This is a genomic window from Paenarthrobacter sp. 10L412, from assembly GCF_056395565.1.
The window spans coordinates 230687-288357 of the sequence record NZ_JBFTJT010000010.1 but is presented as its reverse complement, the minus strand read 5'-3'; the positions used below and the strand labels follow the sequence as shown (position 1 = coordinate 288357).

The following is a 57671-nucleotide window of genomic DNA, read 5'->3' as shown; positions in this document are numbered from 1 at the left end:
TAATTTGGAAGGACACAAGTGGCTAACAACACTCGTGCTCGCCGTACCGCACGCCTTTCGCGTGCACTCGGCATTGCTCTGACCCCCAAGGCCGCCAAGTACATGGAGCGCCGCCCGTACGGCCCCGGTGAGCACGGCCGTGCCCGCAAGAAGCAGGACTCCGACTACGCCGTACGTCTGCGCGAAAAGCAGCGTCTGCGCGCCCAGTACGGCATCCGCGAAGCCCAGATGACCCGTGCCTTCGAAGAAGCACGCCGCACCAAGGGCCTCACCGGTGAAAACCTGGTTGAGCTGCTCGAAATGCGTTTGGACGCCCTGGTACTGCGTGCAGGCTTCGCCCGCACCATTGCACAGGCCCGCCAGCTCGTTGTGCACCGCCACATCATGGTTGACGGCATCCGCGTGGACCGCCCGTCCTTCCGCGTTGGCGAAGGCCAGCTCATCCACGTTCACAGCCGCTCCGAGGTCATGGCTCCGTTCCAGGTCGCAGCTGCTGGTGCCCACGCCCTGAACAACGTGCCGGCATACCTGGACGTCAAGCTCGACGCCCTGCAGGCCCGCCTGGTTCGCCGCCCGAAGCGCTCTGAGGTCCCCGTGATCTGCGAAGAGCAGCTCGTCGTCGAATTCTACGCTCGCTAAATTCAAGCAGCGCTTACAAGGAAGCCCGTGGCACACGCCACGGGCTTTCTTTTTGGATAGGGTACTGGGGAGGCCTTGGCCGAAGCCGGATTCCGGCCGTGCGGGGCAGCGCAACAATCTAGGAGATGAATTCTATGTCTGGTGGCGACATCGCCGGCCTGATCGCAGCAGGAGTGTTCGCACTGCTGGTCCTGCTGTTGGCCGTGCCTATCTTGAAGCTGGGTGGCGTCTTTGACGAAGTGCGCACCACCATCCGATCCATCAGTGACGGGGCGACGCCCCTCATGGATGAAGTAACCGCAACAGTTTCCACTACCAACCAGCAACTGAAAAAGGTCGACGGCATCGCCTCGAACGTGTCTGACGCATCGGCGAACATTTCAGCCCTGTCATCCCTGGTGGCTGCCACTGTTGGTTCGCCGCTGATCAAGGTCGCAGCCTTCAGCTATGGTGTCCGTTCGGCCTTCGCCGGCCGTCGCGCTCCTTCCTCCGGCCGTCGCAGCCGCTGAACCAATTGGAGACCAGGAACACATGAAAAGAATTGTTTGGATGGGCATTGGCGTCGCCATTGGCATTATCGCCTTCCGCAAAGTCACCGAGGCCCAGGCCAGCATCGGCCCCGACGGCCTGAACCGTGCGGTTGGCCGCCTGGCGGATGGCTTGTTCGATTTCGCGGACGCCGTGCGTTCAGGCATGCATGAACGCGAAGAGGACTTGAGGTCCGCGTTGGGCATTTCCAGTACGGATAACAACCCCAACGCCGGCCGGCGCTAGCGAACACGGTTCGCTCCCGCGCCCGCAACAGGGCAGAATGGAAAGCTGCGGAAGGGCAACAGCCGGTTCCGCGCACAACGTGTGCAGTGAATTGAGAAGGGTAAGTAATCAGCTAATGAAGTCGCAGGAGATCACCAAGCGCTGGGTGGACTTTTTTGTCAGCAAGGGCCACACCGCCGTTCCCTCCGCGTCGCTCGTTTCAAGCGACCCGTCACTTCTCTTCACTGTGGCCGGCATGGTCCCATTCATTCCTTATCTGACCGCGCGCGAAGAACCTCCCTACAAGCGCGCCACCAGCGTCCAGAAGTGCATCCGCACGGGCGATATCGAGGAAGTCGGCAAGACGGCCCGGCACGGCACGTTTTTCCAGATGTGCGGCAACTTCTCCTTTGGCGACTACTTCAAGGAAGATGCCATCAAGTTCGCCTTCGAGCTGCTCACCACGAGCGTTGACGACGGCGGCTATGGACTTCCGGCCGAGCGCCTTTGGGTGACGGTCTACGAAGAAGACGACGAAGCCAAGGAACTGTGGCTCAAGAACACCGGCATTCCGGCCGAGCGCATTCAGCGCATGGGCAAGGCTGACAACTACTGGTCCACTGGCCAGCCAGGCCCCGCCGGCCCCTGCTCGGAGATCTACTACGACCGCGGCCCTGCCTACGGCATTGAAGGCGGACCGCTCGCTGACGAGACCCGGTATATCGAAATCTGGAACCTCGTGTTCATGCAGTACCAGATTGAGAATGTCCGCTCCAAGGTGGACTTCGACATCGTCGGCGAACTGCCGCAGAAGAACATCGACACCGGCCTTGGCATGGAGCGCCTCGCGATGATCCTCCAGGGCGTCGAGAACATGTACGAGACCGATCAGGTCCGTCCTGTCATTGACAAGGCTGCCGAGCTGTCCGGCCGTGAGTACACCTCTGCAGAGTCAGCCGATGATCCCCACCACACTGACGATGTCCGCATGCGCGTTGTTGCAGACCACATCCGTTCGGCCCTGATGCTCATTGCCGATGGCGTGGCACCGTCGAACGAAGGCCGCGGCTACGTTCTGCGCCGCCTGATCCGTCGTGCTGTTCGCGCCATGCGCTTGCTCGGTGTTGAAAAGGCTTGCCTGCCGGACCTTCTTCCGGCTTCCCGCGACGCCATGAAGGGTGTTTACCCGGTGGTGGAGACCGACTTCGCACGTATCAGCCGTATTGCCTACGCCGAAGAAAAGGCGTTCCTGCGCACCATTGCTTCGGGTACGGCACGCCTTGAGGATGCAGTGGCCGAATCTAAGGCTGCCGGCGTTCCTTTGTCCGGCGCCGACGCCTTCGCGCTGCACGACACCTACGGCTTCCCCATTGACCTCACATTGGAAATGGCTGAAGAAGCCGGCCTCAAGGTTGACGAAGCCGGCTTCCGCTCGCTCATGCTTGAACAGCGCCAGCGCGCACAGGCAGATGCCAAAGGCAAGAAGGGCGGCCACGCCGATCTCAGTGCTTACCAGGAAATGCTGGGCCAGGGCGAGACCACCTTCACCGGTTATGACGAACTGGATGGCGAGTCCAAGGTTCGCGGCATCCTCAGCGCCGGTCAGCGGGTGGCACATGCCTCCACGGGCGACGAAATCGAAGTGGTCCTCAATGAGACGCCATTCTACGCAGAAGCCGGTGGACAGTCGGCCGATACCGGCCTCATCACCGGCGACGGATTCGTCGTCGAGGTCCTGGACGTCCAGCGCCCGGTCAAGGGCCTCAGCGTCCATAAGGCAATCGTCCGCGAGGGTGAGATCGCCACCGATGCCCTGGTGCGCGCCGCCGTCGACCGTGAACGGCGCCACGCAGCCGAACAGGCGCACACGGGTACGCACATTGTGCATGCCGCGCTGCACCAGATCCTGGGCCCGGAAGCTACCCAGCGTGGTTCCTATAACAAGGCCGGCTACCTCCGTTTTGACTTCGCCTGGGGTGAGGGCCTGAGCCCCGCCACGCGATCGGAAATTGAAGAGGTTTCCAACATCGCTATCCGGAACAACTACCGGGTGGACACCAAGGTCATGGGACTGGCCGAAGCCAAGGCGCTGGGCGCCATGGCCCTGTTCGGTGAGAACTACGGCAGCGAAGTGCGTGTGGTGGAGATCGACGGCGCCTGGTCCCGCGAGCTTTGCGGTGGCACCCACGTGTCCAATACCTCCCTCATTGGCAGCCTTTCCCTGTTGGGTGAACAGTCCGTCGGCTCGGGAAACCGCCGTGTGGAGGCCTTCGTGGGCTTGGACGCTTTCCGCCACCTGGCCGCCGAGCGTGCACTGGTTACGGAACTCACGGAACTGCTGAAGGTTCCCTCCGGCCAGCTCGCGGACCGCATCTCCAGCACCTTGAACAAATTGAAGGCAACAGAGAAGGAACTCGACCGCCTTCGCAAGGAGCAGCTGGCCGCAGCAGCCGCCAACCTGGTGGGTACCGCCAAGGACGCCGCGGGTGTGCGGGTTGTAGCCCACGATGCCGGCCAGGTGGGTGGAGCAGACGATCTCCGGAACCTTGCCCTCGATCTCCGCAACCGTCTGGGCTCCGAAGCCGCCACTGTTGCAGTTGCCGGTGTCAGCAATGATCGCCCCGTCATTTTGATTGCCACGAATGAAGCCGCCCGTGAATCCGGTGTGAAGGCCGGAGCGTTGGTGCGCCTTGCCGCGGGCATCCTTGGTGGTGGCGGCGGTGGCAAGGACGATGTCGCCCAAGGTGGCGGCACCGACGCTGGGAAGGTCTCTGAGGCCCTCACAGCGGTGGTGGATGCGATAGCCAAGCGTTAACGGTGAATTCCAGTACGAACAGCGGCGTCTACCCCCAAGGCATCAAGCTGGGGGTAGACGTCGGCACCGTCAGGGTTGGGCTGGCCATTTGCGACCCCGACGAAATCCTGGCCACGCCCTTCAAGACAGTGAGCCGCGACGCCAAGAAGAACTCCGATGTTCGCGTGGTGGTTAAACAGGCTGCGGAGATGCGGGCCGTGCAGATTTTCGTGGGCCTTCCAAAGACCATGAAGGGCGAGGAACGAAGCTCCGCGCAGATGGCAACGGAGTACGCCGAACTGCTGGTGGGCGAGCTTGCCCGCGCCGGTTTGGACGTTCCCGTGAACCTCGTAGATGAGCGTCTTTCCACTGTTACGGCGCACCGGAACCTGCACGAAGCTGGCATGAGCAGCAAGAACCACCGTAAAGTGGTTGATCAGGTTGCCGCTGCTGGAATACTTCAGCACGCGATCGACATGCAAAAAGCCAGAGGAACGGACGTTGGCCGCCGCGTAAATGCACCGGCGCAGTCCGATACATCCAGCAGTGCCCCAACGCTGCAGGCTTCCTCCGGCCCTGAACCAGATTCTTCTACGAGGGGACTGCAACTGTGAGCCCGGTCAACAACGACCCCTCCAGCGGGACCGCCGGCGGCGGCATGCCGCTGACCCGCAAGGAACTGCGGGCGCGGGAACGATTCCTCGCCACCCAGAACCAGAACGTCGTACCCGTTCCCGAAGCGACGCCGGGGGAAGCAGCGCCTTCGGCTGACGTTGAGCCTGAACTGCCCCGCCCGATTCCCGCTGTTCCCAGGCCAGCAGCTGCGCCTGCACCGGTTGTGCCGGAACGCGTTGCGCCTGAACCCGTTGCGCCTGAACCGGTTGCGCCTGAACCCGCGCGGGCGATCGTAACTCCGCCCGTTCCGGAGGCATTACCGCCCGTTGCGACGCCGGCTCCCAGTGAACACGTGGATGCCAGTGAACACGTGGATCCCAGTGAACACGTGGATCCTGTGCTTTCGGAAGAGGAGCACCATGACGATGCCCTTCCGGTACCAGCCGTTGCACATGTCTACGCCGGTCATGCCAACGAGGCCCACCATTACGGTGTCCACGAAGGCTCTGTCCACGAAGGCTCTGTCCACGTTGACGATCACGCATTTGCAGAACATGCGCCCGAGTACGATTACGAGGCCAATGAAGGGCACATGGAGCTTCATGACCAGCTTCATGACGAGCACCACCATCTCATCGCTCCAGTAGAAGTTACGGCGGCGTCCAAGGCCGCGGCCAAGAAGGCGCGGCGTCGCCGTCGCATCCTTGCGTTGCTGATTACGCTGGGTGTCTTTGTTGCCGCCATCGCGATCGGCGCGCAATTCCTCAAGCCCCTCCTTGGCATGGACAAAGTCACCGATTACCCCGGTCCCGGCACGGGCTCCGTCAGCATTACGGTGCCGGAAGGGGTCGGCCCCAAGGCTGTGGCAACCGCCCTCGTGGAAAACCACGTCGTGGCAGACGCCGATTCCTTCGTCAAGGAATTCGTGAGCGAGGGCGGTGAACTCTCGCCGGGGGAATTCACGTTCCGTACCGAGATGAAAAACTCCGACGCCGTTGCGGTCCTCGCCAACAAAGACGCTTCCAAGGTGATCTACTTCGCCTTGAGCGCAGGCCTCCGGATCAACGAGTCGTTGGAGGCAATCTCCAAGGGGTCCGGTATTCCCATGGCCCAGCTCAATGGCTTCAACCAGGCGCCCGGACAATTCGGGGTGCCTGCGAAGGCCAAGAACCTGGAGGGCTTCCTCGCTCCCGGAGAGTACCGCTTCCCGCTGGGCACATCGGGTAAGGACATCATCCAGAAGCTGGTCTCCAGCACCCTTGGTGAGCTGAAGGCCCAAGGAATTACGGATCCGGCCAAGCAGTACGACACCGTAACCATCGCCAGCATCGTCCAGGCGGAGGGCGGCCAGGCCGACTACGGAAATGTCGCCGGCGCGATTTATAACCGGCTCAAGCCCAACAACACCGAGACCAACGGCCTCATCCAGTCAGACGCCACAGTCACCTATGGTCTGGGCAAGAAGTCCTTCCACCTCACGGATGAAGAGAAGGCTGACAAGTCCAACACCTACAACACCTATGCAAACCCAGGGCTGCCAGCCGGTCCGATTGGTTCCCCGGGCAAGACGGCGATCGATGCGGCGGCCAAACCGACGCAAAATGATTACCTGTACTGGGTGACCATCAACCTGGACACCAAGGAAACCAAGTTCTCCAAGACACTGGCTGAACACAGCACTTACGTTGAGCAGTACAACGCATGGTGCCAGGCCAACGCCGGACGGTGCGTGTGAGTCGTCGCGCCGCTGTCCTCGGGCACCCGATCTCACATTCGAAGTCCCCGGCGATGCACACTGCTGCCTATGCCAAGCTCGGTGTGGACATCGAATACTCGGCCATCGACCTGACAGTGGATAGGCTTCCGGCGTTCATGGACTCCCTTCGCGGGGATGGGTCGTGGTGTGGGCTTTCGGTAACCATGCCGTTGAAGTCGGCCATGGTCAGGGAAGTCGACGAGGTTCGTGGCGCTGGCGCCCACTTGGGTGTTATCAACACGGTCGTCTTCGAGAACGACGGCGGATCGGTCCGCCGCGTCGGCTACAACACCGATGTCAAGGGCATCGTGGAGGCAGTAGGTTACGCAGGAATCGCTTCTGCACAGCATGCCGCCGTTCTTGGCGGTGGGGGTACCTCAGCTGCCGCGATCGCTGCCATCCACGAGCTCGGAGCTGAACACGTCGACGTTTTCGTTCGGGACACAACACGTGCCGTCGACGCGCAAGCCGCCGCGGCCGCCGTCGGAATTTCCCTGCGGCTCCGCCCCCTCAGTGAGGCGGCTACAGCAGTGGCCGGATCCGGGCTGGTCATCTCCACCTTTCCTCCGCGCGCGGCCGATGCGCTTGCGGAGGAACTCGCTGCCCTGCCAGGAACAGGGGCGGGGGTTTTGCTGGACGTCGCTTATGACCCTTGGCCGAGCCGCCTCGCCGAGGTTTGGCACGGCCATGGTGGAGCGGTGGTTCCCGGACTTGAAATGCTGATGTACCAAGCGGCGGAGCAGATCCGGCAGTTCAGTGGCTGTGACGTTGACGCCTCCGTCATAGATGTGATGTGCGACTCAGTTGGGCTTCCCCGGCGAGTGTTCTAGAGGCCTTACATGGCAGGATTGGTTATATGTTGCGTTGGTTGACTGCCGGTGAATCCCATGGTCCGGCTCTGATCGGAATTGTTGAAGGCGTGCCTGCCGGTGTTGAGCTCACCAGCGGGCAAATCCGTGATGCTTTGGCGCGTCGTCGCCTGGGCTACGGACGTGGCGCCCGCATGAAGTTTGAGCAGGATGAAGTCACGATCCTCGGTGGCGTGCGTCACGGCATCACCCAGGGTGGTCCGGTTGCCATTCAGGTGGGCAACACCGAATGGCCAAAATGGGAGCAGATTATGTCTGCTGATCCAGTGGACCCTGAAGTCCTTGCCGACCAAGCCCGGAACGCCCCGCTGACCCGCCCGCGCCCTGGGCACGCCGATTTCACCGGGATGCAGAAGTACGGCTTTGACGAAGCCCGCCCGGTGCTTGAGCGCGCAAGTGCGCGTGAAACCGCCACCCGTGTTGCTCTCGGTACCGTTGCCGCCCAGTTCCTTAAGCAACTGGGCGTGGAACTGGTCAGCCACACCGTTTCCATCGCCAGCGTCACCGTACCCGAGGGCAAGGCGTTGCCTCTGCCCAAGGACGTCATCGCCCTTGACGCAGATCCCCTGCGCTGCTTCGACCGCGAAACTTCGGACGCCATGGTGGCCGAGGTGGATGCCGCCCACAAGGAAGGCGAGACCCTTGGAGGCGTGGTTGAGGTCCTTGCCTACGGACTTCCCCCTGGATTGGGCAGTTACGTCCATTGGGACCGCCGCCTCGATTCCCGCCTGGCCGCAGCGCTGATGGGTATTCAGGCCATCAAGGGCGTGGAGGTCGGTGACGGGTTCCTCACTGCTGCCCGCCGTGGTTCTGCAGCGCACGACGAAATCCTCAAGGATGAGAACGGCAAAATTATTCGTCAGACCAACCGTGCCGGCGGCATCGAGGGTGGCATGAGCATCGGCGAAGTTCTTCGCGTCCGCGCCGCCATGAAGCCCATTGCCACAGTTCCCCGCGCGCTGCGCACCATTGATGTCAGCACCGGGGAGCCAGCGAAGGCGCACCACCAGCGTTCGGACGTCTGCGCAGTTCCGGCAGCTGGCGTTGTGGCGGAGGCCATGGTGGCCCTTGTCCTTGCAGAGGCCATTGGCGAGAAATTCGGCGGTGACTCTGTTGCCGAGACCACGCGTAACCTGCGGAGCTACCTGGATAACATTCCGGCAACCCTGGACTCGGTCGGCCCGTAGTGGGCCGCACTACCCAGGACGGCTGCGCTGGCCGTCCCGTTGTCCTGGTGGGCCCCATGGCAGTTGGCAAGTCTGCGATCGGCCAGCAACTTGCGCAGCAGCTCGGCGTTCCCTTCGTGGACACAGACGCCGTGGTGGTCGCAGCGCACGGCAGCATCGCTGACATTTTCGCTGGTCGGGGAGAACACGCGTTCCGGGAAATTGAAGCCCGGGCGGTGGCGAAGGCCATCGAGGGCGCCAAGCAGCAACCAGCGGTGATTTCGCTGGGTGGCGGAGCCGTCCTGGACTCGGGAACCCAGCAATTGCTGGGGGAGTGCACCGTGGTTTACCTGGAATGCGATGCCTCGACTGTTGCGGACCGGATCGCGCGAAACACCGGAAGGCCTTTGCTGCAGGGCGACGCTATGTCCCGATGGGAGGCCCTGTTTGCCACCAGGCGTCCGGTCTATGAGCGTCTTGCAGATATCGTCCTGGACGTCCGTTCGGGATCCGTGGCTGAAATCGGCCTCCAGTTGGAGGAGCGGCTGCGCCAGCATGCAGCCTTGAAAGAGGAAGTTGAAAAGTGAGCAACGAAGCAACTGTCATCAAGGTGACCGGCCAATCAACCGCGGAGAACTACGACGTCGTGGTGGGCCGTGGCCTGCTGCAATCCCTTCCCGCCAAACTTGGCGAGCGGGTTCGGCGCGTGCTTGTCATTCACCCGCGTGCCCTTCGCCTGACCGGGGACACCGTCCGCGATGAGCTCGAAGCTGCCGGCTTCACCGCACTGACAGCCGAGATCCCGGATGCCGAAGAAGGCAAGCACATACAGGTTGCCGCTTTCTGCTGGCAGGTACTGGGACAGAACGACTTCACCCGCTCGGACGCTATTGTTGCCGTCGGTGGCGGCGCCGTCACCGACCTCGCCGGATTCGTTGCAGCCACGTGGCTGCGGGGAGTCAAAGTCATTCACATGCCCACCAGCCTGCTGGGTATGGTGGATGCCTCAGTTGGCGGCAAAACGGGTATCAACACTGCCGAAGGCAAGAACCTGGTGGGATCGTTCCATCCTCCTGCGGCTGTACTGGCGGATCTGGACACGCTCAAGACCTTGCCCAGGAATGAGCTGATTTCCGGAATGGCAGAGGTCATCAAGTGCGGCTTTATCGCCGATCCCGTGATCCTTGACCTCGTTGAAAAGAACACGGACGCAGTGATGGACCCGGAATCGGACGTTGTCCGTGAACTTATCGAGCGTGCCATTGCGGTCAAAGCCAACGTTGTCTCCCAGGACCTCAAGGAATCCGGGCTGCGCGAAATCCTGAACTACGGACACACCTTGGGTCATGCCATTGAACTCGTGGAACGGTACTCCTGGCGCCATGGTGCGGCCGTTTCGGTAGGCATGATGTTCGCTGCTGAACTGGCGCGAAGCGTTGGACGGCTCTCCGACGCCGACGCCGACCGGCACCGCACCATCCTTGAGAGCCTTGGATTGCCCATCACCTACCGCAAGGACCGCTGGCAAGGCCTGCTGGATGGCATGCGCCGGGATAAGAAGTCCCGTGGGGACCTCCTGCGCTTTGTTGTCCTGGATGGCGTAGCCAAGCCCGGCATTCTGGACGTCCCCGACACGTCCCTGTTGTTTGCCGCCTACCAGGAGATTGCTTCATGATGACCGTCCTCAGAGAAGGCGTCAGCGACTGGCCAACCGGCGGATTCCCGGGTGTCCGCACGAACCCCGATACGTTGCTGCCCGTTATCGTCAACGAAGACGCACTGGAATCTGCCTTGGCCGCTTCGGAAGACCCTGCCGACCGCATCATGGCGCTGCTGCTGGAAAACCAGCCCAAGGAAGCGGCGGAATTGCTCGCCGAAGCCCGCTACAAGGACCCCGAATCCTTCCGGTTGCGGATTTTTGAAGCTGAAGTCCACCGGGCTACCAATCGCCTGGATCGTGCCATCCAACTGTTCCGCCAGCTGCTGCAGGAAGTCCAAGGCACGTCCAAGGAAGCGATCGTCCATCAGTATTTGGGCCGGGCCTATTTCGTGAGCGGAAATGCGCTGGCAGCATCCGAGGAGTTTGCCAAGGCACTGGACCTGAGGGTTGCGAAGGCCGCCGATGCCGCACTGATTTACTCCTCCGCGGTGGCACTCCAGCGAGCCAGGGACGTGCTGGAACTAGCATCCTGATCCACGCTGGAACCACCCGAAGCCAAGCCTCTTCCCATTTGCCGGTAGAATGGTTCTTGGATTTTTGATAAATACGCGCTGGCACGCCTTTCGGCATGCTGGCTGGCATACCCGGCTGGAAGCTAGAAACCGTAGCTAGAACCAGTGAGAGAAACCAGAGGATACGAGTGGCAACCACAAACGACATCAAGAACGGAACCGTACTGAAGCTCGAGGGCCAGCTCTGGAACATCATTGAGTTCCAGCACGTCAAGCCGGGCAAGGGTGGCGCTTTCGTTCGCACCAAGATGCGCAATGTCATGTCCGGCAAGGTGGTTGACAAGACCTTCAACGCCGGCCTGAAGATCGAGACCGCTACGGTTGACCGCCGTGACTACCAGTACCTGTACCAGGATGGCGAAGACTTCGTCTTCATGGACACCCAGGACTACGACCAAATCACCGTTTCCGGTGCTACGGTCGGCGACGCCACCAACTTCATGCTTGAGAACCAAATGGTGAACATCGCCATCCACGAAGGCACGCCGTTGTACATCGAGCTGCCGCCGAGCGTCGTTCTCGAAATCACCTACACCGAGCCTGGCCTCCAGGGCGATCGTTCCTCGGCAGGCACCAAGCCGGCAACCGTGGAAACCGGCTACGAAATCCAGGTTCCGCTGTTCGTGGAGCAGGGCACCAAAGTCAAGGTTGATACCCGCGACGGCAGCTACCTGGGCCGGGTCAACGACTAGTGAGCGCACGCGGTAAAGCCCGTAGCAGGGCACTTGAAGTACTTTTCGAGGCGGAGCAGCGTTCCGTTTCGGCTTTTGACGCGCTCAAGGCGCGTCGGGAGAAGACGGATCTCGTCATTAACCCTTACACGATGGAAATCGTTGAGGGTGTCGTCTCCATGCAGCCAACTATCGATGAGTTCCTGCAGACCTATGCCCAGGGCTGGACGCTGGAGCGGATGCCTTCGGTAGACCGCATCATCCTCCGCATTGGTGCCTGGGAGCTCCTCTACAACGACGAAGTCCCGGATGGAGTGGCAGTCAGCGAAGCTGTGGCCCTCGCCAAGACGATGTCCACGGACGAATCACCGGCCTTCATCAACGGCTTGCTTGGCCGGCTCCAGAAGCTCAAGCCGTCACTGCTCGCGTAACTGCACTGCCGGACTGCTTCAGAACCGACAGGGCCAAGTCCCCGTCAGGCTTGAAAGGACCCGCATCCACTCAGGATGCGGGTCCTTTTCTTTTGAGTTCGCATCTTACAAACCCTCTCAAAACTCCTAGTGCAGCACTGCCGCCCGGAGCCCTGGAATCGCGCGAAGATGGTCAAGTTCATCCTGCTGATGAACCGGCACATCGCGGCCGCTGAGGATGCGTTGGCGCGTGAACGCCAAGGCTGTGGCACCCTTGATGAATGCCCGCATCTGCCCGGCACGGCCACGCGAGGCTGCCCAGCGAACCGCCTGTCGCCTTCCTTGGGATGTGGCCAGCATTTCAACTTCGGCTGGCGTGAACCATCCGGCCCTGGCATATTCGAGCAGCCGCTGGCGCGTGAGTTTGCCTTCGGCCACGCGCAGGAAAATGATGCCGAGGGCCGCGATCAGGAAGATCGGCACCTGCACCACGAAGTAGTCCAGCAGGAAGTCCTGGCCCATGCTGTTCCACCGGTTGTGCAGGAACATGGCCGGCAGGAGGCCGATGACGAAGGCCAGCACTGCGTAGCCGGAATGCCATCGACGGGCGGCGAATCCCATGATCAGGCCGGCTGTCCCCGTGAAAATGGCGTGAGCGAAGGGTGACATGACGCCGCGAAGGATGAAGATGCGGACAAGGTCCGTGCCGGGCTCAGATGAGGAGGCGATCTCACGGCCGAAGTAGAGGATGTTCTCCGTGAAGGCGAAGCCGGCGGCGATGGTAAAGGCAAAGACCACACCATCCACGGGACCATCGAAATACTTCCGGGCGCCAAGGATGAGAAGCAACAGGCCAAGCGATTTGGTGAATTCCTCCACGATGGGAGCCTGGACCGTGGCCATGAAATAAGTGAATGCTTCTTCGCTGGTGGTAGGAGCTGCCAAGGCGAAGAGGGGCTGGATCAACAGGGTTCCGGCAATCGAGACTGCGGCTCCCCACGTGAAAGCGAACCAGAGCAGCCTGTTCGGTTCCGGCTCCCAACGGTCAATGAGCCGTACGGTCAGCAGCACCACCGACAACGGGACCAGGGAGGCGATGAACCCGATCACGAAGCCTGTGATTCCTGTATTGCCCAGAAGGAAGGGAACCACCAGGAGAAGGCTGCCGAAGACCAATATCGCGCCCGCCAGGAGCAGGGGGAGTGTGCTCGGCGACCGGCGTCCCCGGGATGCCGGTGGAGCCGCCCAGGTCTGTGGGGGAAGGTTCCCGGGGTTCCCGGGGGCTGGTTGGTAGTTTCCGGGCTGTACGCGTCCGATCCACGTCGGATTGGCTGCCGGTTCCAGGTAGGGCCGCGGGTAGGGTTGGTGTCCGCCGGAGTGCCCAGGATGGTCGCTGCTCATGGCCTAGAGCCTATTGCACGGGCGGATGTGAGCTTTAACTCACGCCTCTTCTGCGGCCCGGTGAGGCTGCCAGTTTCCGCTGTGGTAGTTTTGAAAGGCAAATATTCCTTTTTTAATTCCGTCCCGTGAGGCGGGGAAAGGGGAGACGAGCGAATGACTGAAGTCACTTCAGCGCAGGTTCCGTCGCGGGTTGTTCTCAACCAAGCGGACATCGATCGCGCGCTGACTCGTATCGCCCATGAGATCCTCGAAGCCAACAAAGGTTCCCAGGATCTGGTTCTTTTGGGCATTCCCAGCCGCGGTTATCCCTTGGCCGTGCGGCTTGCCGACAAGATCGCTGCAGCTGACCCCAGCGTCAACGCGGAAACGATCGTCGGGCAACTCGACGTCACCATGTTCCGTGACGATCTTTCACACCAGCCCACCAGGCCGCCCCACCACACGCGCCTGCCACTATCCGGCATTGACAACAAGGTTGTTGTCCTCATTGACGACGTCCTGTATTCCGGCCGCACCATCAGGGCAGCGCTTGACGCCTTGGTGGACCTTGGCCGTCCCAGGATTGTTCGCCTGGCCGTCCTGGTGGACAGGGGTCACCGTGAGCTTCCCATCCGTGCGGACCATGTAGGCAAGAACCTACCAACTTCCTCCGCGGAAAAGGTCCGCGTCCACCTTGAGGAAATCGACTCCGTGGACGGCGTTCCGGTCAACGAAGTAGTAATCGAGGCCGGAAAGTGAAGCACCTCCTCTCCACTGAGAACCTCAGCGCTTTCGACGCCATCCGCGTCCTGGACACTGCCGAAGAAATGTCGGCCGTGGGCGACCGCGAGGTCAAGAAGCTCCCTGCCCTCCGTGGCCGCACGGTAGTGAACCTCTTCTTCGAGGACTCCACCCGTACCCGGATCTCCTTCGAAGCTGCAGCAAAGCGGCTTTCAGCCGATGTCATCAACTTCGCCGCCAAAGGCTCCTCGGTTTCCAAGGGCGAGTCCCTCAAAGACACTGCGCAGACGCTGGCCGCCATGGGCGCGGATGCGGTGGTCATCCGCCATTGGGCCTCCGGCGCTCCGCACCGGCTTGCTGCCACGGACTGGATCGACGCCGCAGTGATCAACGCAGGCGATGGCACCCACGAACACCCCACGCAGGCGCTGTTGGATGCGTTCACGATGCGCCGCCACTGGTCCCAACTCAACGGGACGAAGTCCACCGGGGCGGACCTTCGAGGGATGCGTGTGGCGATCGTCGGAGATGTCCTGCATTCCCGGGTGGCGCGGTCCAACGTCTGGTTATTGCGCACGCTGGGTGCAGAGGTCACGTTGGTTGCGCCACCCACACTGCTGCCGATCGGCGTCGAGCACTGGCCTTGCAAGGTCAGCTACAACCTGGACGAAACGCTGGAAGCGGGCGTCGACGCGATGATGATGCTGCGAGTCCAGGGTGAGCGGATGCATGCCTCGTTCTTCCCGTCTACCCGTGAGTACTCACGGCGCTGGGGCTTCGACGACGCCCGGCTTCGGGCACTGGATGACCTTGGCATGAAAGACACCATCATCATGCACCCCGGCCCCATGAACCGTGGCCTGGAAATTTCCTCGGCCGCCGCCGATTCGCCCCGCTCAACAGTGCTTGCACAGGTGCGGAACGGTGTTTCAGTGCGCATGGCCGCCCTTTACCTGCTGCTCTCCGGGGATTCCCGCGAAGCAACTGCCGCATCGGCAGCAACCCCCCACGCTGTAAGCCAGCCCACCAAGGAGAGCAACTGATGGCCGAGAACACGTACCTGATCCGCGGGGCCGCCATTCTCGGCGGCGAAGCTGAAGACCTGCTGATCCGCGACGGCATCATCGCCGCCCGGGGCAAGGATCTGCACGACGACGACGCCACAGTGATCGACGGAACGGGCCTGGTTGCCCTCCCCGGCATGGTTGACGTCCACACGCACCTGCGCGAACCCGGCCGCGAAGATGCTGAAACGGTCGAGACCGGCACTCGTGCCGCAGCCCTGGGTGGCTTCACGGCCGTCCACGCCATGGCCAACAGCAACCCCGTTGCTGACACGGCAGGCGTCGTCGAACAGGTCCACAGCCTCGGCCGCGCGTCCGGCTGGGTGGACGTGCGTCCTGTTGGCGCTGTCACGGTTGGCCTGGCCGGTGAACAACTTGCGGAACTGGGTGCGATGGCGGATTCCCGCGCCCAGGTGCGGATGTTCTCCGATGATGGCATCTGCGTGCACGATCCCGTGCTGATGCGCCGCGCGCTGGAGTACGTCAAAGCGTTTGACGGCGTGGTTGCCCAACACGCGCAGGAACCCCGCCTTACCGCCGGGGCACAGATGAACGAAGGCGCCGTCTCGGCGGTGCTGGGTCTCGCCGGTTGGCCGGCCGTGGCAGAGGAAAGCATCATCGCCCGCGACGTCCTGCTCACGCAGCATGTGGGTTCCCGCCTCCACGTTTGCCACGTCTCCACCGCTGGATCTGTTGAAATCGTCCGCTGGGCCAAAGCCCGGGGGATCAACGTCACAGCCGAGGTCACGCCCCACCACCTGCTCCTCACTGACGAACTGGTCCGCAGCTACGATCCCGTGTACAAGGTCAACCCGCCGCTGCGTACGGATGCCGACGTCCAGGCGCTCCGCGAAGGCCTCGCCGACGGCACCATCGATGTTGTCGGCACGGACCACGCCCCGCACCCCAGCGAGCACAAGGAATGCGAGTGGGCGCAGGCGGCCATGGGCATGACCGGCCTGGAAACGGCATTGTCCGTGGTTCAGGAAACCATGATCGAAACCGGACTCATGACATGGGCAGACTTCGCCCGGGTCACGTCCTTCACTCCGGCAGTTATTGGCCGCGTAGCGGACCAAGGCCGGCCGTTGGAGGAAGGCGAGCCCGCCAACGTCATCCTGGTGGACCCGGCTGCGCGCTGGACGGTTGACCCCCATAAGATGGCCACCATGGGCCGCAATTCACCGTTCAAGGGCAAAGAGCTGCCCGGATCTGTGGTCGCAACCTTCTTCAAGGGCCACCCCACCGTTCTCAACGGCAAGCTCAACACGCCATACAGGTACGCCGGAAACTACCCAACCCCGGATGCCGCCGGGGCAGTCAGCGGTAGCTGATGAACAACCAGACACTCACCGTGCTTATCACGGTGCCGTTGATCATCATCGTCCTGATGATGATCTGGCTGGGGTGGCGGAACCGGCTCAGGCGACAAGCCGACGTCGAACGCCTCCCGGAGGTGCCGCAGCAACTGACGCCGGCCACGGTCGTAGCTGAGGGCCAGTACGTTGCCACCACCACGGCAGGTGACTGGCTGGACCGGATCGCAGTGCAGGGCCTTGGAATCCGCACCAACGCGGAACTGAGCATCCATGCTGAAGGCATCTTGTTCGACCGCTCAGGCGCCGCCCCGGTGTTCATCCCACGCTCCGCAGTGGCTGACAGCCGCCAAGCAGCCGGCATGGCCGGGAAGTTCGTGGAAAAAGACGGACTCCTGGTCATCAGCTGGAAGCTGGGCGGCAAGGAACTGGATACCGGATTCCGGACCAGGCACGCAGCCGACAAAGAGCTCCTCCTCGAAGCCATCCAAGAATTGATCTCCGCAGCCCCTCAGGCAGATGCCGATAGTGGAAAGTAATAAAGTGACGGACAGTAAAGCAGCCACCACACCCACCCCCTCAGCAGCAGTACTGGTGCTCGAAGACGGCCGCATGTTCCGCGGCCGTAGCTACGGCGCCCAGGGAACGGCCCTCGGTGAGGCAGTCTTCGCCACCGGAATGACCGGCTACCAGGAGACCATCACCGATCCCTCCTACGCCCGCCAGCTCGTGGTGCAGACCGCACCCCACATCGGCAACACGGGCGTCAACAGCGAAGACGCTGAGTCCCGCCGCATCTGGGTGGCTGGCTACGTCGTGCGCGACGCCGCCCGCCGCCCCTCCAACTGGCGCTCGGAACGCAGCCTCGATGATGAACTCGTCGAGCAAGGCATCGTGGGCATCCAGGGCGTCGATACCCGTGCCATCACCCGCCACCTCCGCGAGCACAAGACCATGCGCGCAGGCATCTTCTCGGGTGAGGCCGTACAGGCATCGGACAAGGAGCTACTGAACACCGTGCTGGCAAGCGCCCCGATGGAAGGCGCAGCGCTGGCTGAAGAGGTCTCCATTGACGAGGCTTACGTCGTGGAACCCAAGGACCACGGCTGGGAAGGCGAGCCCAGGTTCTCCATTGCCGCCGTGGACCTCGGCATCAAGGCCATGACCCCGGTTCGTTTCGCCGAACGCGGCGTGCGTGTGCATGTCCTTCCGGCGACGTCCACCCTGGAGGATGTCAACGCGGTCAACCCGGACGGCTTCTTCATGTCCAACGGGCCCGGTGACCCCGCTACCGCAGACCACCAGGTCTCGCTCCTGCGTTCGGTGCTGGACGAGAAACTGCCCTACTTCGGCATCTGCTTCGGCAATCAGATCCTTGGCCGGGCCCTCGGCTTTGGAACCTACAAGCTCCGCTACGGCCACCGCGGCATCAACCAGCCGGTGATGGACCGCCGCACGGGCAAGGTTGAAATCACCTCGCAGAACCACGGCTTCGCCGTCGATGCACCGCTGAACGGTGCCACGATCGCCCCCGAGGAGCGTTACGGCCGCGTCGAAGTCAGCCACGTCTCCTTGAATGACGACGTCGTTGAAGGCCTTGCGTGCCTGGACATCCCGGCGTTCTCGGTCCAGTACCACCCTGAAGCTGCGGCTGGCCCGCACGATGCTGCGTACCTCTTCGACCGCTTTATCGACCTCATGGCCGAAACCAAATCGGCCACCGCCGGCGCCTCCAACTCCACCGAATCCAAGACTGAGGACAAGAAGTAATGCCCAAGCGTACAGATCTCAAGAGCGTCCTTGTCATCGGTTCCGGCCCCATCGTCATCGGCCAGGCAGCCGAGTTCGACTACTCCGGTACCCAGGCTCTCCGCGTCCTCAAGGAGGAAGGCCTCCGGGTCATCCTCGTGAACTCCAACCCCGCCACCATCATGACGGACCCCGAGTTCGCCGACGCCACCTACGTCGAGCCCATCACGCCCGAGGTTGTTGAGAAGATCATCGCCAAGGAGCGTCCGGACGCCATCCTGCCCACCTTGGGTGGCCAGACGGCTCTGAACACTGCCATCGCGTTGGACAAGAACGGTGTGCTGGAGAAGTACAACGTGGAACTCATTGGCGCAAACATTGCTGCCATTGAGCTCGGAGAAGACCGCGAGAAGTTCAAGGGCGTCGTTGAGCGCTGTGGCGCCGAATCGGCCCGCAGCCACATCATCCACACCATGGACGAGGCCTTCGCTGCGGCCGAAGACCTCGGCTATCCGATGGTCGTTCGCCCGTCCTTCACCATGGGTGGCCTTGGCTCAGGCCTGGCGTACAACGAGGACGATCTCCGCCGCATCGTCGGCCAGGGCCTCCAGTACAGCCCCACCACCGAGGTCCTGCTCGAAGAGAGCATTCTCGGTTGGAAGGAATACGAGCTTGAGATGATGCGCGACAAGAACGACAACGTCGTTGTTGTTTGCTCCATCGAAAACTTCGATCCCGTAGGCGTCCACACCGGTGACTCCATCACGGTTGCTCCGGCACTGACCCTCACGGACCGCGAGTACCAAAAGCTTCGGGACGTCTCCATCGCCGTTATCCGCGAAGTCGGCGTGGACACCGGTGGCTGCAACATCCAGTTCGCTATCGACCCCGCCACGGGCCGCGTAGTGGTTATCGAGATGAACCCGCGCGTATCCCGGTCCTCCGCGCTGGCTTCCAAGGCAACCGGCTTCGCCATCGCCAAGATCGCCACCAAGCTCTCACTTGGTTACACCCTGGACGAGATCCCGAACGACATCACCCAGAAGACGCCGGCGTCGTTCGAGCCTACGTTGGACTACGTTGTGGTCAAGGTTCCGCGCTTCGCCTTCGAGAAGTTCCCGGCAGCCGACAACACTCTGACCACCACCATGAAGTCTGTTGGCGAAGCCATGGCCATGGGCCGCAACTTCACCGAAGCCCTGCAGAAGGCCCTCCGTTCATTGGAGCAGAAGGGCTCGCAGCTGGACTTCAGCTCCGTGCCGGAGTACGAGGTTGCCGAGCTCATCGAGAAGGCCAAGCGTCCCACGACGGACCGCCTGCACCAGGTGCAGCGCGCGCTCCTGGGTGGCGCCACGGTGGAAGACCTCTTCGAGGCCACCAAGATCGATCCTTGGTTCCTGGACCAACTGCAGCTCCTTAACGAGACCGCGCAGGAGATCCGCAAGGCCGGCGTCCTCACCGAGGAAATGCTCCGCAACGCCAAGCGCCACGGCTTCTCCGACGAGCAGATCGGTGCCTTGACGCACAACAATGAGGCAGTGGTCCGCGGCGTCCGCCAGGCCTTGGGTATCCGTCCGGTCTACAAGACGGTGGACACCTGTGCCGCTGAGTTTGCCGCTTACACCCCGTACCACTACTCGTCCTACGACGAGGAAGATGAGGTAGGCCTGCACGCCAAGCCCTCCGTCATCATCCTTGGTTCAGGGCCCAACCGCATTGGCCAGGGCATCGAGTTCGACTACTCCTGCGTCCACGCCTCCATGGCGCTGCGCAAGGCCGGCTACGAGACTGTCATGGTCAACTGCAACCCCGAGACCGTCTCCACCGACTACGACGTTTCCACGCGACTTTACTTCGAGCCGCTGACCCTTGAGGACGTCCTCGAGGTCATCGCCGCTGAAGAGCGCACCGGCGGCGTCATGGGCGTCTTCGTCCAGCTCGGCGGCCAGACACCCCTGAAGCTCGCACAGCAGCTTGCCGACGCCGGCGTGCCGATCCTGGGCACCTCGCCTGAGGCAATTGACCTCGCAGAGCACCGTGGCGCCTTCGCCCGCGTCCTGGACGAGGCAGGCCTGACCTCCCCGAAGAACGGCACCGCCGTTTCCTTTGAGGATGCCAAGAAGATCGCTGACGAGATCGGTTATCCCGTGCTTGTCCGTCCGTCCTATGTCCTGGGCGGTCGCGGCATGGAAATCGTCTACGATGAAGCCAACCTTTCCCGCTACATTGCCAATGCCACGGAAATCACGCCGGATCACCCCGTGCTGATCGACCGCTTCCTGGAAGACGCAGTCGAAATCGATGTCGACGCCCTCTTCGACGGCACGGACATGTACCTGGGCGGCATCATGGAGCACATCGAGGAAGCCGGTATCCACTCCGGAGACTCCGCCTGTGTCCTTCCTCCGATCACACTGGGCAACAACGTGATCGAGCGCGTTCGCACTGCAACGCGGGCCATCGCTGAGGGCGTGGGTGTCCGTGGTCTCATCAATATCCAGTTCGCGCTGGCCTCCGATGTCCTGTACGTTCTCGAAGCGAACCCGCGTGCTTCGCGTACGGTGCCCTTCGTTTCCAAGGCAACTGGCGTTCAGATGGCCAAGGCTGCCGCACTGATCGGCACCGGTGTCACCATCAACCAGCTGCGCAGTGCCTACAAGATGCTGCCGGAAACCGGTGACGGTTCCACGTTGCCCCTGGACGCTCCAGTCGCTGTCAAGGAAGCTGTCCTGCCGTTCAGCCGCTTCCGTACGCCGGAGGGCAAGGTTGTCGACTCCTTGCTCGGCCCGGAAATGCGGTCCACAGGTGAAGTGATGGGCATCGACAAGCACTTCGATACCGCATTCGCCAAGAGCCAGGCGGCCGCAAACAACGCGCTGCCCACCGAAGGCAAGATCTTCGTTTCCGTGGCCAACCGCGACAAGCGCTCGGTGATCATGGGCGTCAAGCGCCTCTCGGACCTCGGCTTCGAGATCGTCTCCACGGGAGGCACGGCTGACGTTCTGCGCCGCAACGGCATCCAGGCGACTCCGGTCCGTAAGGTGGCCGAGGGCAGCAGCGCCGAAGGTGAAGGCACCATCGCCGACCTCGTCATTGCCGGCGAGATCGACATGGTCTTCAACACCCCGTCCGGCGGAGAAGCCCGCAGCGACGGCTACGAACTTCGTGCCGCGGCAACATCAATCGGCATTCCCTGCATCACCACCGTGGCTGAATTCAACGCAGCCGTGCAGGCAATTGAGGCACTGCGCACCTACGAATGGTCTGTCACCAGCCTGCAGGAGCACGCTGCAAACCTGGCCGCGGCCCAGGAAGCTGCCAATGCCTGAGTCTGTTGACGCAACGGTTGCACAGCAGCCGGCCCGGGAGTCCTTTGGCTCCCGGCTGGCTGCCGCCATGGCCGCCCGAGGCCCGCTTTGCGTTGGAATCGATCCCCATCCCCAGCTGCTGGCTGACTGGGGATTGAACGACGACGTCGCCGGGCTGGAGCGCTTTTCGCTCAGCGTTGTGGAGGCCGTGGCTTCCCTCGCTGCCGCGGTGAAGCCGCAAGTGGCACTTTATGAGCGTCATGGCTCTGCGGGCATGGCTGTCCTGGAGCGGACGTTGGCCGCAGCTGCTGATGCGCATGTGCTGAGCATCGCCGATGCCAAGCGCGGTGATATCGGGTCCACCATGGCCGCCTACGCAGATGCGTGGCTGCGGGACGGTTCGGCCCTGGCTGCGGACTCAGTGACCCTTAGTCCCTACCTGGGCTTCGAATCCTTGCGTCCGGCGCTGGACCTTGCTGCGCAAAATGGCAGGGGAGTCTTTGTGCTCGCATTGACATCCAATCCGGAGGGAAAGTCTGTCCAGCACGTCGGCGGAAGCCATTCCGTGGCCCGGGGGATCGTCAATGCGGCCGCAGCTGAGAACCAGCGGTACGCGGGTGTCCTGGGTTCAGTGGGACTTGTTGTGGGCGCCACCATCGGTTCTGCACTCAAGGATCTGGACATTGACCTTGGCGCGGTCCGCGGAGCGATCCTGGCGCCCGGCCTGGGGGCGCAGGGTGCTACGCCCGCGGATCTCCGCTCGACCTTCGGCGCCGCCTATCCCACAGTGCTGGCTACGTCGAGCCGGGGCATCCTTGCCGCCGGTCCAACGAGCGCTGCGTTGCGGGCGGCAACCCAGGAAACGCTGGACGGCCTGCTGGCGGAATGATTCGCTGGCGCCTCATTGCGCAACCCGCCGCCTGCCGGTAGGTTCAGGATCAGTTTCGCGTGACGTGAATCACAAATCCGATCTGACAGGGGTTTGGCCGTGGGTCTGAAAGAGCTGACACCGCAGGAGCGTTCCGATGCTTTGGATAAGGCTGCAAAGGCGCGCGCTGTGCGGGCCGCGGCCAAAGAGCGGCTCAAACGCGGTGAAGTGAGCATTGCTGAGCTGATCTCTTCAGGCACCACGGATGAAGCCATTGCGCGGATGCGGGTGGTGGAGCTCCTGGAGGCCCTCCCAGGCATAGGACCTGTACGTGCGGCCGGGATCATGGCGGAGATAGGCATCGCCGGATCCCGGCGCATCAGGGGGTTGGGAATTCACCAGGCCCGGGCGCTGGTAGATTTTATGGATACCCAGCAAAGCGTTTGACGCATCTCCCCGAAGGAATCCGTGAGCAAGAAACCTGGACTGACTGTCCTCGCAGGCCCAACTGCTGTTGGCAAGGGAACCGTATCCACCTACATCAGGGACAACTATCCAGAGGTTTGGCTTTCCGTCTCCGCCACTACCCGCGCCGCGCGTCCAGGGGAGAAGGACGGGGTTCACTACTTCTTCAAGTCTGCCGAAGAGTTTGACTCGCTGGTAGCCGATGGCGAACTCCTGGAGTGGGCCGTGGTCCACGGCCAGAACCGGTACGGCACGCTCCGGAGCACCGTGAATGCTGCCATTGCGGAGGGGAAATCGGTTCTGCTCGAGATTGACCTCCAAGGTGCACGGCAGGTAAAGGCTGCTGTGCCGGATGCCAAGTTCGTCTTCCTGGCACCGCCCAGTTGGGAAGAAATGGTGCGTCGGCTTGTGGGTCGCGGCACTGAATCTGCCGAGGAACAGCAGCGCAGGCTGGAAACCGCTAAACTGGAACTTGCTGCTGAACCGGAGTTTGACCACACCGTCATTAATGACGACGTTCGCCGGGCAGCGGACGAGCTTGTTTCACTCATGGGGCTAACCCCGCACGAGCGCTAAGCGCTTGCACTTGTCGGCCCGCTAGAATTTGGAGATTTCGTGTCCACGAACCTTGAAGGCATCATCAACCCGCCGATCGATTCGCTGCTTGAGGCTGCCGATTCCAAGTACGGCCTGGTGATCTTCGGCGCCAAGCGTGCCCGCCAGATCAACGCCTACTACGCCCAGCTGCACGAGGGCCTCTTCGAGTACGTCGGTCCCTTGGTAGACACCAAGCTGAACGAGAAGTCATTGTCGATCGCCCTCCGCGAGATCAACGAAGGCCTCCTGGTTTCCACGCCGATCGAGCCCGCAGAATAAAACAGACTGCCTGTTGACGGAGGTCACGTGCGCATAGTCCTCGGAGTCGGGGGAGGGATCGCAGCCTACAAGGTTGCATCGCTCCTCCGGCTTTTTACTGAAGCCGGTCACCAGGTGACGGTGATCCCCACCGAAGCAGCCACCCGTTTCGTCGGTGTTGCCACGTGGGAGGCGCTCTCCGGAAACCCGGTCAGCAACAGCGTCTTTGACGACGTCGAGAAGGTCAACCATGTCCGTTTGGGCCACGAGGCTGACTTGATCGTCGTTGCACCGGCCACTGCGGACCTCCTGGCAAAGGCAGCCACAGGCCAGGCTGGTGACCTCCTGACCAACACGCTCCTCATGGCTCACGGTCCGGTGCTGTTCGCTCCTGCGATGCACACGGAAATGTGGCAGCATGCTGCAACCCAGGCCAACGTGGAAACCTTGCGGAGTCGTGGCGTCACAGTTCTGGAGCCTGCCAGCGGCCGCCTGACCGGTGCCGATTCGGGTCCGGGCCGCTTGCCCGAACCTGAGGCAATTTTTACGGCAGCCATGGCGTTGGCCGAGGCCGCCACCGAGGCGGATGCGCCCAAGGCTGTACCGGCAACACATGCTTCCCTCGCCGGCCGAACGGTGACGATTTCGGCCGGTGGTACCAGGGAAGCGTTGGACCCGGTGCGTTTCCTGGGTAACCGTTCGTCAGGGAAGCAGGGTGCGGCCCTGGCCGCGGCTGCTTTGGCCGCCGGTGCCACCGTTCGTTTCCTTGCCGCGCATATGGACGTCGAGCCGCCCGCCGGCGTCGAGCTCGTCCGCGTTGAGTCCGCTCTGGAACTGCGTGAGGCAGCGCTGAAAGCGGCAGTGGATTCCGACGTCGTCATCATGGCTGCCGCTGTGGCGGATTTCCGTCCCGCAGAGGTTTCGGACACCAAGATCAAGAAGGTCGACGGCGAGGACGCACCCTTGGTGCGTCTGGTTCGGAACCCGGACATCCTGCATGAGCTCGTCGAACGGCGTAACGCCGAGGGTGGCCAGCAGCTGATCGTGGGCTTTGCTGCCGAGACCGGCGATGCCCAAGGTGACGTTCTGGAGCATGCCACGGCGAAGCTCAAGCGCAAGGGCTGTGACCTTCTGGTGGTCAACCACGTCGGGGTTGGTCGCGTCTTCGGGCAGGACGACAACTCCGTAGTAATCCTTTCCGGGCATGGGGCCGAACCGCAGTCGGCGTCCGGATCCAAGGCTGACGTCGCCGCGGCAGTTGTGGATCGGGTGGGCTCCGAACTGGCAAGGGTTTTTCCCGCCCGGTAACATCCACCGGCGGTAGCCTCCGCCCGCAATTCTTAGCATAGGGACACACGGCAGATGCCGCCGCCCCGCAACACAGTAAGGTGGTCGAGTGACTTTACCGCTGCACCATGAACATCATGGCACCCCGTCCAAGCTCCGGCTCTTCACGTCCGAGTCGGTCACTGAAGGGCACCCGGACAAGATCTGCGACCAAATCAGTGACGCCATCCTGGATGGGCTGCTGGCTGCTGATCCTGAATCCCGGGTGGCTGTCGAGACCATGGCCACCACCGGCCTGGTCCATGTGGCCGGTGAAGTAACCACTGACGCTTATGTGGAGATACCGCAGATTGTCCGGGAGACCATTCTCGGCATCGGCTACGACTCTTCGGCCAACGGTTTCGATGGTGCCCGCTGTGGAGTCTCGGTGTCGATCGGGCAGCAGTCCAACGACATCGCCGGTGGCGTCTTCAACTCGCTTGAGGCGCGTGAAGGCCGCCAGGAGGACGACTACGATCTCCAAGGTGCGGGCGATCAGGGCATCATGTTCGGTTATGCCAGCGATGAGACTGCGTCCTACATGCCGACGCCCATCTGGCTTGCCCACCGTTTGTCGGAGCGCCTCACCGAGGTCCGCAAGAGCGGCGAACTTGCGTACCTCCGTCCGGATGGCAAAACGCAGGTCACGGTAGGGTACGACGGCGATCGCCCGGTTTCCGTTGAAACGGTAGTGATTTCCAGCCAGCACGCGGAAGACGCGAGCCTGGAGCAGCTGCGCGCCGACCTCGCGAGCCACGTCATCGATCCCGTTCTGGCGGCATCGAACCTTGACATCTCCCATGTAGCCAACATTCTGAACCCTGCGGGTGCATTCGTGATCGGCGGCCCGGTTGGCGACGCCGGGCTCACTGGTCGCAAGATTATTGTCGATACCTATGGCGGGTTCTCCCGGCACGGTGGAGGCGCCTTCTCCGGCAAGGACCCGTCCAAGGTAGATCGTTCGGCTGCCTACGCCATGCGCTGGGTTGCCAAGAACGTGGTAGCTGCAGGTCTGGCCAAGCGCGCGGAGATCCAGATTGCCTATGCCATTGGCCAGGCACGTCCGGTCGGAACGTATGTAGAGACCTTCGGCACGGAAACTGTTGACCCGGCCCGCATCAGCGAGGCCATCAACGAGCTCTTCGATCTCCGTCCCCGGGCCATCATCGACGCCTTGGACCTCAAGCGTCCCATTTACACCAAGACGGCGGCTCACGGCCACTTCGGCCGCGACGAGCCCGACTTCACGTGGGAGCGCCTGGACCGCGTGGCGGACCTGAAGGAATTCTTCAACGCCTGATCTCCCGCTCATCCGCGTGTGCCAGCCGGTGTTTGTAACTTTGTCGGTGGCCCATGGTTGGCTGGAGCCAGAGAGATGCCCGCAGTGGGTCGATCCCGCTGTGGGCATCCTTCGTTCCTGCGTGGAAAGTCCGCGCAATTGAGTTGGAGGTGACGAGCATGGCCGGACACGAAGCCCAGCCGTCGCTGCTTCAACCTTCTTTGCTTCAAGGTTTCCCTGACAAGTCTCCCGTGAGTGGACCCCCGCTGGCAGCAGTAAATCCCGTGGCCCGCGTGGTGCTGGAATCCTCCCTGCCACACCTGGACAGGCCCTTCGATTACAGCGTGCCCGCTGAACTCGCTGATTCTGCTGTTCCCGGAGTCCGCGTGAAAGTGAAGTTCAACGGCCAGGAGCTTAACGGCTTCGTGCTGGAACGCGTCGATACTTCGGATGCCGGTCACCCGCTGACCCCACTTCACAAAGTAGTGTCACCGCTGTCGGTCCTGACGCCACACATCGCTGAGCTGGCTGGAACGGTAGCTGCGCGCTACGCCGGAACCTTGAGCGATGTCCTGCGTACTGCTGTTCCCCCGCGCGTTGCCAAAGTGGAGAAGGAGCTGCTCTCCGGGGACGCAGCACAGGAATCGGAGCCACCGTCACATGCGCCGGACGCCCAGACCTGGGGTTCCTACTCCAACGGAGCACCGTATCTCCATCACCTGGCCAGCGGCGGGTCGCCCAAGGCTGTCCTCACGGCGTTGCAGGGATTTGGCCCCGGGGGTTGGCCTTCGTTGGTTGCCTCGGCGGTTGCCGCAGTTCGTGCATCCGGCCGTGGTGCAGTGGTGGTTGTTCCCGATTACAGGGATCTCGAACAGCTGGAGGCGGCCCTCGCCACAGTCCTGCCAGCGGGTGACGTCGCGCGGCTGACGGCTGACGATGGTCAAACTCCGCGCTACCGGAGCTTTCTGCGAATCCTCAGCGGCGAAGCGCGTGTGGCCATCGGCACCAGATCCGCCGCCTATGCGCCGGTCCGGGAGTTGGGACTCGTGGTCTGTTGGGACGACGGTGATGACCTCCACATCGACCAGCGGGCTCCATACGCGCACACGCGCGAAGTTCTGCTCCTGCGGGCCGAGCAGGAGAACGCAGCGTGCCTGATGGCATCCCACAGTCGCAGCACTGAACTCCAGCGCCTGGTTGAAATGCAATGGGCTGTGCCGATCGAGGCTCCGCGAACGGTCATTCGCTCCACTGTTCCGCGTGTCCTGAACACAGCTGACAGCTTTGAACAGGAACGTGATCCCCTGGCCCGGATTGCACGTTTGCCCGGAGCAGCATGGCGTGCGGCCAAGGAAGGCCTAGAACATGGCCCTGTGCTGGTGCAGGTTGCACGTGCTGGCTACGCGCCCTCTTTGGCTTGCGAGACGTGCCGGGAGCTGGCGCGCTGCAACAACTGCCAAGGACCGCTGGCTATCTCCAGCAGTTCCGCCATGCCGCTTTGCCGCTGGTGTTCCACGCCGGCTCCGCAGTGGCGCTGCAACCATTGCAATGGCACACACCTGCGCCGGGTTGCAGCAGGAGCCGTGCGAACGGCGGAGGAACTAGGGCGGGCTTTTCCTGGAAAGACGGTTATCACCTCGTCGGGGGAGAACATCAAGGCAACGGTGCCTGATGCTCCGGCATTGATCGTCGCTACAGTTGGCGCCGAACCCGTGGCTCCCCAGGGGTACGCGGCCGCGCTGCTTCTGGACGGCAATTCATTGCTCCGCCGGGAAAACCTGCGGGCCGGTGAGGACACTGTTCGGCGGTGGTTCAACGCTGCGTCCCTGGTGAGACCCTCCAACCAGGGTGGGCTGGTCATCATCACGGCAGACGACACAACCGCTACCGGAGCCCTGCTGCGCTGGGACGCACCGGGCTACGCGTCGCGTGAACTGGCACTCCGGAAGGAACTCCAGCTTCCCCCGGCAGTGCGGGTAGCTTCAGTGACCGGGCAAAGGGCCGACGTCGCGCATTTTTCCGATACCTTCGAGGCGAGCGTCAAGCTAAAGTCCGGTACGAAGCTCCGCAGCGCCGGTCCGGCGCCACTTCAGCTGTTCTCCAGTGGTGCCCAAGGCGCCGGAAGTGAGGCCGAGGCAGACGTCCGCACTCTGTACTTCATTCCCTACGCAGACGCCGCAGACGCTACCCGTGCCATGCGTGCCGTCAAGGCAGCGAACGCGGCGAAACGCACAGCCGGACCAGTTCAACTGCGGCTCGACGGCGTGGACGTCTTGTAGCGTTTTCGAAGTTCTACGACCTCCTCTGCCGCGGCCAGCAACTGCCGGGCGGATTCGTCCCAGTTGAAGTCTCCAGCACGTTCCACGGACCTGCGGGAACGTTGTTGCCACAATCTGCCATCGCCCAACGCCGTGACAGCCGCAGCGAACTCCGAGGGCGACTCGGGGTCAACATAGCTGACCGCATCGGCGCCTACTTCCCGGAAAATCGGAATGTCGCTGGCGATAACAGGAGTTCCCAGTGACATCGCCTCCACCAGGGGCAAGCCATATCCCTCGGCCCGGGACAAGCTGATGAGTGCAGTCGCCCTGGTCAAAAGCTCTTCATACTCGGCATCTGTTACACCGTTGTGGAACTGGACCTTAGCCCCGTGAGGGATCATGGCCTCGAGTTCCGCCCGACGCTGGGGAGTAATCCGGCTGAGCAAGTGCAGTGTGTATTCCGGCAGGCCTGCCATTCCCCGAATCATGGTTTCCACGTTCTTGTAAGGCATGAACGAACCCATGTACAGCAGGGTCTTATCCGCCCCTGCCGAAGGATCGCGGGGGGTCTGGCCGGGCTGCGGGGCATTGCCAACGATCCGCACGGGGCGGCGGGTCAAGGTGTACTTGGCCATCAAAGCCTCTGTGGTCCTGCTGATGGTAGCCACCACGTCAGCCCGGTTCAGCAGCAGGCGTTGCGGCCAGAACGCCTTGTGGTACAGCCTCCAGAGCAGGCGCACCGGAGCCGGAAGGAAACCCGGGGGAGCGGGGTGTTCGTAGTAGATGAGGTCGTGCAGCGTAAGGATCAGGCCATACTTCCGCCCCAGGGTTCCCATGGTCTGCATCGGGCACACCACGACGTCCGCACCCAAGGAGTTGACCTTGGCGGCAACGAACAGCTCACGTGGGGACAGCGGGCTGTTGACCATCACATAGGGCACGTCGGGAAGCAACGCGAGTTGGCGTTTGTCGTTGATGAGCATGGTGACATCGGCAATTTTGGATGTCGCTGCAATGAGGCTTGAACCGTACCGGCTGATGCCATCGTGGTGGTCCGTCCTGGTGAAGCGGGCGTCGATGACAATTTTCACGCGGGGTGTTCCTCCAGGAAGGTGCGGATAGCTGCGGCCGCCGGGGCCGGCGTCTCGTAATGGATCAAATGCCCGACGTCGGGAATCACTTCCAGGGTGCCCTCGGGAAGGCGCTCCATCAGTTTGTGCTGGTTGGGCAAAGTGGCGATCTCGTCTTTTTCGCCGGCTATCAGCAGTACGGGGAGGCGCAACTCCCCGGCGACGTCTGCCACAGTGCCCGACACGGATGCCTTGAAGGATTCGAGCAGGCTCCTTCGGTCCGCGAACGCGCTGAAGTAGGCATCATGCTGGCCATGGATGAAGCGGCGCAGGTCTTTGTCTTTAGTCTTGGCCATGGTGACGCTCATGATCCGCACAATGGCCCGATTGCGCAGGAGGGCAAGTCCAAGGCGCTTTGGAAGCTTGGCGGACACTTGGTAGTAAAACACCGCGAGCTTGGTCATGATCCCCTTGGGTCCCTCCAAAGCGGGTGCAGCGATGGGGTTGATCAGGATCAATGGATAAATGGCGCCCGGATTCCGGGCTGCAAAATGGCTCGCGACGATGGAGCCAAAGGAGTGGCCCAGCAGCACGGTCTTGGGGCCCAGGCCCAGTGCGGCCATGAAGCCGGAGATGAAATGGCCGTAACGCTCAACCGTGTGTTCGTCCTCACGGAAAGGATCTGAACTGCCAAACGCCGGGAGGTCCGGCATGATGATCCGCATGTCCGGAAGCAGGTCCGCTACACGGAGCAATCCATGGTGGTCGCCCCGAAAACCGTGAATGACCAAAATCGTGCGGGTATCCTGTGTGGCTTTGACGGGTTCGTACGTCCAATACGCTACGTTGCTGCCATCGACGTCCACATCAGAGGCGATAGTGCGTCCCTGCAGGGACTTGCTGATGAATTCAATCGGGGCATCTGCGCCTTCCGGAGTATGCGCGGTGTCCACTTTTTCCATTCGGCCGTTCCTAATTCACGTTGTCCGGGTGCGAGCCCGTGCGGTGGTGGCGTTCAAGCGCCCCCATGCCGTCCATGTCTTCTGCCTCGAGTTCGAAGTCGAAAACGGCAAAGTTCTCCTTGATCCGCCCCGCGGAACTGGCTTTGGGAATGACGAGGTTCCCAAGCTGGAGATGCCACCGGAGGATTATTTGGGCCGGTGTCCTGCCGTACTTGTGAGCCAAATCCACGATCGCGGGGTCGGCAAGGACTTGCCCACGGCCAAGGGGGCTCCATGCTTCGGTTCGGATCCCGAGTTGTTCATGCAGTGTCCGCAGCCTGCCCTGCTGAAGCCAGGGGTGCAGCTCTATCTGATTAACGGCCGGGACCACTTCGGCTTTCTGCATGAGTTCTTCCAAATGCCCGGGCTGGAAATTCGAAACCCCGATGGCCCGGACTTTGCCTTCCCTGTACAGGGTTTCCATGGCTTTATAGGTCTCCACGAACAGGCCTCGTCCGGCACACGGCCAGTGGATGAGGTAAAGGTCCACGTAGTCCAGTCCGAGGTTGGCCATGGACGAATCGAAAGCGCGGAGCGTGGTGTCGTAACCGTGGTCGTCATTCCAGACCTTGGTGGTGACAAAGACGTCTTCCCGGGTCAGGGCATGCACGGATTCGCCGGAACCACCCGTGCCGAGGTTTGCCTCGTTGGCGTCGCCGATTGCACCCCCGATCGCGCGGCCTATGCCCACCTCGTTGTGATACATGGCGGCGGTATCGAACCGCCGATAGCCTTCGCCGAGGGCAGTGCTCACCAAAGCTTCAGCTTCTTTTGGCGGCACCTTATAGAGTCCGAATCCCAAGCGGTCCATCATCACGCCGTTGTTCAAGGTCAGCCGGGCCGGGAATCTCATATCAACGACTCTACCCATTCCGCAGCGGAATGCCTCAGGACTGGCCACTGAAACTCACCAAACGGCGCGCCGAGGCTTCATCCAGGATGAGGTCAGTGGCAAGTCCGGCTGCCAAGGCGCCCTCCAGGCCGTTTATTTTGGAGGCGCCGGACACGACGCAAATCCGGCGTCGTACCTGCCGTAGCTGTTCATGGCTTGGGCCGGTTGACCGTTCGTTCAGGGTAATGCCGTCAGATGATCCATCACTGCGGAAGAAGACAGTGGCTACGTCACCCACCACGTCGTCGGCAGCCAACATGCTGAGGTCTTGTTCGTCGAGGTAGCCGCCAGCGTACACATGGCTTGGATAGTCCGAATCAACGGATCCAACACCGAAAATGGCGATGCTCATGCGCGCCTGCAGATCCAGGATGCGTTGAACGCTGCGCTCATTCCACATGGCCGTCTTGGTAGCCGCGTGATCGAAAAACGCGGGCACGGGGAATTGTTCCACCCGCGCTCCGTAGGCGCTGCCAAAGCGCCGCATGATGTCGCTGGCGTAGGTGATGCCGGTTGTTTGCATGTTCCCGGCGCCGTTGAGTTGGACAACGATGGTGTCGTGCGTGAGCTTCCTGGTCAGGTGCCGGCTCACAGCGCTGAGCGTGGCACCCCAGGCAATGCCGATGATGGCATTGGAATCCACCAGGGGTCCTATGGTCCGCGCTGCCTGCATGGCCACGCGGTCCAGCGTCTCCGCCTCGTTCAAGGTGTCAAGCACCGGCACCACGTGGACGTCCACTTTGAACTTGTCGCGAATCTGGCTCTCCAGCTCGGGGGCGGTATCGAACGGGCTGCGGATCTGGACCTGGACCAGGCCTGTTTCCCGGGCGGAAGACAACAGCCTGGAGACGGTGGAGCGTGAGGTCCTCAGTTCCCGCGCGATCGCGTCCATGGTCAGGTCCTGCAGGTAGTACATCTGTGCGGCCCGGAGGGCATCCGAGTGACGTGAGCGTCCCATCTCATTTCCTTACTGCACGTTTGTGCAAATAGCTTGACTCCATTTTCCACCTTCGCCAGATTAGTGGTGAAAGGTGCAGCGAACGTAACGCCGCGCACAAACCAAGCCCAAGGGAGCAGTTTTGGGACACAACAGGATTTCCGGTATCTCCTCTGATGCGCATCGGCGTGAGTCTGTAACCGCCTTGCGGGAGCGGCCTTCGGCGAAAGTACTCATCATCGGTGGCGGTATCAACGGCGTAGGAACCTTCCGGGACCTTGCCCTGCAGGGCATTGACGTCGCGCTCGTGGAGCGTGGGGACTACTGCCAAGGAGCCAGTGGTGCATCGTCGCACATGATCCATGGCGGCATTCGATACCTGGAGAACGGTGAGTTCCGCCTTGTCCAGGAATCAGTCGTGGAGCGCAACCGTCTCCTTCGGATCGCCCCGCACTACGTCAAACCGCTCCAGACCACCATTCCCATCTTCAGCACCTTCTCGGGAATCCTGTCCGCGCCCATGCGCTTCCTCACCCACAAGCAGGGCAAACCGAACGAACGCGGCGCCTTCCTCATCAAGCTCGGCTTGAGCATGTACGACTTCTTCTCCCGTGACGGCGGCAGCGTCCCCCGGCACCAGTTCCGCGGCAAGGACAAGGCTTTGGCGGAGCTACCCAAGCTGCACCCGGGAATCAAGTACGCGGCAACCTACTTTGATGCGTCCGTGCACAACCCTGAGCGGCTCACCCTGGACGTGCTTCAAGATGGCGAGAAGGCAGGGCGCGGCGGTGGCCTGCCTGGTGGGACGGCCCGCGCCAGCAACTACGTCTCACTGGTTTCCATGGGCACCGATGGGGTGCGGCTCCGCGATGAATTGAGCGGCAAGGAGTTCGACTTCCAGGCCGACGTCATCGTCAACACCACCGGTGCGTGGGTGGACCTCACCAACCAGGCCATGGGAGCCGCCAGCCAGTTCATGGGCGGCACCAAGGGCTCGCACATTGTGTTGGACCACCCTGAACTGCTGGCCGCCTGCAATGGCCGGGAGATCTTCTTTGAGCACACAGACGGCCGCATCGTCCTTATTTACCCCATGGGGGACCGGGTGCTGGTCGGCACCACAGACGTTGACGCAGACATGACAGAAGACGCTGTCTGCACCGAATCCGAAATCGACTACTTCTTCGAGCTGATCGGCCATGTCTTCCCCACCATCAAGGTGCACCGAGGCCAGATCGTGTACAGCTTCGCCGGAGTCCGTCCCCTGCCGCGCCACGACGCCACCCAACCGGGATTTGTCTCAAGGGACTACAGGATCGAACGCAGTGTCCGGACCGGCGAAGGTGCCATGGCGACGCCAGGCGGTAAGGCCGCCGTCGTACTCAGTTTGATAGGTGGCAAATGGACCACCTTCCGGGCGCTTGCCGAACACATGACCAACGACGTCCTTCGCGAATTGGGTCTGGAACGGAAAGTTTCGACGGCGAAACTCGCCATCGGCGGCGGCGCTGGCTTCCCTGCTACGGAACAAGGCGAGCAGGAATGGATCAAGAAGCACATGGGCCCCGGACTGGACGCGGATCGCGTGTCTGGTCTCCTGACGCGGTATGGAACACGGGCAGAGGCCGTCATCGATTTCCTGAACGCCGGACACGACGCGCCGCTTCGTTCCACCCGGGAACTCAGTGTTCGTGAATTGGCATTCATGGCCGAACACGAGCAGGTCGGGCATCTGGTGGATGTCCTCATCCGACGGACGTCCCTCGCGTTCCGCGGCCTGGTGACCGGCGAGTTGCTGAACGAGATTGCTGCAGCATTGGCTGAACCGCTTGGCTGGGATGCCGCTGTCCGTGAGGCAGAAGTGCGCCACGCCCAGGAAGTGCTGCGTCGGTTCCACAAGGTTGACGTGCACAGTCTCGTAGCCTGAGGGCGACTGCACACAATGCTTGACCGTCCCACTGCGCGACAGGGACGGGAAACGGGGTAGGTGAGCCCCTTGGGGCTCACCACGCCGGGATGGTTGCGGAAAACGGAACTGTCCCAACGGCCTCTTCAACCCGCGAGGAGGCTGTCAACAGAAAAATGAGGAGTCAAAGATGTCTCTTGGAATAGTTTTCCTTTCCGAAGTATTCGGAACCATGATGCTGACCCTGCTGGGTTGTGGCGTCGTGGCCAACGTTGCGCTCAAAGGCACCAAGGGCAACAACGGTGGATTCTTGATGGTGACGTGGGGCTGGGGTATTGCGGTCTTCGCGGGCGTTTTCGTGGCCGCAAAGTCCGGTGCGCACCTGAACCCGGCTGTCACCTTGGGCCTGCTTGTTAAGGGAAGCAAGGAATACGCGCCCGATGTCAGCGTGGACTTCGCTTCCACCTTGACGTACTTCGGTGGCGAACTGCTCGGGGCATTCCTGGGCGCCGTTGTTTGCTGGCTCGCTTACAAACAGCACTTTGATGAGGAGCCGCTGGCAGCCAACAAGCTGGGAACGTTCTCCACCGGTCCTGCCATCCGTTCAACCCCGTGGAACCTCATCACCGAAATCATTGGCACATTCGTCCTGGTTTTCGTCATCCTGACTTTCGGCGGCACCCCCTCGGGCCTGGGTCCGTTGGCTGTGGCGCTGCTCGTGGTCGGTATCGGCGTCTCCATTGGTGGCCCCACCGGTTACGCCATCAACCCGGCACGTGACCTCGGACCCCGCATCGCACACGCCGTCCTCCCCATCAAGGGGAAGGGCTCCAGCGACTGGGCCTACTCCTGGATCCCTGTCGTCGGGCCACTTGTTGGCGGTACCCTTGCCGGCCTTGTGGCCCTCTGGGTGCCTGCCATCATGCCCTCAGTCGCTGGCTGATTCCTGGACACGCTGTCCTGAACAAATCACTCACACTCATCCGCACACCGTATAAAACCACTGAGACAAGGACGTCACCATGAATCAATACGTCATCGCCATCGACCAGGGCACCACGAGCTCCCGAGCCATCGTCTTTGACCACACGGGCAATATTGTGTCAACGGGACAGATGGAACACGAGCAGATCTTCCCGCAGGCCGGCTGGGTTGAGCACAACCCCGCCGAGATCTGGAACAACACCCGGGAGGTCATTGCCTCGGCCCTGTCCAAGGCGAACCTGACACGGCACGACATCGCCGCCGTCGGAATTACCAACCAGCGCGAAACCGCAGTGGTGTGGGACAAAAACACAGGCGAGGCCGTTTACAACGCCATCGTCTGGCAGGACACGCGCACCCAGTCGATTGTGGACGAGCTTGCCAAGGATGGTGGACCTGAACGCTTCAAACAGAAGGTTGGCCTGCCGCTGGCCACCTACTTCTCAGGGACCAAGATCAAATGGATCCTGGACAACGTCGACGGCGCCCGCGAACGCGCTGAAGCCGGTGACCTGTTGTTCGGCAACACCGACGCCTGGGTTCTCTGGAACCTGACTGGTGGAGTCGACGGCGGCGTGCACGTCACCGATGTCACCAACGCGTCCCGCACCCTCTTCATGGACCTTGAGACGCTGCAATGGGACCAGGAAATCCTTGATGTCTTCGGCGTTCCGGCCTCCATGATGCCCGCCATCAAGTCCTCCTCCGAGGTCTACGGGCACGTGCACACGTCCCAGTTGCTGCGGGAAACCCCGGTGGCGGGCATCCTCGGCGACCAGCAAGCTGCAACGTTCGGCCAGGCAGCATTCCAGGCAGGCGAAGCGAAAAACACCTACGGCACCGGCTGCTTCCTGATCTTCAACACGGGCGAAGAAATCGTCCACTCGAAGAACGGCCTGCTCACCACGCTGGGATACAAGCTGGGCGACAACAAGCCGCACTACGCACTGGAAGGCTCCATCGCCGTCACCGGCTCATTGATCCAGTGGCTTCGTGACAACCTCGGCATGATCAGTTCCGCTCCGGAGGTCGAAGAACTGGCCGCCGCTGTTAAGGACAACGGCGGCGTGTACATCGTCCCCGCCTTCTCGGGCTTGTTCGCTCCATACTGGAGGGCTGACGCGCGTGGCGTCATTGTGGGGCTCACCCGCTTCGCCAACAAGGGGCACATTGCCCGTGCTGCCCTCGAGGCCACTGCGTTCCAGACCCGCGAGGTACTGGACGCCGTCAACGCCGACTCGGGCGTTCCCCTCACCGAACTGAAGGTCGACGGCGGAATGGTCGCCAACGAGGCACTCATGCAATTCCAGGCAGACATCCTCGGCGTACCCGTAGTCCGCCCGAAAGTGGTTGAAACCACGGCCCTGGGCGCTGCATACGCCGCCGGCCTGGCTGTTGGATTCTGGAAGGACCTGGGCGAACTCAGCGCCAACTGGGGCGAGGACAAGCGCTGGGAGCCGCAATTGCCCGCCGAAGAGCAGGAGCGCCAGCTGCGGCTCTGGAAGAAGGCCGTGACAAAGTCCATGGATTGGGTCGACGAGGACGTTAAGTAAGCATCTCTCGACAGAGGTTCCGGGGACTCCCGCCCGCCCGCTTCGCGGTGCCCACCACACCATGGCGGGGAGTCCCCGGAACCTCTTTCGGCGTTTGGACGTCTTGCGCCCAGCCCATGGGTTTGGTGCGGTAAGGTGTTTGTATGCGTGCGATCCTTCTGCTTAGCTAGCCGCCCGGCAATCAACAGCCGAGCGGCCGCCCCTCCATTGTCGAGGGGCTTTTGTGTGTCCGGGGCTTACCTGGAGCGCAGCAGGAGGCAAAACCGCCATCGAAGAACAGAAGAGGGCAGCAGTGAGCGTTCAGCCGGAGACAGAGACCGGAACAGCACAGACAGCCGCAGCTGGAGCGCCTGAAGAAGGCGTCTACAGCTTCGCCGCGATGGAAGCCAAGTGGCCGCAGGTGTGGGAAGACCTCAAGGTGTTCACCCCGCTTGACGACGGTTCGCGGGAGCGTCGCTACGTGCTGGACATGTTTCCCTACCCCTCCGGTGACCTTCACATGGGCCATGCTGAGGCCTTTGCCATGGGCGATGTCGTCGCGCGCTACCTGCGCCAGAAGGGCTTCGACGTCCTGCACCCCATCGGCTGGGACTCTTTTGGCCTGCCTGCTGAGAACGCGGCCATCAAGCGCAACGCCCACCCCAGCGAGTGGACCTACGCCAACATCGACACCCAGGCAGCATCATTCAAGCGCTACGCCATCTCGGCTGACTGGTCCCGGCGCCTGCACACGTCCGACCCCGAGTACTACCGTTGGACGCAGTGGCTGTTCAAGCGCTTCTACGAGCGTGGCTTGGCGTACCGCAAGGACTCGCCCGTCAACTGGTGCCCCAAGGACCTCACCGTCCTGGCAAACGAGCAGGTCGTCAACGGTGCCTGCGAACGCTGTGGCACGGCTGTCACCAAGAAATCCCTGAACCAGTGGTACTTCAAGATCACCGACTACGCCGACCGCCTGCTCGAGGACATGGACCAGTTGCAGGGCCACTGGCCCGAACGGGTGCTGGCCATGCAGCGGAACTGGATTGGCCGCTCCGAGGGCGCCCACGTTCGCTTCGTCATCGAGGCCACCCAGGACCGGGCCGAGCGCGAAGTCACCGTCTTCACAACCCGTCCCGACACCCTCTACGGCGCGACCTTCTTCGTTGTTGCGGCCGATGCACATTTGGCCCTTGACCTCGTCACTCCCGAACATCATGACGAGCTCATGGCATACCGGGAAAAGGTTAAGGCCCTCTCCGAGATCGAGCGCCAGTCCACGGAGCGCGAGAAAACCGGTGTGTTTACCGGACGCTACGCGATCAATCCGCTCAACGGTGAGAAGCTCCCTGTGTGGGCAGCCGACTACGTTCTGGCCGATTACGGCACCGGTGCCATCATGGCCGTTCCCGCTCACGATCAGCGCGACCTCGATTTCGCCAAGGCTTTCGGCCTGCCCGTTCGTGCCGTGCTGGATACCGGCGATGAAGACCCCGCCGAGACCGGTGTTGCCACAGCGGGCGAAGGAACGCTCAAGAACTCAGGCGACTTGGATGGCCTGTCCAAGTCCGAAGGCATCCCGGCTGCCATCGAAATCCTGGAGAAGCTGGGAACCGGCGAAAAGTTCGTGAACTTCCGCCTGCGTGACTGGCTGTTGAGCCGCCAGCGTTTCTGGGGTACCCCCATTCCGATCATCCACTGTGCCGAATGTGGTGAAGTGCCCGTCCCGGACGACCAGCTTCCCGTGAAGCTGCCCGAGAACCTCCGTGGTGAGGCGCTGGCGCCGAAGGGAACCTCCCCGCTGGCTGCCGCCGTCGAATGGGTCAACGTGGAGTGTCCCAACTGTGGCCGCGCAGCCCAGCGCGATACCGACACCATGGACACCTTCGTGGATTCGTCGTGGTACTTCCTGCGCTTCGTCTCTCCGGACTACACAGAAGGTCCGTTTGATCCCGAAAAGATCAACAACTGGATGCCTGTGGGCCAGTACGTCGGCGGCGTCGAGCATGCGATCCTGCACCTGCTCTATGCCCGCTTCTTCACCAAGGTCATCAAGGACATCGGCCTGATCGAGGCAAGTGAGCCGTTCAGCGCGCTCCTCAACCAGGGCCAGGTCCTCAACGGTGGCAAGGCAATGAGCAAGTCCCTCGGCAATGGCGTAGACCTTGGCGAGCAGTTGGACAAGTTCGGTGTGGACGCCGTACGCCTGACCATGGTCTTCGCCTCCCCGCCGGAGGACGACGTCGACTGGGCAGACGTTTCGCCGTCCGGCTCGGCAAAGTTCCTGGCTCGTGCCTGGCGCCTCGGCCAGGACGTCAGCAGCGAGCCCGGCGTCGATCCTGCTGCCGGCGACCGCGCCCTGCGAACTGTTACCCACAAGACGATCGCAGACTCAGCTGAGCTGTTGGACAACAACAAGTTCAACGTCGTGGTGGCACGCCTCATGGAGTTGGTCAACGCGACGCGAAAGACCATCGACTCCGGAGCAGGTGGAGCAGATCCCGCCGTACGTGAGGCCGTCGAGGCCGTTGCTGTGATCCTGAGCCTTTTCGCCCCGTACACGGCAGAGGATCTCTGGAACACCCTGGGTCACCCTGCCTCCGTGGCCAATGCCGGCTGGCCGAAGCACGACGACGCCCTGCTCGTCCAGGAGACCGTCACCGCCGTGGTCCAGGTCCAGGGGAAGGTCCGCGACCGGCTGGAAGTGTCGCCGGATATCAGCGAGGACGAACTCCGCGAACTCGCACTCGCGTCCGAAAATGTTCAGCGCGCCATGGATGGCCGTGGCATCCGCACCGTGATCGTGCGGGCGCCTAAACTGGTGAACATCGTCCCCGCCTAACGAGGTACAAGGGACTTTGCGGCCGCCGGCATTGTGCCGGCGGCCGGTCACCTTTGTTGGAGGTTGCGTGCCCGAGCGAGAACCACCTGCCTGGATATGGCTCAAGGAACGGCTGTCCCGCCTCCGGCAGCCTGCGCTCCCGGTTCCGCTTGCCGATGAGGCGCGTACCGCCGTCGTCAAGACTGCTGTCGTGACAGATTCGGCAGCTGCCCTGCCGGCTGACTGGGTTGCAGCCTTTGCCGCGGACGGTCGCCTCGCCGTCGTTCCCATGCCTGTCATGGTGGGAAGTGAGATCTATGGTGAAGGCGAAGACGACATCACCGAGACGTTGGCCGTCGCCTTGGCATCGGGTGCATCCGTGAAGACGTCCCGCCCCTCGCCCGGTCAGTTTGAACAGGCATATCGCGCCGCCCAGAGCCGCGGCTTTGAAGCGGTTGTGTCGATCCATATTTCCTCTGAACTGTCCGGAACGGCCGATGCCGCGCGTCTTGCTGCAGCCCGTGTTGATATACCGGTGGAGGTACTCGACTCCCGCACGGTCGGCATGGCACAAGGCATGGGTGTGCAGAGCGCGGTTGTGGCAGCGGCTGCTGGCCAGTCCGCAGCTGAAGTTCGTGCTTTTGCGGAGAAGCGCATGGAGCGAACCAAGGTTTATTTCTACGTTCCGAGCCTTGAGCAGCTGAGGCGCGGGGGACGCATAGGAGCTGCAGCGTCGCTGCTCGGCACCGTGCTGGCCATCAAGCCAATACTTGCGGTCGACGGCGGCAGGATCGTTCCGCTGGAAAAGGTCCGTTCCGCTGTCCGGGCCGTTGCCCGGCTTGAGGAGATTGTGGCCGCTGATGTTGCTTCAAGACCTGCTGGTCAGCAACGGTTGGCGGTTCATCATTTCGGTAACCAGTCAGAGGCCGAAGCGTTGGCAGAACGGCTGCGCGATAAATGCCCGGACTGTCCACCCGCGCAGATCAGCGCCCTGCCGGCAGTCCTCGCGGCGCACGCGGGTTTGGGCGTTCTAGCGGTGATCGTGGGGGAGAGCAGTACGCCCACGTGAGCTTATCCACATAGCCTAAGAGGCCCACTCCGCTCCCATCAGGTCCGTCGTAGGCTCGAATCATGCCACGCTGGAATCGGGATGGGTCCCCAGACGCCGCAGTGCTGGCAGCCAGGCGACGCTTTGCGTCGGGACTGAACCCTCCAGGGGATCCGGCTCCCTTGCTTTCCATGCCCCTGTTGGACCAGGTCGCTCCGAACAAAGTGGCTACCGACCCCCTCGATGGTCAAGGGACGATAGCGGTGCGGACTCGGTGGCGAACGTCGTGGAGGGTAGCAGTTGCCGTTTTCGTTATTGGTGCCGGATGCGCAGCATGGTTCCTTATTCAGGCGGCCATCGGCCAGCCCACCATGGAACCCCTCAGTCAATCGGTATCGGCAGGAACAGTGCCTGAGGGTGGGGAGCTTGGGTCGTCTCCGCCGACGCCGCCGCCACAAAATACGAAGATGCTGCTGGTCCATGTTGCCGGCGAAGTACAGAAACCCGGCGTCGTTTCGCTTCCCGAAGGAGGCCGGATCTTTCAGGCGATCGATGCTGCAGGCGGGGCAACCGCCAGTGCTGACCTAAATGGCCTTAACCTCGCAGAAGTAGTCACAGATGGGGCAAAGATCCATGTTCCGGCTGCGGGGGAGGCATCCGGGGGCGGGACGCCTCAGGGATCCGGGACCGCGAACGGCGCAGGTGGGCCAGCGGAAACCAAGGCCAGCCCGGGGTCCGGAGGCACAAAGGTCAACATCAACACTGCCTCCGTGGAGGAGCTCGGGACACTGCCCAGGGTGGGTCCGGTGACGGCCCAGCGCATTGTGGATTGGCGCAAAGAACACGGAGCGTTTACCTCAGTGGATGAGTTGGATGCCATTGACGGCATCGGGCCCAAGCTTATGGAGTCGCTCCAGGACTTGGTGACGGTGCAGGGTGGCTGAGGATTCAAAGGGCGATCGCTTGCTGAGGCGTCTGGATCTCCGGTTGGTTCCTGCTGTGCTTGTCACGTGGGCCGCTGCACTTGCTGGCAGTGTTCTCGCCGCTGCGTGGTCGGCCGCTATGGGTGCAGTGCTTGCCGCTGCCGCCATCGCGCTGCTGCTGTATTCGCGCCTGCGGGCAACGGGGACGTCACGTGCCAGGACAGTTCCGGCCACTCTCGCCTTGGCCTGTGTGCTCGGTGCTGTGGCCGCCGGGCATTGTTCGTTGGCTGCCGGCAAGCGGGACCAAGGACCCCTTGCCGCGGCCGTCGACGCCCACGCCGGTGTGGTCATCCAGGTCCGGGTCACGGGGAGCCCTTCTGCTGTACCCCAGCCCGGGCATTCCGGCGATACGCGATGGTCAGTTCCGGCGAGCCTGGTCAGCCTCACCACCGACGGGAAAGTGATTCGGGGGGTTGCCTCGCTTGTCGTCAGCGGTGACGACGCGTGGCAAGACGTACGCCCGGGACAGCGCGTGAGAACAACTGGCATGCTGAAGGAGGTCCGGCCGGGACAATCAGAAGCGGCGATACTGACAGCTTCCACCGGACCGGTTGTGATGGGCTCTGCCTTCGACCTGCAAGATTCGGCCGCCAAGCTGCGGGAGCAGTTACGTGATGCGGCAGCTTGGTTGCCTCCCGATGCTGCGGGGCTGCTGCCAGGCATGGTGACCGGTGATACCAGCTCGCTTCCGGAGAGCCTGGAAGCGGACATGAAAACGACCGGAATGGTCCATTTAACGGCGGTCAGTGGCGCGAATTGCAGCCTCATTCTGGGCGGCTTCATCCTGCTCGCGAGATGCCTAAGACTGGCGCGTCCTCTGGCCGCCGCGTTTGCGGGTTGTGGCCTTGGCGCTTTCGTAGTGTTGGTAGGACCGGAGCCAAGTGTCTTACGGGCAGCCGTGATGGGGTTTGTCGGGGTGGCAGCATTGACGGGCGGGTTGCGGGGGAGGCCGCTAACTTTCCTGTGCCTGGCTACCGCTGTGCTTCTTTTGCTGGATCCCACCCTTGCCGGCAACTTTGGCTTCCTCCTCTCCGTCCTGGCCACGCTTGGCATCGTGCTGCTTGCCAGCTGTATTGCGTCCTGGTTTCCTGACACCATTCCCAAATGGCTGGCGGTGGGTGTGTCGGTTCCGCTGTCCGCGCAGGTGCTGTGTGGGCCGATCATCGTGGCACTCCAACCCCAGTTCTCGCCGTATGCACTCATTGCAAACGTGATCGCTGGTCCGCTCGTGGCTCCCATTACGATTCTGGGCACCCTTGCCGTGCCGCTCTCCGCGATCCATCCCTGGGCAGCCGCGATTCCGACCTCGCTGGCGGGCGCCAGCGCCAGTGGTGTGGCGGGCATCGCGCGGTTCTTTGGCGGATTACCGGGCGCGGCGCTTCCATGGGCCGAAGGTCCGGCGGGCATCGTTGCCATGTCCGTCTCCTCGGTAGTCACCATAGTCATGGTCTGGACAGCCCTGCATCCAAGCGGCGTGCTTCTGCGGATTATGGTCCTTCATCACCGGGTGATGGTTGTGTTGGAAAGGCTGCACAACGTCACAGGACACGGGAGTTGCCTCACGTTTCGCGGACTGCCACCACGAAGGAAGTAGCGCTCACTACGGAGCTCCTGATACAGGCGCTTCGAGGTCGTTACTTTATGTGGATTGCGTCCTGCCATCGGGCAGGCTGATAGCCGTCTTGTATGCCACGGTGTCAGGTAAAGAGCTGACGCCATCGACTGGTTTTGTCGTCATATCCATTGACTGCCCCGCCATGGAGAGCGTGACATTTTCGCACGCCGCAGCTTGGGACTTGTTGTTCTTGACTGTGTTCCGAAGTGCGTCCGCCTCCACACCGGAGACAAGAGTTATGCCGCTCATCACCCCGCCGGGCGTGTCAACTGATGCCACAATTCTTCGCCGGAGACCGTGGTCAAACCGGTGCCATCAGCGGTCTTGATCTGCTTGACCAAGTCCAGGAGTTCCCCGTTGCTGTACTGTTTCGCCTGCGCTGCCTTCTCACTGGGCTGAGCGGAAGCTGTGTCCGGCGATGTTCCAGGTCCTGAGCATGCACCCAGCGCCATCCCAACAAGTGCTACGACCCCGAGGCCCAGCAGCGATTTCTTGTACATTGGTATCCCCTTACAGGTGCCTGTGGCAGATTGCTTGCTGCCGCTAACACACACCTAGTAGGGAGATTCGTCGAATCGTGCCGCAGGATGGGGGAAGCTGACGGGCGACCCGGCTGCTGCCAAGGCATGGCAGACTTGAAGTCTGCAAAAAATCCTCCGGAAGGAACCATCTGTGGCTGCTGCCCAAAACACCCGGGCCAAGAGCGTCGCTGCGAACAACGTCAGCTGGCGGGACGCCACCCCAGCCGCCGTGGTGCTGATCACGGGACCGGAGGAGTACCTCGGTATTCGGGCCATGGACCGCATCAGGTCCCAAGTGCGGACGGCGACTCCGGATGTTGAACTCAGCAGGCTGAACGCGGGCTCCTACGAGGCCGGATCATTGGCGATGACCGTGACCCCTTCTCTGTTCGGCGAGGGAAAGCTCATTGAAGTTGAGGGCTTGGAAGCCATGAATGATGCGTTCCTGGCCGACTGTTTGTCGTACTTGGCCCATCCGGAACAGGATGTCGTTTTGGTGCTGCGTCACGCCGGTGGTGTTCGCGGGAAGAAGCTGCTTGACGCAGTGAAATCGGCAGGTTGGCCTGTGATCGATTGCCAGCCTCTTAAGAAGGATGCGGACAAAACTGCGTTTGTTGTCTCGGAGTTCAAGGCCGGTGGTCGTCGGATTGATGGCGAAGCTGTCCAGGCCCTGGTCAATGCAGTGGGAGCCAGTCTGTCCGAGCTTGCGGCCGCTTGCAACCAATTAATTGCTGACGCGACGACTGCCGTGGATGCTGCAACAGTGGAACGCTACTACGGCGGACGAGTCGAGGCCACTGCTTTCAAGGTGGCTGATGCCGCGATGGCGGGTAACGGACCAGTGGCTTTGTCCACCTTGCGGCATGCCCTGTCCACCGGGGTTGATCCTGTTCCCTTGGTGGCTGCGCTTGCGGCAAAGCTCCGCACGCTGGCCAAGGTTGCCGGAGCCCAAGGATCGTCGGCTCAGATCGCGAAAAGCCTGGGCATGCAGCCTTGGCTCGTCGAGCAGGCACAGCGGGACGTCCGTCGCTGGACTCCGGAGGGCCTCATCCGCTCAATCCAGGTGGTCGCCGAGGCCGACGCCCAGGTCAAGGGCCTGTCCCGCGACCCCGTGTATGCCGTGGAACACGCCGTAACGGTTATCGCTACATCCGCGCGGCGGGGTTAAACCCAAAAGGCCGGCACCCGTGGGTGCCGGCCTTTTGATCAGCTCAGTCGAACTGGAAAAACCTTAGAGTGCGTTGACCTTCTTGGAGATCGCCGACTTGCGGTTTGCAGCGTTGTTCTTGTGAATAACGCCCTTGCTGACAGCCTTGTCCAGCTTCCGGCTGGCAGCAACAAGTGCAGTTGCAGCAGCATCCTTGTCAGCAGACTCAACGGCGTTGGCAACGGCGCGGATGGCCGTCTTCAGCTCGGACTTGACGGCGTTGTTACGCAGGCGAGCCTTCTCGTTGGTGAGGATGCGCTTCTTCTGGGACTTGATATTAGCCACGTATGAACTCTCTTTTTAATGCGGAAATGGTCTAGAGGGTTTTCAGGTTGGCCATCGACTGAGCGGCGTGGGGATGCCTATGGCAGCCAACCATGAGTGGCCGTCGACCTGCACGGACACACAGCTATAAAGGATAGCAGAAAGCGGGGCCCAGTGTGGACCCACTGATCAGCTCCAGCCGTGATGGTCCCTCAGGGCGCGGGAAACCTCAAGGAATGCCGGCTTGCCGAGCACTGCACCTTCGCGTCGGATCGCATGAGGGCTCACCCGGATCACACGGTCCAGTTTGACTTCACTCGGGCGTCCTTGACGGTCCCATTGCCCCACCCCAACATCAACATAGTCCCCAGCCCGCCTGCCGTTGTCGTGGTCCTTTGATGTCAGCATGAGGCCCAGGAGCCATTCGCCATCCCTGCCAACCAGCAGCACCGGGCGGTCCTTGCCCTGCGAGAAGTCCTCTTCAAAGGGAACCCAGGTCCACACAATTTCACCGGGATCCGGCCGACCATCCGGCTTGGGGGAGTAGTGCAGTTTCGTCACGCCGGTGAAGTCGCCGGGGTAGGTGCCCGGTTGATGCCCGACGGCGGGTTGCCGGGTTCGCTGCCGAGGGGAACCAGCGGGAGCGTTCTTCCTACTACTAGTACTGCTGCCGCCGAGCGCCTTGAGGGATCGAAGGATGAGTTTGCCCAAAGGGCGCAAGTCCAAAGCCATGCCGACAACGCTACCGCGATGGTTTGCCTGGCAACGGTGCGCAGCGTTTCATCGAGTCCGGCTGGAACGTACTGCTCCGGCAGGAATGTGCGGTGAACCAGGAATGCACGGTGAACCAGGAATGCACGGTGAACCAGGAATGTACGGTGAACGGCCGGTTCGTGGGAGACTAGAGGATCAGATGCGCGGCGTGTCCCGGCTGGCCTTTGCCCAGTCGGTGGATTTGCCGTGCGAGTGTCGACAGTAAGGATCCTGCGTGTCTCCCATGGCCCGCACCGCACCGGTGCCCGCCGCAACAGATCCGGCCATCATCCGGAACTTCTGCATCATTGCCCACATCGACCACGGTAAGTCCACCCTGGCCGACCGCATGCTGCAGTACACCGGCGTCGTTCAACAGCGCGACATGAAGGCCCAGTATCTGGACCGTATGGATATCGAACGTGAGCGCGGCATCACCATCAAGTCCCAGGCAGTGCGTATGCCGTGGGAACTCGATGGCACCAGCTACGCCCTGAACATGATCGATACTCCTGGCCACGTCGACTTCACCTACGAGGTTTCACGTTCCCTGGCAGCCTGTGAAGGCGCCGTGCTGCTGGTTGACGCAGCACAGGGGATCGAAGCCCAGACGCTTGCCAACCTCTACCTGGCGATGGAGAACAACCTCACCATCATCCCGGTGCTGAACAAGATCGACCTCCCGGCAGCCCAGCCTGAGAAGTACGCGGCGGAACTGGCCAACCTTATTGGCGGAGACCCGGAAGATGTCCTCAAGGTTTCAGGCAAGACCGGAGTGGGCGTGGAGGCGTTGCTGGACAAAATCGTCCGTGACCTCCCGGCTCCCGTGGGCGATGCCAATGCTCCTGCCCGGGCCATGATCTTCGACTCCGTCTATGACACCTACCGCGGCGTGGTCACTTACGTTCGCGTGGTGGACGGCATGCTGCACCCGCGTGAGCGGATCCAGATGATGTCCACCCGTGCCACTCACGAACTCCTGGAAATCGGCGTCAGCTCCCCGGAGCCCACACCGTCCAAGGGCTTGGGTGTGGGCGAGGTCGGCTACTTGATCACCGGTGTTAAGGACGTCCGCCAGTCCAAGGTTGGCGATACTGTTACCAACCTCGCCAAGCCGGCATCGGAGTCGCTCAGCGGCTACGCCGATGCGAAGCCCATGGTTTTCTCGGGTCTGTACCCGCTTGATGGAACTGACTATCCCGTGCTCCGCGATGCCCTCGAGAAGCTGATGCTTAACGACGCCGCTCTGGTCTATGAGCCCGAGACGTCCGCTGCGCTGGGCTTCGGCTTCCGTGTTGGCTTCCTGGGTCTGCTCCACCTCGAAATCACCCGTGAGCGTCTTGAGCGCGAGTACAACCTCGATCTCATCTCCACAGCTCCCAACGTGGAGTACGAGGTAACGCTGGAGGACAAGAAGGTGGTCCACGTGACCAACCCCAGCGAATATCCCACGGGCAAGATCTCCGAGGTCCGCGAGCCTATGGTCTCAGCCACCATCCTGGCGCCGAACGAGTTTGTTGGCGCCATCATGGAGCTGTGCCAGAGCCGCCGCGGCGTTATGGGTGGTATGGACTACCTCTCCGAGGACCGTGTGGAAATCAGGTACCGCCTGCCCTTGGCGGAAATCGTGTTCGACTTCTTCGACATCCTCAAATCCAAGACGCGCGGTTATGGCTCGCTGGACTGGAAAGCCGACGGCGAACAGGTTGCCGACCTCGTTAAGGTGGACATCATGCTCCAGGGCGAGCAGGTGGATGCTTTCAGTGCCATCACCCACCGTGACAAGGCCTATGCCTACGGTGTAATGATGACCGGCAAGCTGCGCGAACTCATCCCGCGTCAGCAGTTCGAGGTGCCCATCCAGGCTGCCATCGGATCGCGCATTATTGCCCGGGAGAGCATTCGGGCCATCCGCAAGGACGTTCTTGCCAAGTGCTACGGCGGTGACATCACCCGTAAGCGCAAGCTGCTCGAGAAGCAGAAGGAAGGCAAGAAGCGCATGAAGATGGTGGGCCGGGTTGAAGTTCCTCAGGAAGCTTTCATTGCCGCGCTGACCACCGACGAGTCCAAGGACAAGGCCAAGAAGTAGATGCCCAGCGTCCTTCCTTTGGGCGACCCGGCACCTGCGGATGGCTTGTTGCCCCCGCAGGTGCTGACCGGCGTCGAGCACCGCAAATTCGGCCTGTACGTGCATATCCCCTTCTGCGCGGTGCGGTGCGGTTATTGCGACTTCAACACCTACACAGCCACGGAGCTGGGTGGTGGGGCGTCGCAGGATGCTTATGCAGGCACGGCTGTCACTGAACTGGACTTTGCAGCCACGGCCATGGATGCCTCCGGCCTGCCGAAACGGCCACTGAGCACTGTATTTTTTGGCGGGGGGACACCCACGTTGCTCCCTGCCGAGGACCTGGCGCGTATCCTTCGCGCCGCCGTCGTGCAGTGGGGACTTGAGTCGGGCGCAGAGGTGACCACCGAAGCCAACCCCGACTCCGTGACGCCCGAGTCGCTCAAGGTGCTGGCTGATGCCGGCTTTACGCGTGTCTCTTTCGGCATGCAGTCCGCGGTACCGCACGTGCTCAAAGTGCTGGACCGCACCCATACCCCGAGCCGCGTTCCGCTGGTGGTCCAGTGGGCGCGCGAGGCGGGCCTGGCCGTTAGCCTTGACCTCATCTACGGCACGCCGGGAGAGACGATGGCGGATTGGCAACTGTCCCTTGAGACTGCCCTGTCCTACGAACCCGATCACATCAGCGCCTACGCTCTGATCGTGGAGGACGGAACCAAGCTGGCAGCCCAAATCCGTCGTGGCGAAGTTCCCGGAATCGACGACGACGATCACGCCGCCAAATATGAGCTGGCCGACAAACTGATTTCGGAAGCCGGCCTGACGTGGTACGAGGTCAGCAATTGGTCGAAAACGCCGGAACAGGCATGCCGCCACAACCTTGCCTATTGGCGGGGAGACGATTGGTGGGGGATCGGTCCGGGCGCTCACTCGCACGTGGGCGGGGTCCGCTGGTGGAACGTTAAGCACCCCACGGCTTATGCCAACAGGCTGGCTGCAGGAGACTCGCCGGCAGCTGGTAGGGAAACCCTTGACGCCCAAACCCGGGAAGTCGAGCGCATCATGCTTGAGGCACGGCTCGGTACCGGTCTCTCCGTTGACGCGTTGGACAAAGTTGGCCGCCATGCGATGGCAGGACTGATCGCTGAAGAACTCGTGGATCCAGGTGCGGCCTTCAAGGGTCGCCTGGTTCTGACGCTCAAAGGCCGACTCCTGGCCGACGCCGTTGTGCGCAGGATTCTGCCGGACTAACCATCGGCAGAATCCGCTGGAAGCCTTGGACTACTTGATCCAGCGCAGGTTGAGCTTGTAGCGGTGGGGCTGACCGTGGTTGACACGAATACCCGCCGAGACTGAAAAGCACGTGAGTGCTACCCAGATGCCCGTGGCGATGACTGCGAAGATATTGCCCACTACGGGAAGCAGAACCAGGATATTTGCCAGGACTGCCGCGATGGTCGGAGGAAGCGTGAAGTTCAGGGCTTCCTTGGATTCCTGCGCCGTAAAGGGTCCGCGATCACGGAAGATCAGATAGATCAACAGGGACGGCAGGCATCCCAGAATTCCCCCGAAGTGCGCCAAGGTGGCCCACTGCCGGTCTTCGCTTGCCGTCAGTGGGAGTGCGTTCGCGGGCGCGCCATGGTACTGGGGCTGGCCTGCGGCGCTGCCCGGTTCTTCAGGAGCGTTCTCTGCCACGGTGTCTTCCCTTTGCTGTAAAGATGCTGCGGTGTTGCTGTCCCAGAATACTGGGTCCCGGGTCATCCCGGGACCAACGCCCCGTTACGTCTCTGGGAAAAGCGAATTCAGGAAACGCAAATCAGGACAAGGCAGTCAGGGAGTGGTAAGGAAATCGATGACTTCCTCCACCCGTCCCAGGAGCGAGGCTTCCAAGTCCGCATAGCTGCGTACCGCGCTGAGCAGGCGCTGCCAGCCGAGTCCAATGTCTTCGGCGGTTTCGTGGGGCCAACCGAAAGCGGTCAGAATGCCGGTCTTCCAGTCAGTGCCTCGTGCAACTTCCGGCCACCGCTCAATACCCAGTACTTTTGGCCGGATGGCTTGCCAGACGTCTACATACGGATGGCCGACGATCAGCACGTTTCCGGCGGCTCCGGGCACCGTCATGGCTTCTGCGGCGATGCGTGATTCCTTTGAGCCCGCTACGAGGTGGTCTACCAGGATCCCGAGCCGGCGCCCTGGCCCGGGGGAGAATGCGGCGATAGCTGACTTGAGGTCGTCCACGCCGTGCAGTGGCTCGACGACGATGCCCTCAAGGCGGAGATCATCGCCCCAGACTTTCTCCACCAGTTCGGCGTCGTGCTTGCCTTCCACCCAAATACGGCTCGCCTTGGCCACCTGGGCACGCTGGCCCAGGACCTTTACTGACCCGGATGCCGTTCGGCCCGACTGCACAGACGATGCAGGGACCTTTGGGGCGGGAGGCATGAGACGGATGGCCTGTCCTTCAAGCAGGAAACCAAACCCGAGTTGGAAGGACTTGGTCTTACCACGCCTGTCCTCAAGGGAGACGATGTGCATTCCCCCCGATTTCTCCACCCGGGTGACTTCGCCCACCCAGCCGGACTGGACGTCTTCAAGGACCATCCCGCGCTGGACGGCTACCTCGGGGAGTTGGTGTTTGGCAGGAGCGGACAGATCCTGCGGGCCCCACGTATCGAAAGCCAAGGACTTCATACCCCTTTTTGCTGGTTGCGCTGGTTGTGCTGGGAATAACTCCCGCGGGCGGTTTCAATGCTAGCAACGTGCTGGCTCATACTAGACTTGTTAGCACTTGGGCATGTTGAGTGCTAAGTGAGTGCTATTTATCCGTCCGAGAAAGGCCGGGACAGTCGTCAGGAGGTGTTGCAATGAGTGAGCCACGCAAGCTTGAAGTACTGCGCGCAATCGTTGAGGATTATGTGCATTCACGCGAGCCTGTTGGATCCAAGGCACTTGTGGAGCGGCATCATCTCGGCGTTTCCAGCGCCACCATCCGCAACGATATGGCCGTACTGGAAGAAGAAGGCCTCATCGCAGCGCCGCATACCAGCGCAGGCCGCATCCCCACGGACAAAGGCTATCGCCTGTTCGTGGACCGCATCTCGCAGGTCAAGCCGTTGTCAGCCGCGGAGCGTCGAGCCATCCACTCGCTCCTTGAAGGGCCGGACGACCTCGATGACATCCTTGAGCGCACAGTCAGGCTCCTGTCGCAACTGACCAACCAGGTCGCCGTCGTTCAGTACCCGCACTCCAACCGGGCCCTGGTCCGGCACGTCGAATTTGTCCTCCTGGCGCCAAAGCAGGTGCTCGTGGTGCTCATCGCAGATACCGGAAGCGTTGGCCAGAAGGTCATCGAGGCCGGTTCCGATGTAAGCAACGAGGCCTTGATGGCCCTGCGTTCCCGGTTCCTTGGCAGCATCGCGGGGACGCAACTGGCACTGCTGCCGCAAGTGTTGCCGTCCGTGGTTGCGTTGTGTCCGCCGGACCTTCGTGGGCTCGCGCAGCACCTTGCCCATGGTCTCCAGGCCCTGAGTGACACCAGCCGTGAAGAGCGTATAGTCATGGCCGGAACAGCCAACCTTGCGCGCTCAAACGTGGATTTCCCGTTGAGTATCGGGCCAGTGCTGGAAGCCCTTGAGGAACAAGTTGTCATGCTCCGGTTGTTGTCGGACATGGGTGATGATCCCCGCGGCGTGACAGTGAGCATCGGGCGCGAGAATCCCTATGACGGCCTGGCAGAAGCATCGGTCGTGGCAACGGGGTACGGCTCCGGTGCCAAGGTGGGAATCCTCGGACCAACCCGGATGGACTATCCCACCACCATGGCTGCCGTGCGCGCCGTGGCCCGCTACCTTTCCCGCATTCTCGGCGGCTGACGCCAGGCCCGAGATAAGAATCGCAGTAACAACAAGGAAGAGATACCGACTTTGAGCAGCCACTATGACGTTTTGGGAGTCTCGCCGGAAGCCACCGGGGAAGAGATCAAAAAGGCGTACCGCAAGTTGGCGCGCAAGCTTCACCCGGACGTCAACCCGGGGGAGGACGTCGCGGAGCAGTTCAAGGCCGTGACGCATGCTTACGAAGTGCTGTCCGACCCCCAAAAGCGTCGCGTCTACGATGCCACCGGTAACGAGAACGGCACTGACAACGGTTTCGGTGGTGGCTACTCCGGCCAGGGCTTCGCGTTCCAGGACATCTTCGATACCTTCTTCGGCGGTGGCGGCGGGCACGCTGGTCCGGCCTCCCGTGTTCGCAGGGGCCAGGACGCGCTGATCAGCGTCCGCATCGACCTCAAGGATGCCGTGTTTGGTGTCAACAAGAAGCTTGAAGTTGACACGGCCGTCGTCTGCCCGACGTGCGATGGCAGCTGCTGCCGGCCAGGCACGCACCCGGAGCGGTGTGACATTTGTGGCGGCAGTGGCCAAGTCCAGCGGGCCGTTCGATCCATCTTGGGCCAGGTCATGACCACCGCACCATGTGGTTCCTGCGAGGGCTTCGGTACGGTCATCAAGGATCCCTGCAACGAGTGCAACGGGCAGGGCCGCATCCGCAGCCGCCGGTCCCTCACCATCAAGGTACCTGCCGGCGTTGCCACAGGGACGCGGATCCAGCTCTCCGGACAGGGCGAAGCGGGACCGGCAGGCGGACCTGCCGGTGACCTCTATGTAGAAATCCGCGTCAACAGTGACTCCACCTACATCCGCGAAGGCGACGATCTGCACGCTACTTTGAGCGTTCCCATGACGGCAGCAGCCTTGGGTACGGAACTGAGCCTGGAAACTTTCGACGGGCCCCAGGAGATCGACGTCAAGGCTGGCACCCAGTCCGGCGAGGTCATCACGCTTCGCGGTTTGGGGATTACCCACCTCAGGGGCTACGGTCGCGGCGATCTCAAGGTGCACCTGCACGTTGAGACACCGGTCAAGCTGGATCCGGCACAGGAAGAGCTCCTGCAGCAGCTTGCCAAGTTGCGCGGCGAGCAGTTCAGCGAAGGCAAACTCGTGGCCAGCGGCGGCATGTTCGCCAAGCTGCGGGACAAGCTCGGTAACCTGTAGCGGTGAGCAACCCCGTTTTCTTCACGCCTGCCGGGAGCCTGGACGGTGTTGAGCCGGGCGCGTTGTTCGTCATCGACGGTGCAGAAGCCCGGCATGCCGTTACGGTGAAGAGGCTCACTGTCGGTGAAGCCGTGGACATTGCCGATGGCGCAGGAGCCCGCCTGACAGGCACGGTGGCAGAGGTCGGCCCTGGAAGTTTGTCCGTCATGGCCTCCGGTGTGATTTTCGAAGACCAGCCGGACGTACGTTTGGTCCTTGTCCAAGCATTGGCCAAGGGTGACCGCGACGAGTTGGCCATTGAGACGGCCACCGAACTGGGCATAGACGCAGTTATCCCATGGCAGGCTGAGCGATCCATCGTCCGCTGGAAGGGGGATCGCGCTGCGAAGGCCCACGCGAAGTGGCAGTCTGTGGTCACTGCCGCGGCGAAGCAGGCCCGCCGGGCATGGATACCGGAGGTGCGTCCTATTCTGGATTCCGCGGCTTTGGCAAAGGCTGTTGCTGCCGCGGACCTGGCCGTGATCCTTCACGAGGACGCCAAGAACCCTTTGCGGACCGTCCTTGAAGCGCCCATCGTGGCTGAAGGCCGCGGGCTGGATTCGCCGCGTGAAGTCCTCTTGATCGTAGGGCCCGAAGGTGGCATCTCGCCGCGCGAGGTAACCCGCCTCAGCGACGCCGGGGCGGTCACGGCTCTCTTGGGCCACCACGTGCTGAGGTCCTCGACGGCGGGACCCGCCGCCGTCGTACTCGCCTCCGACGTCCTGGGCCGCTGGTAGGCCGTGTGGCCTGCGAGCCGGCGTCGTCCCTAACGGACGCCGGCTCTAGCCGACGCTGAAAAGCCGCGTATCCGTGGTGGAGGTGTCTGCTTGCCCGGAGTCCTGAACCTGGGACACACGCAATTCGTATTTCCCTGGTTTCAGGGTCGCGCTGAACGAGAAGACGCCGAATTGTCCCGGTTCTCCTGTGGCTTTTGTCTGGCCGGTCAGGAGGCTGGCCTTTTCGCCATTGCCGTTGTCCCGGAGGATCTGCCAGCTGACCGGCTTGGAGCTGTCAGTGCTGCGGCCATTGAACTTAACGGCGCCGGCGGGCAGGGAGGTGTCCTCCTGCGGATCGATGATCCATAGTGGCGCCACCAAGGAAGCATCCCTGGCCATCGGTTGACCGAGCCGCACCTGGCCGAATGCCATGAAATCCGTGTGACCGTCAACCAGGATGACCACTTGGATTTGCTGCCCGGAGTTGATCAGGCCTGACGACGAGGCTGCTGCCGTGGCCGTGTAAACCAGCTGCTGTACAGCCCGTTGCGCCATGCCCGCATCAAGGTTGGAGTTGAAGGCATCCCGGGAAATATCAACGGTGATCACGTTCTTGCCCGAGATGGATGTTGCCAGGCTGCCGGGGTCTTGCCACGGGGTGAAGAAGTCGTGGTCCAGCGGCTTTTCGGCCATCATGATGCGCAGCGCCGTGGTGACCGGGTTTCCATCGCCGGAGATGTCCCTGAATTCGCGATACAGGTACACATCTTCCTTGCTCCGCCCAATCCAGTAGACCGGGATCTTAGTGGACGCCTGGGTGGTCTCCAGGGGAGCATTGCTGGCCGGAGCTTCCTGGACGCTGACTGGCGGCGCACTGGAGGTAGCTTGCGTGGGTCCACCGTTGGCGATACAGCCGGTCAACAAAAGGACAGCAAGCATCGCAGGCGCTGCGACGGCGGACTTTTTCCGCTTTCGCCCGCCGGGCTGATGTCTTACTGACTGCGCGATGGGGGTTCCTTGCCTTGGTGGCCGGTGGTTGTCGCCGGCCCGTCGAACGCGCGTAGTCTGACTACCCGCTCTGCCAGCTTGGCATATCGTCGACGGCGGCTGGCCGGGTTTGCGGGTACTGGCGGCAACTGAAACAGGATTGATACCCGCTTGATGCCGAGTTGAGACAAAATGTCGCAGCCGACGGATGGCCCCGCGGGGAAGATACGGGAGGATGCGCGGGCGAACGCCCGTGGTCTGCCGGGCTGGCGTAGGATTGAAGGCATTCCGGCATATGGCCTGGCGGTTGAGCCAGTCCCGTTGTCGAAACGATGGACCAACTGTGATCCGACCGGAGGAGAAGAGGCCGTACGGCCACCACTATGAGTGAATCCCTGAATGGGCGGCTGCGGACCGGAAACGGGAACCCAGCCACCACCGAGTTCCCGCACACCTTACCGGGCACGCGCACGGAAATCGTCACGTTCGACAACTCCGATCAGATGGTTCACTCATTGGGCAGCCATGACGAAGCCTTGCGCTACATCGAGGAGCAGTTCCCGGACGTCAATTTCCACGTTCGCGGCAATGAATTGTCCATGTCCGGTCCGTCCACGGTCATACCGCGTATCATGCGCCTTCTTGAGGAGGTCCGCGGACTGGTGGCCAGGGGAACGGTCGTTACCCCGGATGTCCTGCAGCAGCTCGTTTCCCTCCTGAGGACACAGTCAGTCCAGAATCCCGTGGATGTCCTCACCCACAACATTCTCTCGAGCCGTGGCAAAACCATCCGGCCCAAGACCTTGAACCAGAAGAACTATGTGGATGCCATCGATGCGAACACGGTGATCTTCGGTATTGGCCCGGCAGGTACTGGCAAGACCTACCTCGCCATGGCCAAGGCCGTTCAGGCCCTCCAACTCAAGGAAGTAAGCCGGATCATCCTGACCCGGCCCGCTGTTGAGGCGGGGGAGCGGCTGGGCTTCCTGCCGGGAACGCTGAGCGACAAAATCGATCCCTACCTGCGGCCGCTTTACGACGCCTTGCACGACATGATGGATCCCGAGTCCATTCCCCGGCTGATGGCCGCCGGCACCATTGAGGTCGCACCGTTGGCCTACATGCGTGGACGGACGCTCAACGACGCCTTCATCATCCTGGACGAGGCCCAGAACACCACTCCTGAACAAATGAAGATGTTCCTGACCCGCCTCGGATTCGGTTCCAAGATGGTCGTAACGGGAGACGTAACACAGATCGACCTGCCTTTTGGCTCCACCTCCGGACTACGGATCGTACGGGAAATCCTCAGTGGGATCGACGACGTCAATTTCTCCATCCTGGAGGCTGCGGACGTCGTCCGGCACCGTTTGGTTGCAGACATCGTCTCCGCCTACAGCAGGTGGGATGACGCGCACCGTACGGATGGGGCTGCCGGCACACATCACAAACGTGGAGAACGAAAATGAGCATTGAAATCAACAACGAATCCGGCGTGGAGGTGGACGAAGCCCAACTGGTGACATTGTCGCGGTTCATCTTCGAGCGCCTCTACATCCATCCGCAGGCTGAGCTGTCAATCCTCCTGGTGGATGAACCCGCCATGGAGAAGCTGCACATCGAGCTCATGGACGAACCAGGAGCCACGGATGTGCTCTCGGTGCCCATGGATGAGTTGACGCCGGGCACGCCCGACAAGCCGACACCGCAGGGAATGCTCGGAGACATTGCCATATGTCCCCAGGTGGCCGAGGTGCAGGCGCGGAACGCCGGACACACCACCCAGGACGAAATGCTGTTGCTCGCCACGCACGGCATCCTCCACCTGCTTGGTTTCGACCATGCTGAACCGGAGGAAAAGGAAGAAATGTTCGGTTTGCAGCGTGAGTTGCTGTCTGAGTTCCTGGGCAAGGATGCCCCCATGGAGACCATGCAGTGACCTCGCTCATCCTGGTCGGCATGGCGCTGGTTTTCCTCAGTTTCGTTGCCTTGCTGACCGCAGCTGAGGCTGCGTTCAATTTCCTGCCCCGGCACGAAGCTGAACAATCGGTAGTCCGCAGCAAGGGCAAGGCCTTGGGGAGCATCCTCAAGAAGCCCATCGCTCATATGCGTGCCCTGCGGTTCTGGCGTGTGTGGTTCGAGATGGCGGCAGCGGTCGCCGTCGCTGTCGTCATGCACAGTTTTCTGGACAACGTGTGGCTTGCCGGCCTGGCGGCGACCGGCACCATGGCTGTCATCGGATTCGTCTTGGTTGGCGTCTCGCCCCGGCAGTTGGGACGCGCGCATTCCGGTCCCATCGTGCGGTTTACCGCGCCGCTGATCAGGTTCCTCTGCTGGATCCTGGGACCGATTCCCGGCTGGCTTGTCGCGTTGGGGAGCGCCGTCGCGCCCGGAGCCCCCGCAGGTGATGACGCGTTTGTCAGCGAGGAAGAATTCCGCGAGTTCGTCGACCGCGCGGCGGAATCGGACATGATCGAAGACAACGAGGCAGAGCTCATCCACTCGGTCTTTGACTTCGGCGATACCTTGGTTCGCTCGGTCATGGTTCCGCGCACGGACATCGTCAGCATCGGGACGGGCTCGGACCTCGAAGCGGCCATGGCCCTTTTCCTCCGCTCCGGCTACTCGCGGATACCGGTCATTGGCGAGAACACGGACCAGATCCGCGGCATTCTCTACCTCAAGGATGTTGCTGCGGCGATGCATCGCGGCGAACTTGGACTGCAGCCGCACGACGTCGATTCTCTCGCCCGGGATGT

At 62.1% G+C, this 57671-nt stretch carries 54 protein-coding genes (1 of these 54 cut by a window edge); 42 read left to right on the top strand and 12 right to left on the bottom strand.

Going from position 1 to position 57671, the window contains the following annotated elements:
• Positions 1 to 18: 18 nt before the first annotated feature.
• From rpsD to nusB, 13 genes are all read left to right on the top strand, one after another.
• Positions 19 to 639, top strand: a complete 621-nt coding sequence (rpsD, locus tag AC1DD7_RS15975) for a 30S ribosomal protein S4 (protein ID WP_216925553.1) — start codon at positions 19 to 21, stop codon at positions 637 to 639.
• 134 nt (positions 640 to 773) lie between these two features.
• A complete protein-coding gene (locus tag AC1DD7_RS15970; protein WP_216925653.1) occupies positions 774 to 1148 on the top strand; it encodes a DUF948 domain-containing protein in 375 nt (124 codons plus the stop codon).
• A gap of 22 nt (positions 1149 to 1170) precedes the next feature.
• The gene (locus AC1DD7_RS15965) at positions 1171 to 1413 is read left to right on the top strand and encodes a DUF6167 family protein (RefSeq protein WP_477515743.1); all 243 of its coding nucleotides are present in this window, start codon (positions 1171 to 1173) and stop codon (positions 1411 to 1413) included.
• A 115-nt stretch (positions 1414 to 1528) separates the two neighbouring features.
• Positions 1529 to 4207, top strand: a complete 2679-nt coding sequence (gene alaS, locus AC1DD7_RS15960; protein ID WP_477515742.1) for an alanine--tRNA ligase — start codon at positions 1529 to 1531, stop codon at positions 4205 to 4207.
• A gap of 2 nt (positions 4208 to 4209) precedes the next feature.
• Positions 4210 to 4800, top strand: coding sequence for a Holliday junction resolvase RuvX (gene ruvX, locus AC1DD7_RS15955; protein ID WP_431115386.1), 591 nt, complete (start codon positions 4210 to 4212; stop codon positions 4798 to 4800).
• Positions 4797 to 6536 carry an endolytic transglycosylase MltG gene (gene mltG, locus AC1DD7_RS15950; RefSeq protein WP_477515741.1) on the top strand — a complete coding sequence of 580 codons (1740 nt, stop codon included), beginning with the start codon at positions 4797 to 4799 and terminating at the stop codon, positions 6534 to 6536. The genes ruvX and mltG overlap by 4 nt, the downstream gene beginning before the upstream one ends.
• The gene (locus AC1DD7_RS15945) at positions 6533 to 7387 is read left to right on the top strand and encodes a shikimate dehydrogenase (RefSeq protein ID WP_477515764.1); all 855 of its coding nucleotides are present in this window, start codon (positions 6533 to 6535) and stop codon (positions 7385 to 7387) included. Before mltG ends, AC1DD7_RS15945 begins: the two co-directional genes overlap by 4 nt.
• Before the next feature lie 26 nt (positions 7388 to 7413).
• Positions 7414 to 8613: a chorismate synthase gene (gene aroC / locus AC1DD7_RS15940; RefSeq protein ID WP_477515740.1), complete on the top strand. Its 1200-nt coding sequence runs from the start codon at positions 7414 to 7416 to the stop codon at positions 8611 to 8613.
• Complete coding sequence (locus tag AC1DD7_RS15935; protein ID WP_477515739.1) at positions 8613 to 9179, top strand: shikimate kinase; 567 nt, start codon at positions 8613 to 8615, stop codon at positions 9177 to 9179. Before aroC ends, AC1DD7_RS15935 begins: the two co-directional genes overlap by 1 nt.
• A complete protein-coding gene (gene aroB, locus AC1DD7_RS15930; protein ID WP_431115381.1) occupies positions 9176 to 10267 on the top strand; it encodes a 3-dehydroquinate synthase in 1092 nt (363 codons plus the stop codon). Before AC1DD7_RS15935 ends, aroB begins: the two co-directional genes overlap by 4 nt.
• Positions 10264 to 10785 carry a tetratricopeptide repeat protein gene (locus tag AC1DD7_RS15925; RefSeq protein ID WP_477515738.1) on the top strand — a complete coding sequence of 174 codons (522 nt, stop codon included), beginning with the start codon at positions 10264 to 10266 and terminating at the stop codon, positions 10783 to 10785. The genes aroB and AC1DD7_RS15925 overlap by 4 nt, the downstream gene beginning before the upstream one ends.
• A gap of 167 nt (positions 10786 to 10952) precedes the next feature.
• The gene (gene efp, locus AC1DD7_RS15920; protein WP_011774957.1) at positions 10953 to 11516 is read left to right on the top strand and encodes an elongation factor P; all 564 of its coding nucleotides are present in this window, start codon (positions 10953 to 10955) and stop codon (positions 11514 to 11516) included.
• Positions 11516 to 11926 (top strand): transcription antitermination factor NusB, encoded by a 411-nt coding sequence (gene nusB / locus AC1DD7_RS15915; protein ID WP_216925562.1) that lies wholly within the window; start codon positions 11516 to 11518, stop codon positions 11924 to 11926. Before efp ends, nusB begins: the two co-directional genes overlap by 1 nt.
• Positions 11927 to 12052: 126 nt before the next feature.
• Here the strand turns inward: nusB and AC1DD7_RS15910 are convergent, their stop codons facing one another.
• A complete protein-coding gene (locus tag AC1DD7_RS15910) occupies positions 12053 to 13306 on the bottom strand; it encodes a PrsW family intramembrane metalloprotease (protein WP_477515737.1) in 1254 nt (417 codons plus the stop codon).
• 153 nt (positions 13307 to 13459) lie between these two features.
• Between AC1DD7_RS15910 and pyrR the strand changes: the two genes are divergently transcribed.
• The 13 genes from pyrR (at position 13460) to AC1DD7_RS15845 (ending at position 28535) form a co-directional block, all read left to right on the top strand.
• Entirely contained in the window at positions 13460 to 14044 is a 585-nt protein-coding gene (pyrR, locus tag AC1DD7_RS15905; RefSeq protein WP_477515736.1) for a bifunctional pyr operon transcriptional regulator/uracil phosphoribosyltransferase PyrR, read from the top strand.
• A complete protein-coding gene (locus AC1DD7_RS15900) occupies positions 14041 to 15069 on the top strand; it encodes an aspartate carbamoyltransferase catalytic subunit (RefSeq protein ID WP_477515735.1) in 1029 nt (342 codons plus the stop codon). The genes pyrR and AC1DD7_RS15900 overlap by 4 nt, the downstream gene beginning before the upstream one ends.
• Complete coding sequence (locus tag AC1DD7_RS15895) at positions 15069 to 16424, top strand: dihydroorotase (protein WP_416416026.1); 1356 nt, start codon at positions 15069 to 15071, stop codon at positions 16422 to 16424. Before AC1DD7_RS15900 ends, AC1DD7_RS15895 begins: the two co-directional genes overlap by 1 nt.
• On the top strand, positions 16424 to 16945 hold the full coding sequence (locus tag AC1DD7_RS15890; protein ID WP_477515734.1) for a PH-like domain-containing protein: 522 nt from the start codon (positions 16424 to 16426) through the stop codon (positions 16943 to 16945). The genes AC1DD7_RS15895 and AC1DD7_RS15890 overlap by 1 nt, the downstream gene beginning before the upstream one ends.
• Positions 16926 to 18176: a glutamine-hydrolyzing carbamoyl-phosphate synthase small subunit gene (gene carA / locus AC1DD7_RS15885; protein ID WP_477515733.1), complete on the top strand. Its 1251-nt coding sequence runs from the start codon at positions 16926 to 16928 to the stop codon at positions 18174 to 18176. Before AC1DD7_RS15890 ends, carA begins: the two co-directional genes overlap by 20 nt.
• A complete protein-coding gene (carB, locus tag AC1DD7_RS15880; protein ID WP_431115372.1) occupies positions 18176 to 21484 on the top strand; it encodes a carbamoyl-phosphate synthase large subunit in 3309 nt (1102 codons plus the stop codon). Before carA ends, carB begins: the two co-directional genes overlap by 1 nt.
• Positions 21477 to 22352, top strand: a complete 876-nt coding sequence (pyrF, locus tag AC1DD7_RS15875) for an orotidine-5'-phosphate decarboxylase (protein ID WP_477515732.1) — start codon at positions 21477 to 21479, stop codon at positions 22350 to 22352. The genes carB and pyrF overlap by 8 nt, the downstream gene beginning before the upstream one ends.
• Before the next feature lie 99 nt (positions 22353 to 22451).
• A complete protein-coding gene (gene mihF, locus AC1DD7_RS15870; protein ID WP_216925571.1) occupies positions 22452 to 22778 on the top strand; it encodes an integration host factor, actinobacterial type in 327 nt (108 codons plus the stop codon).
• Between the two features lie 21 nt (positions 22779 to 22799).
• Positions 22800 to 23372, top strand: a complete 573-nt coding sequence (gmk, locus tag AC1DD7_RS15865) for a guanylate kinase (RefSeq protein WP_224090532.1) — start codon at positions 22800 to 22802, stop codon at positions 23370 to 23372.
• 39 nt (positions 23373 to 23411) lie between these two features.
• Positions 23412 to 23672 carry a DNA-directed RNA polymerase subunit omega gene (gene rpoZ / locus AC1DD7_RS15860; protein ID WP_017197559.1) on the top strand — a complete coding sequence of 87 codons (261 nt, stop codon included), beginning with the start codon at positions 23412 to 23414 and terminating at the stop codon, positions 23670 to 23672.
• Positions 23673 to 23699: 27 nt separating this feature from the next.
• Positions 23700 to 24959, top strand: coding sequence for a bifunctional phosphopantothenoylcysteine decarboxylase/phosphopantothenate--cysteine ligase CoaBC (gene coaBC / locus AC1DD7_RS15855; RefSeq protein ID WP_477515731.1), 1260 nt, complete (start codon positions 23700 to 23702; stop codon positions 24957 to 24959).
• 88 nt (positions 24960 to 25047) lie between these two features.
• Positions 25048 to 26277, top strand: a complete 1230-nt coding sequence (gene metK / locus AC1DD7_RS15850; RefSeq protein WP_224090531.1) for a methionine adenosyltransferase — start codon at positions 25048 to 25050, stop codon at positions 26275 to 26277.
• 158 nt (positions 26278 to 26435) lie between these two features.
• Positions 26436 to 28535 (top strand): primosomal protein N', encoded by a 2100-nt coding sequence (locus AC1DD7_RS15845; protein WP_477515730.1) that lies wholly within the window; start codon positions 26436 to 26438, stop codon positions 28533 to 28535.
• Here AC1DD7_RS15845 and AC1DD7_RS15840 read toward each other — a convergent pair.
• Genes AC1DD7_RS15840 through AC1DD7_RS15825 form a run of 4 tightly spaced genes read right to left on the bottom strand, consistent with a single transcriptional unit; the run spans position 28502 to position 32438 of the window.
• A complete protein-coding gene (locus AC1DD7_RS15840) occupies positions 28502 to 29608 on the bottom strand; it encodes a glycosyltransferase family 4 protein (RefSeq protein ID WP_477515729.1) in 1107 nt (368 codons plus the stop codon). The two genes, AC1DD7_RS15845 and AC1DD7_RS15840, sit on opposite strands and share 34 nt — an antisense overlap.
• Positions 29605 to 30549, bottom strand: a complete 945-nt coding sequence (locus tag AC1DD7_RS15835) for an alpha/beta fold hydrolase (RefSeq protein ID WP_477515728.1) — start codon at positions 30547 to 30549, stop codon at positions 29605 to 29607. Before AC1DD7_RS15835 ends, AC1DD7_RS15840 begins: the two co-directional genes overlap by 4 nt.
• A 10-nt stretch (positions 30550 to 30559) precedes the next feature.
• Positions 30560 to 31441 (bottom strand): aldo/keto reductase, encoded by an 882-nt coding sequence (locus AC1DD7_RS15830; RefSeq protein WP_477515727.1) that lies wholly within the window; start codon positions 31439 to 31441, stop codon positions 30560 to 30562.
• Positions 31442 to 31475: 34 nt separating this feature from the next.
• Positions 31476 to 32438 (bottom strand): sugar-binding transcriptional regulator, encoded by a 963-nt coding sequence (locus AC1DD7_RS15825; protein ID WP_477515726.1) that lies wholly within the window; start codon positions 32436 to 32438, stop codon positions 31476 to 31478.
• A gap of 121 nt (positions 32439 to 32559) precedes the next feature.
• On the opposite strand from AC1DD7_RS15825, the gene AC1DD7_RS15820 reads away from it, so the two are divergent.
• The 7 genes from AC1DD7_RS15820 (at position 32560) to AC1DD7_RS15790 (ending at position 43285) form a co-directional block, all read left to right on the top strand.
• Positions 32560 to 34344: a glycerol-3-phosphate dehydrogenase/oxidase gene (locus AC1DD7_RS15820; protein ID WP_477515725.1), complete on the top strand. Its 1785-nt coding sequence runs from the start codon at positions 32560 to 32562 to the stop codon at positions 34342 to 34344.
• A 169-nt stretch (positions 34345 to 34513) separates the two neighbouring features.
• The gene (locus AC1DD7_RS15815) at positions 34514 to 35266 is read left to right on the top strand and encodes an MIP/aquaporin family protein (RefSeq protein ID WP_477515724.1); all 753 of its coding nucleotides are present in this window, start codon (positions 34514 to 34516) and stop codon (positions 35264 to 35266) included.
• 79 nt (positions 35267 to 35345) lie between these two features.
• Positions 35346 to 36860, top strand: a complete 1515-nt coding sequence (glpK, locus tag AC1DD7_RS15810; RefSeq protein ID WP_477515723.1) for a glycerol kinase GlpK — start codon at positions 35346 to 35348, stop codon at positions 36858 to 36860.
• 292 nt (positions 36861 to 37152) lie between these two features.
• Entirely contained in the window at positions 37153 to 39681 is a 2529-nt protein-coding gene (leuS, locus tag AC1DD7_RS15805; protein WP_431115360.1) for a leucine--tRNA ligase, read from the top strand.
• Between the two features lie 67 nt (positions 39682 to 39748).
• Complete coding sequence (locus tag AC1DD7_RS15800; RefSeq protein WP_477515722.1) at positions 39749 to 40729, top strand: DegV family protein; 981 nt, start codon at positions 39749 to 39751, stop codon at positions 40727 to 40729.
• 62 nt (positions 40730 to 40791) lie between these two features.
• Positions 40792 to 41652 (top strand): helix-hairpin-helix domain-containing protein, encoded by an 861-nt coding sequence (locus AC1DD7_RS15795; protein ID WP_477515721.1) that lies wholly within the window; start codon positions 40792 to 40794, stop codon positions 41650 to 41652.
• Entirely contained in the window at positions 41645 to 43285 is a 1641-nt protein-coding gene (locus tag AC1DD7_RS15790) for a ComEC/Rec2 family competence protein (RefSeq protein WP_477515720.1), read from the top strand. Before AC1DD7_RS15795 ends, AC1DD7_RS15790 begins: the two co-directional genes overlap by 8 nt.
• Before the next feature lie 45 nt (positions 43286 to 43330).
• Here AC1DD7_RS15790 and AC1DD7_RS15785 read toward each other — a convergent pair whose 3' ends face one another.
• Both AC1DD7_RS15785 and AC1DD7_RS15780 read right to left on the bottom strand, forming a co-directional pair.
• Positions 43331 to 43555 (bottom strand): hypothetical protein, encoded by a 225-nt coding sequence (locus tag AC1DD7_RS15785; protein ID WP_477515719.1) that lies wholly within the window; start codon positions 43553 to 43555, stop codon positions 43331 to 43333.
• The gene (locus tag AC1DD7_RS15780) at positions 43555 to 43806 is read right to left on the bottom strand and encodes a hypothetical protein (RefSeq protein WP_477515718.1); all 252 of its coding nucleotides are present in this window, start codon (positions 43804 to 43806) and stop codon (positions 43555 to 43557) included. Before AC1DD7_RS15780 ends, AC1DD7_RS15785 begins: the two co-directional genes overlap by 1 nt.
• 172 nt (positions 43807 to 43978) lie before the next feature.
• On the opposite strand from AC1DD7_RS15780, the gene holA reads away from it, so the two are divergent.
• Entirely contained in the window at positions 43979 to 44995 is a 1017-nt protein-coding gene (holA, locus tag AC1DD7_RS15775) for a DNA polymerase III subunit delta (RefSeq protein ID WP_477515717.1), read from the top strand.
• A gap of 63 nt (positions 44996 to 45058) precedes the next feature.
• Here the strand turns inward: holA and rpsT are convergent, their stop codons facing one another.
• Both rpsT and AC1DD7_RS15765 read right to left on the bottom strand, forming a co-directional pair.
• Entirely contained in the window at positions 45059 to 45319 is a 261-nt protein-coding gene (gene rpsT, locus AC1DD7_RS15770; RefSeq protein WP_216925588.1) for a 30S ribosomal protein S20, read from the bottom strand.
• Between the two features lie 168 nt (positions 45320 to 45487).
• On the bottom strand, positions 45488 to 46030 hold the full coding sequence (locus tag AC1DD7_RS15765; RefSeq protein WP_477515716.1) for a type II toxin-antitoxin system PemK/MazF family toxin: 543 nt from the start codon (positions 46028 to 46030) through the stop codon (positions 45488 to 45490).
• A 256-nt stretch (positions 46031 to 46286) separates the two neighbouring features.
• Between AC1DD7_RS15765 and lepA the strand changes: the two genes are divergently transcribed.
• Both lepA and hemW read left to right on the top strand, forming a co-directional pair.
• Positions 46287 to 48140 (top strand): translation elongation factor 4, encoded by a 1854-nt coding sequence (gene lepA, locus AC1DD7_RS15760; RefSeq protein WP_431115352.1) that lies wholly within the window; start codon positions 46287 to 46289, stop codon positions 48138 to 48140.
• Positions 48141 to 49370, top strand: coding sequence for a radical SAM family heme chaperone HemW (hemW, locus tag AC1DD7_RS15755; protein ID WP_477515715.1), 1230 nt, complete (start codon positions 48141 to 48143; stop codon positions 49368 to 49370). It begins immediately after the preceding gene.
• Positions 49371 to 49400: 30 nt separating this feature from the next.
• Here hemW and AC1DD7_RS15750 read toward each other — a convergent pair whose 3' ends face one another.
• Together AC1DD7_RS15750 and AC1DD7_RS15745 are read right to left on the bottom strand one after the other, a co-directional pair.
• Positions 49401 to 49814 (bottom strand): DUF4870 domain-containing protein, encoded by a 414-nt coding sequence (locus AC1DD7_RS15750; protein WP_159699313.1) that lies wholly within the window; start codon positions 49812 to 49814, stop codon positions 49401 to 49403.
• A gap of 135 nt (positions 49815 to 49949) precedes the next feature.
• Complete coding sequence (locus tag AC1DD7_RS15745) at positions 49950 to 50801, bottom strand: DUF3097 domain-containing protein (protein WP_477515763.1); 852 nt, start codon at positions 50799 to 50801, stop codon at positions 49950 to 49952.
• Between the two features lie 182 nt (positions 50802 to 50983).
• On the opposite strand from AC1DD7_RS15745, the gene hrcA reads away from it, so the two are divergent.
• Genes hrcA through AC1DD7_RS15730 form a run of 3 tightly spaced genes read left to right on the top strand, consistent with a single transcriptional unit; the run spans position 50984 to position 53946 of the window.
• Entirely contained in the window at positions 50984 to 51991 is a 1008-nt protein-coding gene (hrcA, locus tag AC1DD7_RS15740) for a heat-inducible transcriptional repressor HrcA (RefSeq protein WP_216925592.1), read from the top strand.
• Positions 51992 to 52042: 51 nt separating this feature from the next.
• Complete coding sequence (dnaJ, locus tag AC1DD7_RS15735; protein WP_477515714.1) at positions 52043 to 53170, top strand: molecular chaperone DnaJ; 1128 nt, start codon at positions 52043 to 52045, stop codon at positions 53168 to 53170.
• Positions 53171 to 53172: 2 nt separating this feature from the next.
• Positions 53173 to 53946: a 16S rRNA (uracil(1498)-N(3))-methyltransferase gene (locus tag AC1DD7_RS15730; protein WP_477515713.1), complete on the top strand. Its 774-nt coding sequence runs from the start codon at positions 53173 to 53175 to the stop codon at positions 53944 to 53946.
• 45 nt (positions 53947 to 53991) lie between these two features.
• On the opposite strand, the gene AC1DD7_RS15725 is transcribed toward AC1DD7_RS15730, so the two are convergent.
• Positions 53992 to 54864, bottom strand: a complete 873-nt coding sequence (locus AC1DD7_RS15725) for a GerMN domain-containing protein (RefSeq protein WP_477515712.1) — start codon at positions 54862 to 54864, stop codon at positions 53992 to 53994.
• 431 nt (positions 54865 to 55295) lie between these two features.
• Here AC1DD7_RS15725 and AC1DD7_RS15720 point away from each other — a divergent pair, with 431 nt between their 5' ends.
• The 3 genes in view from AC1DD7_RS15720 to AC1DD7_RS15710 are tightly spaced (each overlapping or abutting the next) and all read left to right on the top strand, a layout consistent with a single transcriptional unit that may run on beyond the window.
• Positions 55296 to 56381 (top strand): PhoH family protein, encoded by a 1086-nt coding sequence (locus tag AC1DD7_RS15720; protein ID WP_223946156.1) that lies wholly within the window; start codon positions 55296 to 55298, stop codon positions 56379 to 56381.
• Entirely contained in the window at positions 56378 to 56851 is a 474-nt protein-coding gene (ybeY, locus tag AC1DD7_RS15715; protein WP_224090475.1) for an rRNA maturation RNase YbeY, read from the top strand. Before AC1DD7_RS15720 ends, ybeY begins: the two co-directional genes overlap by 4 nt.
• On the top strand, positions 56848 to 57671 hold the 5' portion of the coding sequence (locus tag AC1DD7_RS15710) for a hemolysin family protein (RefSeq protein WP_477515711.1). The gene runs 508 nt beyond the window's last position; 824 of the gene's 1332 nt are visible here — the first part of the coding sequence; it begins with the start codon at positions 56848 to 56850; its stop codon lies off the right edge, out of view. The genes ybeY and AC1DD7_RS15710 overlap by 4 nt, the downstream gene beginning before the upstream one ends.

Coding starts and splice junctions, on each gene's coding strand:
- AC1DD7_RS15965 (WP_477515743.1), top strand. CDS start 1,171: ATGAAAAGAATTGTTTGGATGGGCATTGGCGTCGCCATTGGCATTATC.
- pyrF (WP_477515732.1), top strand. CDS start 21,477: ATGCCTGAGTCTGTTGACGCAACGGTTGCACAGCAGCCGGCCCGGGAG.
- ybeY (WP_224090475.1), top strand. CDS start 56,378: ATGAGCATTGAAATCAACAACGAATCCGGCGTGGAGGTGGACGAAGCC.
- AC1DD7_RS15795 (WP_477515721.1), top strand. CDS start 40,792: ATGCCACGCTGGAATCGGGATGGGTCCCCAGACGCCGCAGTGCTGGCA.
- AC1DD7_RS15970 (WP_216925653.1), top strand. CDS start 774: ATGTCTGGTGGCGACATCGCCGGCCTGATCGCAGCAGGAGTGTTCGCA.
- AC1DD7_RS15720 (WP_223946156.1), top strand. CDS start 55,296: ATGAGTGAATCCCTGAATGGGCGGCTGCGGACCGGAAACGGGAACCCA.
- AC1DD7_RS15785 (WP_477515719.1), bottom strand. CDS start 43,555: ATGAGCGGCATAACTCTTGTCTCCGGTGTGGAGGCGGACGCACTTCGG.
- alaS (WP_477515742.1), top strand. CDS start 1,529: ATGAAGTCGCAGGAGATCACCAAGCGCTGGGTGGACTTTTTTGTCAGC.
- AC1DD7_RS15845 (WP_477515730.1), top strand. CDS start 26,436: ATGGCCGGACACGAAGCCCAGCCGTCGCTGCTTCAACCTTCTTTGCTT.
- AC1DD7_RS15780 (WP_477515718.1), bottom strand. CDS start 43,806: ATGTACAAGAAATCGCTGCTGGGCCTCGGGGTCGTAGCACTTGTTGGG.
- AC1DD7_RS15825 (WP_477515726.1), bottom strand. CDS start 32,438: ATGGGACGCTCACGTCACTCGGATGCCCTCCGGGCCGCACAGATGTAC.
- AC1DD7_RS15815 (WP_477515724.1), top strand. CDS start 34,514: ATGTCTCTTGGAATAGTTTTCCTTTCCGAAGTATTCGGAACCATGATG.
- AC1DD7_RS15725 (WP_477515712.1), bottom strand. CDS start 54,864: ATGCTTGCTGTCCTTTTGTTGACCGGCTGTATCGCCAACGGTGGACCC.
- AC1DD7_RS15830 (WP_477515727.1), bottom strand. CDS start 31,441: ATGAGATTCCCGGCCCGGCTGACCTTGAACAACGGCGTGATGATGGAC.
- pyrR (WP_477515736.1), top strand. CDS start 13,460: ATGACTGAAGTCACTTCAGCGCAGGTTCCGTCGCGGGTTGTTCTCAAC.
- AC1DD7_RS15910 (WP_477515737.1), bottom strand. CDS start 13,306: ATGAGCAGCGACCATCCTGGGCACTCCGGCGGACACCAACCCTACCCG.
- carA (WP_477515733.1), top strand. CDS start 16,926: ATGCCGATAGTGGAAAGTAATAAAGTGACGGACAGTAAAGCAGCCACC.
- glpK (WP_477515723.1), top strand. CDS start 35,346: ATGAATCAATACGTCATCGCCATCGACCAGGGCACCACGAGCTCCCGA.
- AC1DD7_RS15835 (WP_477515728.1), bottom strand. CDS start 30,549: ATGGAAAAAGTGGACACCGCGCATACTCCGGAAGGCGCAGATGCCCCG.
- hrcA (WP_216925592.1), top strand. CDS start 50,984: ATGAGTGAGCCACGCAAGCTTGAAGTACTGCGCGCAATCGTTGAGGAT.
- AC1DD7_RS15925 (WP_477515738.1), top strand. CDS start 10,264: ATGATGACCGTCCTCAGAGAAGGCGTCAGCGACTGGCCAACCGGCGGA.
- AC1DD7_RS15765 (WP_477515716.1), bottom strand. CDS start 46,030: ATGGCTTTGGACTTGCGCCCTTTGGGCAAACTCATCCTTCGATCCCTC.
- AC1DD7_RS15890 (WP_477515734.1), top strand. CDS start 16,424: ATGAACAACCAGACACTCACCGTGCTTATCACGGTGCCGTTGATCATC.
- aroC (WP_477515740.1), top strand. CDS start 7,414: ATGTTGCGTTGGTTGACTGCCGGTGAATCCCATGGTCCGGCTCTGATC.
- carB (WP_431115372.1), top strand. CDS start 18,176: ATGCCCAAGCGTACAGATCTCAAGAGCGTCCTTGTCATCGGTTCCGGC.
- hemW (WP_477515715.1), top strand. CDS start 48,141: ATGCCCAGCGTCCTTCCTTTGGGCGACCCGGCACCTGCGGATGGCTTG.
- AC1DD7_RS15895 (WP_416416026.1), top strand. CDS start 15,069: ATGGCCGAGAACACGTACCTGATCCGCGGGGCCGCCATTCTCGGCGGC.